This is a genomic window from Bradyrhizobium barranii subsp. apii, from assembly GCF_011516635.5.
Lineage (GTDB): Bacteria > Pseudomonadota > Alphaproteobacteria > Rhizobiales > Xanthobacteraceae > Bradyrhizobium > Bradyrhizobium barranii.
Map to the genome: position 1 here is coordinate 8,974,958 of NZ_CP096255.1, position 57,671 is coordinate 9,032,628.

The window sequence follows — 57,671 nt, forward strand, 5'->3', positions numbered from 1 at the left end:
CGCCCTGATGCGCACGGTCGGAGAGGTCTCGGGCGCTGTCGGCGGCATCAGCCTCGTCATGATCGTCTTCGGTCTGATCGGCAGGAAAGCGCCGGCCTGACAAACGTCGTTCCGGAAGGCCGGACCACGGCGGTATCACGCCTCCGCGATGACAGGGAATAGCGGGTCTTCGATGCAAATCTGAATGTCTGAACCGCACATGCAGGGCGGGATGCATTTGGAGACACCTATGATTACCTCAAAGATGCTGATTGTGGTCACGATCGTATCGACGATGGGCGCAGCTTCGGCGAAACCTTTCCACCCGTCGCTGCCCGGAAAGGAAACGACCACCAGGCCGTGGACGGCCCCGGTCGGTCACCGCCAGCCCCACGCCTCCGACGTGCCCTCGGCAAGTTCGGGATCGCTGGATTTCCTCGACCAAGAGGATGCCGACGTCGATCGCAAGATCTCCGGCGTCTGCCGGGGCTGCTGATCGATCCTGCGCCAAGGCCTGATGGAATGAGACTCGACTGCCGCCCCAACGGACGGCAGTCAGTGTCCGACCTTTCGGAATTCGACCAGGCTGAACGAGCCGACACCGCTGGTGCCGACGAAGGCGAAGCCGGCCAGGACGCCGAGCCTGCGGTACTCGGCCTCCGTCCGCTCGCGGCCGCCAGGTCCCCTCAGCATATTGAGGTCGCTCATCGCGCAGGAGCGGTCCTGGATCTCGGTCGTCGCAGGCTCCGGCATGATCCGTTCGATCACGATCAACGTTCCGCTGGCCGGCAGCGCGTCCCGGCAGTTGCGCAGAATGACCTCGCAACGATCGTCTCTCCAATTGTGCAGGATGCTCTTCATCAGGATCGTGTCGGCGCCGCCCAGGACCTTCTCGAAGAAACTGCCGGCGACGAACCGGCAGCGATTGGCGATGCCAAGCCGGTCAAAATGCGCCCGCGCTCCCGCCTCGCAGCGCGCGAGATCGAAGGCGATGCCCTCAAGATGCGGGTTGTGCTGGAGCACGCCGCCGATCAATTCGCCGGTGCCGCCACCGAGATCCATGACAACGCGCGCGGTCGCGAAGTCGTGGGCCGCAACGATCCTTGGAACGATGCTCCGCGTCAGGCTGACCATCGCGGCGTTGAAGCGGCGGGTGAATTCCGGCGCATTGCTCGTCGCGGCATAGCGATCGTCGCCATCGCCGCGCAGCTCGCCCGCGCTCTTGCCCGAGCGAACCGACTCGACCAGTCCGATCCAGGATTGCGCGAGCATCTCGCCCTCGAAGAGAACCCAATCCTTGAAGGAGGGATCGGCGGTCTCGTCGAGCTGCCGGCCGAGCTCGGTCATGGCAAACCGGTCGCGGTCTGCCTGCCTGCACAGGCCAAGTGTCGTCAGGCCAACGAGCAATCGGCGCAGCGCACTTTCATCAGCGGACACCAGCCGGGCGAGCTCGGCCACCGATTTCGCCTCATCGCCGATGGCCTCGGCGAGATTGAGCTTCGCCGCCGCATAAATCACCGCGGTGATGCGATGCGACTGCACGAGATCATGCACGGATGCCGGCCCGCTCATGTGTTACCTCCTGTCAATGCAGGTTCAATCGGTCGGGACGAACCCCGTTGCCTGAACGATCGCCTTCCACCGGTCGGATTCGGATGCGATCAGCCGGGCGAAGTCTTCCATGGCGATCGCGTCGGGCTCGACGGCCAGCTTTGCCATGCCGGCCTTGACCTCGTCGGTGCGCAAGGCCGCCTGGATCGCGGTGTTGAGCTTATCGACGATCGGCGCCGGCGTCCTGGCCGGAACGAAGAACGCAAACCATGTGAGGTCCTCGAGCGACGGATATCCGGCCTCCCGCATCGTCGGTACCGCCGGAACAAACAGGCTGCGGCGCGGTCCGGTGGTCGCCAGCGCGCGAAGATCTCCGGATTGGACGAGTCCGAGCGAGCTGCCGATCGGCATGACGGTCGCGGCAATCACGCCCTTGACCAGATCCTGAATCGCACCACCGCCCTGATAGGGCACGTGAAGAAAATCGAAGCCAGCGGTGCGGCCCAGCGTCGTGCCAAGAAAATGCAGCGAGGTTCCGGCGCCCGGCGAACCAAAGGTGGCGTGCTTCGGATTGGCGCGGCACCAGGCCACGAAGTCCGCCAGCGTCTTGACGTCGGCCGGCACGCTGGGACCGACCGTCAGCAATGTCGGGGTCGAGGCGACGGTCGACACAGGTATGAAATCCCGCGGATGGTATCTCAGTGTCTTGTAGACGTGCGGAAAGAACATCATGAAGCCGAGCGGCGCGAACAGCATGACCGATCCGTCGGCGTCGGCGCTCTTCACCGCCTCCACCGCGATGCGACCGGCCGCGCCCGGCCGGGTCTCGACCACGATGGTTTCGGCATAGCCGCTCATCTGGCCGGCCACGAGCCGCGCCAACCCATCCTGCAGCCCGGGCGTGAAGCCCGTCAGGATATGCGCGGTTCTCGCGATCGGCTGTGCGAGCGCCCGCGGCGAAATATGCGCAGCGGCGAACGCGGCGGCGGCCGCCGACAACACATCACGACGCGTGATCATCACCCGTTTCCCTGATCGAGCCCAGACCAAATGAGATCGCAGCATGCTACCTGGCCATCGCTGCGGTCTCTGGAGCCATGGATGAGCCGGGTCGCACGAACACAAAACGGGATATCGCAGATATCTGCGCGTCCTCACGGCCATCCTGGCCGATCAGGATGAGGCCTGCTCCGCCATTCGCCACCGTCAGGACGACCGCTTCACCCGCCCACGTCCCGATAGGCTCCATCCCGATGGTGAGAAACTCACCGATCGGCTGGTCCAAATACTGGAGTCTCAGCTGCGGCGCGATTTCGGCGGGCGCCAGAGCAAGACCGAGCTGTTGTGCACGCGCATAGATTTCCCGCAGCGAAGCCTCGCCTTGAAGGCCGAGCTCGGCAACCGACACGGCAACAAGCTCAACCTCCGCCTTCTTGCGACTTAGGGTAAAGGCCGGTCGAGCGAGTATCTCATCAGCCGCGTTTCCGACGCCGCAGCCCATTGCGCTCATCGCGCTGCGAAGAGCGAACGTCTCCGTGAATGTTCCTATCCGGATCGTCTTCCACGCCAGGACATCTGCAGCCGAGCTGATCGGAATCTCCGATCTGCGAGCCGGCGGGTCGACCTTGACCGCCAGCTGCCTCCGCAAACCATCCTGCGCAGTGCATTGAGCCTCGGCGCGATCTACGGAAATCAAGCTGAACAGGTTGACGACCATCAGGATCGCAAGCGCACTGCCAATGCGCCAGGGTGCCGGACGATCGGGCCTTGCGCGGCCTTGCTGCAAGGCAATGTAGTCAATCTCGGCGCGCGTCGCGCCGAGATCAATCAGCTCCCGATCGCTGAGGGCACAGAGAGCGGTTTGTACCTTCAGTCGTCTTCGGCGCTTCTGCCATGCGCTCCAGACCCGCAGGAAAAGGCTGGTCACTTGCTGCACGGGTGTGGCAGTCCGTCGCACCTGTGCAACGCCGTTGATGGTACTCATCGGCGATATCCCTTGGCGATACCTTTACCGAGGGCAGGATGTCAAGACTTCGCCGGGCACGCTTGACGTGCAGCTTACATTTTCCTGACCGGCGCCTTACTTTACGCCCCAGCAGGTGCAGAGGCGGCTTCATCCAACGACGGGAGTGGCAACTTGCGCTATCTCTTCGATGAATACGTGCTCGACACGGATCGGCGCGAGCTGCATCGCGGGGCCGATGCTGTTTCCGTTGCGCCGCAGGTCTTCGACATTCTCGACTATCTGATCGGCAACAGGGAGCGTGTCGTCAGCAAAGACGACCTCATGAACGCGATCTGGAAGGGGCGCATCGTATCGGAGGCCGCGCTTGCGACCCGCATCAATGGCGTCCGCACGGCAGTCGGCGATTGCGGGGAAGCGCAGCGCCTGATCAAGACGATCCCGCGCAAGGGCTTCCGTTTCGTCGGAGCCGTTCGGGAAGTACGGGAGCCGGATCCTTCAACCGTCCCTCACCGGTCAGAAGCGAGAGGAGCGGCCCTCCCGCTACCGGATAAGCCCTCGATTGCCGTACTCCCTTTCGTCAGCCTCAGCTCCGATCCCGAACAGGAGTATTTCGCAGATGGCATCGTGGAGGAAATCACGATGGCTCTGGCTCATTTTCGCTGGCTGTTCGTGATCGCACGCAATTCGAGCTTTGCGTATAAGGGCCGGGTCGTTGACGTAAAGCAGGTCGGCCGCGAGCTTGGTGTCCGCTATGTCCTCGAAGGTAGCGTGCGCAAAGCCGGAAATCGCATTCGAATCGCGGGGCAGCTGATCGATGCCGAAACTGGAACGCATCTCTGGGCAGACCGCTTTGAGGGCCCGATCGAGGACATGTTCGATCTGCAGGACAATCTGACGTCCAGTGTCATAGGCGCAATCGCCCCGAGGCTGCAGCGTGAGGAAATCAAGCGGGCAAGGCGGAAGCCACCCGAAAATCTGGATGCGTATGATTATTATCTGCGCGGGCTGGCGAAATCCCGTTGGTCCAACAACGCAAACACCGAGGCGTTGCAGCTCTTTTGCAAGGCGACCGAACTCGACCCTCGACTGGCTTGTGGCTATGCCATGGCCGCCTGGTGCTATACCCGGCGCAAGGCGAACGGCTGGATCAGCGATCCCGCGAACGAAATTGCGGAAGCCACCCGGCTGGCCCGGAAGGCCGTAGAACTGGGGGCAAATGATCCGGTTGCACTGTCCGTGGGTGGATATGCGCTCGCCTTCATAGCCCACGAGTTCGACGACGCGGCTGCTTTCGTGGATCGAGCTTTGGCTGACAACCCTAACTTCGCGCAAGCCTGGGCCACCAGTGCCTGGCTGAGAGTTTGGAGGGGAGAGCCGGATCTCGCCCTCGAGCACTCCGCACATGCCGTGAGACTTAGTCCGCTCGATCCGCCCATGTACTACGACGCGCAGGGAGCCATGGCGTATGCGCATTTTCTGGCGGGCCGCTATGACGCGGCAGTATCATGCGCCGAGACCGCATTGCGTGGTCAGACGAGTTTCCTGCTCGTGACCTGCATTGCCGCAGCCAGCAACGCATTCGCCGGGCGGCGTGAACGAGCGCAACGATCCCTCCTGCAAGCCCTTGAATGCAATCCAGATCTTCGTGCCAATCTCGAGAATCTGGCACCGTTTCGCCGGGCAGATGACTTCGCGATCTTCGAGAAGGGTCTCTGCGAAGCGGGCCTTCCGGAAAAGCACGACGTTGGCCCCCCCTGACGGGGTGGACCAATGTTCGCGGCTTACATTTTCGGGAGCGAAGGCCTATTCTCCACGGATTATTGCTCCCGCGCCCTCGGAGAATAGAGGGCAGGCTTGGAGAATGGTGCCATGCGCTATTTCTTCGAGGACTGTGCGTTGGACACCGAGCGGCGCGAATTGCGGCGCGGGCTCGATGTGGTGCCCACGACACCCCAGGTTCTCGATCTGCTCGAACATCTGATCCGCAGCAGGGATCGCGTCGTCAGCAAGGACGATCTCGTCAACGCGATTTGGAATGGCCGGATCGTATCCGATGCGGCGCTCACGACCCGGCTGAACGCCGTCCGGCGCGCGATCGGTGACTCCGGTCAGCAACAACGTCTTATCAAGACATTTCCACGCAAGGGCTTTCGTTTCGTGGGCGCCGTGCACGATGAGGATCGGCAACCAGGAAGCACGGCAGCAGTTGCGATCCCGGTGGCCTCTGCAAACGCTGTTGGCGAACGGCGATCCGCAGGCTGGCTGGAGGACCTCAGGGGCCGTTTGAAGCTCGTCGGCAGCGTGCTGGCGTCGGTCGCCGCCATCGGCGCAATTGCCGGTGGCGTTGCCGGATACTGGAATGCCTGGAAGACAGTCCGTACCGACGCACAACGGGAAGCTCAAAATATCCCGGCACAACCGACAGTCAGGCCCGAGATCGCGCCTCGCCTCTCTCTCGTCGTGTTGCCCTTCGCCAGCCTCAACGACGGTCCGGCGCAGGACTCCTTTGCCGACTTGATCTCGACAGGCTTGACCACCGATCTCGCGCGAACGCCCGCCACTCTCGTTGTTGGACGCGACACCGCCTTGACCTACAAGAAGAATGTGGTCGATTTGCAGCAGCTCGGGACGGATCTCCGCGTCCGCTGGGCCGTGCGGGGCGCGGTGAGACGCAACGGAGACCAGGTGCGGGTCAACGTATCTCTGACCGACCTGCAGACCGCCCGTGACATCTGGTCGGATCGGTTCGACGGCGACCTCGCAAACCTGGCCGTCTTGCAGGATACCATCGCAGCGCGGCTTCTCTGCGTCGCACACTTGCACCTCCGTCAATATGAAGAAGCCCTCCAACAGTGCAGCCGCTCCCTCAATATGACCGGCACGGATTTTGAGGCCTACATGAGCCTGATCTCGGCGTACGGGTGGCCGGGGCAAATGCAACAGGCACGCGGGGGCAGCGAAACTGCTGCACAAAACACCTCCTAAATCGACGTTGCGGCGGCCCATGGCGCGTGCCGCTGCTCAAGGCAGCTGCAAGGTAACGAGCTCGATACCCGCGCATTGCGCGTAACCTTGCCCTCCGCCGACAGATGGGCCACCATCCCCGCGCGCGCCATCAACAAGAGCAAAAGCGCCGAGGAAACGCATGAGCAAGCCGTCAGGGTTCGGCTATGGCTGGGTCGTTGTCGCCGCGGGAGCGCTGATGACCTGTGTCGGCTTCGGCACGATGCTGTCGCTTGCGGTCTTCCTGCAGCCGATCTCCGAAGCGATGGGCTGGTCACGCGCGGGCGTGTCGGCGGCGGCGACGCTGGATTTCCTCTGCATGGGCGTTGCCGCGTTCTTCTGGGGCACGCTGTCGGACCGGTTTGGCACGCGCATCGTGGTGCTCGCCGGAAGCCTGCTGCTGGGTCTCGGTCTCGTGACTGCGAGCCAGGCAACCAGCCTGTGGCAATTCCAGCTGTTCTTCGGCGTGCTGATCGGCGTCGCTGCCGGCAGCTTCTACGCGCCGATGATGGCGCTCGCGAGCGCCTGGATCGAGAAGAACCGCAGCCTCGCGGTGGCGCTGGTCTCCGCCGGCATGGGCGTGTCGCCGGTGACGATTGCGCCGACCGCAAGCTGGCTGATCTCGGCCTATGACTGGCGCACCGCGATGCTGGTGATTGGCTGTGCGGCGTGGGCGCTGCTGATCCCGGCCTGCTTCCTGGTGCGACCGGCGCCGCAAACGACTGGCCCGGCAAGCACCGACGCGGCACCGGAGATCGAGCTGACTGCGGCGCAGGCGCTGCGCACGCCGCAATTCATCGCGCTCGCAGCCGCGCATTTCGCCTGCTGCGCGGCGCATTCCGGTCCGATCTTTCACATGGTGTCCTATGCGATGGTGTGCGGCATCGCCCCGCTCACGGCGGTGACGGTCTACGGCGTCGCCGGCGTCTCCGGGCTCGGCGGGCGCCTGCTGCTGGGTGCGGCTGCCGATCGCATCGGCGCAAAGCCTGTGCTGGTCGGCGGCCTGTTCGTGCAGGCGATGTGCATCGCGACCTATCTCGCGGTGGCGCAGCTCGGCGAATTCTACGCGCTCTCGGTCGTGTTCGGCCTCGCCTATGGCGGGGTGATGCCGCTCTATGCGGTGCTGGTCCGCGAGTACTTCGGCGCGCGCATCATGGGCACCGTGTTCGGCGCAGTGTCGGCCTTTGCCAGCCTCGGCATGGCGCTGGGTCCGTGGGCCGGTGGGCTCGTGTTCGACAATTTCCAGCGCTACACATGGCTGCACGCCGGCTCCTTCGCGATCGGGCTTGCCGCCGTAGCAGTGGCGCTGAGCTTCCCGACCAAGCGCAGGCAAGCGCTCGACCTTGGCCGCGCTGCGGCCTGACGAGGCAACGCCCGCAGCGCCGATTGCACGTGACACCGACACGATCGAGCAGCAGATTCTACCTTTACGGGTATTTGCAACCCCGCCTATAGTCGGCAGCGTTACGATGACCGGCGGGGAGGAACCTTAGATGGCCCGCATCGCCCATATTTCAGACATTCATTTCGGAAGCACCTTCGACGTCGATATCTGGAAGCGGATCCGCACCGAAATCATCGGGTTTGGTCCCAAGACCATCATTGCGTCGGGCGACTTTGTCGACCACCCCGCCCCCCTGCTGCTGCTCGCCGCCAAGAGCGAACTGGAGGATCTTTGCAAGGAGTGCGGTCCGGGCACCGAATTCTTCGTCGTGCCGGGAAATCACGACCTGCTCGACTTCGGCAACATCATTCACCCCTTCAGCCGGAAATGGTTCGACCGCGTGATGTTTCACGAGACAGCCAACCTTCGGAGCAAGCTCCAGTCGGGGCTCTCCTTCAGGTTGGGGCTCAACAACGAAACGCTGCGCTGGACGAAGCTTCCGCGCCTCAGACGAATGAGGCCACGGAACTGGCTCTGGGTTGAGACCTGGACCGACAAGTGCGACGGCCGCGTCCAGAGTTGCGACTATCGTCGCGCCCGCAGGCAATGGCCAACTCGCAGCATTCACGATCAGACATTGATCACATGCCTCGATTCCAACAACCCGCTGCTTCGCCAATTTACCTTCGCGACCGGAGCGATCGGTGGAGGTCAGATCGACAGGATCGACACATCCGACGTCCTCGATGCCTGCCCCTGCTGCGGAGCGCGCGAGAATGGCCCGGCAGCCAATGGCGGCAAGCTGCTGAAAATCGCCGTCCTGCATCATCACCCGATGCCGATCGCTCTTCGCGACAAGTCGGTGGTTCGCCGGGGAAAGGAAGCAAAGCTCGAACCTTTCCTGATCCTGAAGAACGGCGGCGACCTCATCCACGAGCTGCAACGTCAGAGATTCGACCTGATCCTGCACGGTCACAAGCATCTTCAGCAATTTGCCCGCGTCGAGCTGCGCGCCGACGATGCGAAAGGCCATCCCGTCCTCGTCCTAGCCGGCGGCAGCACCGCCAAGCAGGACGAGTCGCCGTCCGACAACACCCTTCGCAGCATCGAGACCGAGCCCAACGGCCGGTTGACGATACAGACGTTTCTGGAGGGCGTCAGGCACCCCGATCGGAAGTATCGCGAACCGATCGACATGCTCAAGCGCCGTGCCTTTGCACGCTCGGTCGAACGAACGATGATTGCCGCGGACGAGTGGATCTCGGAACTGGAGATCGACGAGGTGGGTCACCTGCGCAGTCTCGACAAGACCTCGCAATTGAGGGTGCTCGACAACGCCATGGTCCTGCCGGGCATCGTTTCGCACGTCACTCTTGCGCCTCACGATACGCGGCTGGACGTCCAGGTCGAGGAAGGCAGCGATGCCGTCAGCCTGTGCTGGCGCGACGACAACAAGACGAATTATGCCCTGGACGCGCCCGATCTTCCGGCAGACTGCTTCTATTGGGTGAACTTCCAGGAGCCGCTCCGCAACGGCTCACAGCCCCTTACTTTTGCCCTTCGCGAGGCCGCCGCTAACAGCATCGCAATGAGCCTGTGGGAGGTCGAGCAGCGGTCGCGCGGTCAGGGCTACAGTTTGAGCAATCCCGACTACGGCTTCGAAGAAGTTGGCTCTCACATCAGCTATCCCGTCGAGAAATTGACCATGCGGGTGACGTTTCCGCCGCAACTCGACGGCATCACGCCAAGGCCGCGCTGTCGCCGGCACCCTGCGATTCCGGATTTTCCACTCGAGTACCTGCCGGAACACCGAGCGAGGCGTAGACAGCCTCCAGTGCAGTATGTGCCCGACAACGATCTCGCGAAAGAAGAAGCCCGAGAGCTGACCTATAAAACGGAAAGCCGGACCTGGGTCCTGGAGATTGATCATCCGATCCCGGGATGCACTTACAGCCTGCAATGGAGTGTGCCCGATCCTCGCGCCCACAAGAGGATTTGCGCACGCACCGTCGCCTATCGAAAGATGCTCGCCCGCCTGCTCGACGGCTCTTGCGAACCAAACATCGTCACAAAGTGCCAGAGCCGCTTCGACCAGCTGGCGCGAATTCTCATGGCGCGCTTCAAGGTGGGTTTCGACCAGGGCGAGCGGCAGACCGCTTTCCTGATGCTGTACGATTCAGACCAGATCCGGCTGCGGCCCGCGCTCACGAACGGGCCCATACCGGCCGACAAAACGTACGACGTGCCGCTCGGAGGCGGGGTCGCCGGAGCCGCATTCCTGCAGCGTCAAATCATCGCCTGGAAGAACGACCCGAAGAGCAAATCCCTGATCAGGCCGGCATCGTCGGGCGCACTCAACTCGAAATGGGTGCTTGCGCTGCCGGTGTTTCACCAGGGGGGCCCCGATGCCACGGGCGGCGAGCTCGATACCGAGCCGGGGGCCGTACTCGGCGTCATCACGCTGGGCTCCGATAACGAGGCATCAAATATCAGCGATTGCGAACCCAATGAGAGCGACGAAAACGACACTAGTGGTGAGGAAATCGGGCAAGAGGCACAAAAGCTGGCCCAACAATGCGTTTTCGACATGCTTCAGATTATTGGACAGGCGGGCGGCCACGCCGATCCCGTAGTTCCCACGGTTCCCTGATGGACGGCCAGTCTTGAAGGTGAGCCGCAGTTGGACTAGGATATTTAACGATTTCGCTGCAAGAACAAACCTCTAGACGGAGATTGCCAGATGCGGATCGCAAACAATGTGGTCGTGCATAATCCCGAAACGAGCCTCGGGAAGATCGATGCCGATCGCTTGCGCTCGCATGGTTGGCCCGACGAGGTCGTTCAGCAGCAGCAGCAACGCGAGCAAATGTCTCACGACACCGCAGCGCCAGCGCCCGCCGCAGTAACGAGCAGCGACTAGGCGTCCTCCGGGCGAGGCGCTTCACAAGCTTGATCCTCATCATCGAATAGACCACCATGGCTTCCATACCGCTTGCGACAAAGCGGCGAGGAAGCGCATGAATGTGACTCCCTGCCTGGGTCTGATCGAACGGGCGCAAGCTATTGCACCCCTGATTGCGCGTGAGGCCGATGACATCGAACGGGGACGCAAGCTCACTGCACCCGTCGTCTCCGCGCTGATCGAGAACGGGTTCTATCGCGCGCTGCTACCACAAAGTCTCGGCGGTGCGGAAGCCCCCATCGAAACCTTCATGCAGATGCAGGCGGAGATCGCGAAGGCGGATGCCTCGACGGCCTGGTGCCTCGGCCAATGCAGCGTCTGCGCGATGATCGCAGCTTCGCTCGATCCCGGCACCGCGCACGAGATCTTCGACACACCGCCCGGCATCCTTGCCTGGGGCGCGATCGCGCATGAGGCGCGTGCGGTCGAGGGTGGCTATCGCGTCACGGCGCGCTGGGATTTTGCCTCGGGCTCGCGGCAGGCGAGCTGGCTGGGGGCGCATGTCCGCATCGTCGGAGCCGACGGGACGCCGCGCAAAAATTCCGACGGCTCGCCGGAGGTTCGCACCATCCTGTTTCCGGTTTCGAGCGCGGTGCTGCATGACGTCTGGCAGGCGATCGGGCTCGCCGGCACGGGCACGGATTCCTATGAGGTGAGCGACCTCTTCATCCCCGAGCGCTTCACCGCGTTCCGCGACGTGCCGTCCGCGCTGCGCGAGACGGGTCCGCTCTACAGGATCGGCACCGGATCGACCTTCAGCCTCGGGTTTGCCGCGGTCTCGCTGGGCGTCGCGCGCGCGACGCTGGATGCCGCCATCGCTTTGTCGCGGGCAAAGCACCAGTCGCTGGCAGCGAGCGCCATGCGCGACGACCAGGCGGTCCAGGGCCTGATCGGCCGCACCGAGGGCGACTTACGCGCTGCGCGCGCCTATCTCTATGCGACGGCGAATGCGATGTGGCGCGACCTCTGCGCGACCGGCCAATTCAGCCCGGCGCATCGCAGCGCCGTTCGCCTCGCCGCGACCTGGACCATCCATCAATCGGCCAAGGTGGTCGACGCCGCCTATCACATGGCCGGCGCGACTGCGGTGTTCCGCAGCAATCCGTTCGAACGGCGCTTTCGCGACATGCACGCGATCGCGCAGCAGATCCAGGCGCGGGATACGCATTATGAGGATGTGGGGAAGGCGATTTTGGCGGAGGGGTGATGGGCAGCAGCCGCGATGAGGCTGCACTCCCTCGCCCCGTTCTTACGGGGCCGCGACGAGCTTCGCTCGCGCTGAGAGGGTTGGGATGAGGGGCATCTCTCCACACGGGCGGTCGTTGAAGGACCTGTCCCCCCTCACCCGGAATCCGCGCTACGCGCGCATCCCGACCTCTCCCCGCAAGCGGGGCGAGGTAAGGGGCAGCCCGCCTTACGCCACCATCGCAGCCTTCTCGCCACCATCGATGCCGCGCTGGGCGGCGAGCAGGCTGATGATCTCGGCATTCGGCCGGGCCTTGCTGAACAGAAAGCCCTGGCCCTCGTCGCAGCCCTCAGCGCGGAGGCAGCTCAGCTCGGCTTCGGTCTCGACGCCCTCGGCGGTGATGGTGACACCAAGGCCTTTGCCGAGGCTTACGATGGAGCGGATGATCGCCTGGGCCTCGCGGTTGGCGCCGAGATCGCGCACGAAGGACTGGTCGATCTTGATCTTGTCGAAGGGAAAGCTGCGCAAATAGCTGAGGCTGGAATAGCCGGTACCGAAATCGTCCATCGAGATGCGGACGCCGAGCGCGCGCAGCGCATGCAGCGTCGCCAGCACCTGCGCGCTCTTTTCGAGCAGCAACGTCTCGGTGATCTCGAGCTCCAGCCGCCGCGCCGGCAGGCCGGAATGTTTCAGCGCGTCCGTGACAACCGAAAGCAGATTGCCGCTGCGGAACTGGAGCGGCGACAGGTTGACGGCGACGCGGACATCGTCCGGCCAGGTCGCGGCATCCAGGCACGCCCGGCGCAGCATCAGGCCGCCGAGCGGATTGATCAGCCCGGTTTCCTCGGCGACCGGAATGAACTCGGCCGGCGAGATCATGCCGCGCTCGGCATGCGGCCAGCGCACCAGCGCCTCGAAGCCGGTGATGCGGCCGCTCTGGAGGTCGATCAGCGGCTGGTAATAAGGGCGCAGCACGTCATTCTGGATCGCGTCGCGCAGCTCGACCTCGATCTTGCGGCGGCTCTGCGCCCTGGCATCGAGCGCGGCCTCGAAGAACGCAAAGGTGCCGCGGGCATCGGCCTTGGCGCGCGACAGTGCCATGTCGGCGCTCTTGAGCAGTTTTTCGGAATCATCGCCGTCGCCGGGCGCCATCGCGATGCCGATGGAGGCGCCGATCACCACGGAATGGCCGTCGAGCAGATAGGGATCGGCGATGGCTTCCAGCAAGCGCTTGGCCAGCATCACCGCGTCCTCGGGACGCGTCAGCCCGCTCTGCACGATCGCGAACTCGTCGGAATTGAGCCGCGCCAGCGCGTCCTCCTCGCGCAAGGTCGAGCGCAGCCGCTTGGCGACGCCGCGCAGCAGCTTGTCGCCGACCGCATGTCCCAGCGTGTCGTTGACCGCCTTGAAATTGTCCAGCCCCAGCATCAGCAGCGCGACCTTGTCGGAGCTGCGCCGCATATGCAGCAGCATCTCGTCCACCTGCTGGCGCAGCAGATTGCGGTTCGGCAGGCCGGTCAGCCCGTCATGCTGGGCCATGAAGGCGAGCCGCGCCTCGGCGCGCTTGCGTTCGGTGATGTCCATCAGCGCCAGCAGCACCGCGGGCCGATCGGCATAGGTCAATTCGCGGGAATAGATCGCAAGGTCGATCAGCGCGCCGTTGGCCTTGACGTGCTTCCAGGTGCGTGCGGCCTGCTCCTCGCTGGAGCGATCGGTGGTCCAGGGCGGCTCGCTGTCGAAAGCCTGCAACGAGCGGATCTTCAGCTTCTCGAACTCGGCGCGGCTATAGCCGTAATGGGAAATCGCGGCATCGTTGACGCCGAGAATGCGCTCGTCGTCGAGCGCACAGACGATCATGGGGACGGGATTGCCGTCGAACAGCAGGCGGAACGAGGCCTCGCGCTGCTTCAGCTCGGTGATGTCGACGCGCAGGCCGACCACGCCGCCGTCGTCGGTCAGCCGTTCGTCGATCAGGATGACGCGGCCGTCCGCGAGCATCTGCTCGTGGCGCGCGCCGGGCTGATAGAGCTTCTGCAGCCGCTCGGCGATCCACTCGTCCTCATGGCCGACGGCCTCGGGATAGTCGCCACGCGCGACGCCGATGCGCAGCGTGTCCTCGAGGCGCGCGCCTTCCTCGAACAGATCGGCGGTCTTGCTGTAGATCTCGGCGTATTTCCTATTCCAGAGCACGTAACGGCCTTCGGCATCGAGAAACACGATGCCTTGCGGCAGGAGGTCGATGGCCTGGCGCAGGCGCTCATGGGATTTGCGGGCCTCGGCAATCGCGGCTTCCGCCTCGGCGCGGCGGCGCAGGAGTTCGTCGCGTTCGGAAACGGGTTGAGGCGCGCGCGCAAAGCGCGGCTTGCGCGGCTGTCGGCGAGCCCGGGCGAGCACGCCTCCCTTTCGCTTTGCTGTTTTTCGAGACCCCAAACTCAACTCTATGCGTCCCAGTCGCGCCCAGTGGCCGCAAGTTTTGGGGCAAGTGTCTGAAAAAAAGTAATCTTGGGTGGCTTGTCGATCGATCGCACAGTCTGGTGGCCTCAGGAAAGCAGCCCTCATTGCCGCTTTGCGCGGCGCGACAGCGCCGCCGGGCGCGCCAAGCCCATCACATCGTCGTCATCGGAGAACGCGATGGCGCAAAATTGCGCGCTGCCTTGAATCATTTCCGAGATCGCGCGCGAATGCATACAGAGGGCTGGGAGCACGCCTCCCACGCACGAATTTTGGTCAATGCACGAGAGGGTTATCGCGTCGTTAAAAATCGGCCGGCCGCGCGTAGGGAACTGCGACTTTCGGACAATATTTCGGCCGAAGGACTGTTTCTTAACCCTGACGCAGCGTTGCGTTATAAGGATGACAGCATGAGTCCCCGCCGCCTCGCCCCTCTCCTGCTTGTCATGACGTTCCTGACCGCCGGCGCCGCGCTGGCCCAGGACAAGGGCAGCGTCAACCCAAAGCCGCTACCGCCGCTCGCCAACCCAAACGATCCCAGCATCGGCGCCAAGGAGCTGTTCGCGCGAAAGCTGCTGCCGTCGAAGGGAACGGCTCATGTCATCGGCTCCTACACCAAGGGCTGTATCGGCGGCGCCATGCAGATGCCGCTCAACGGCGACAATTGGCAGGTGATGCGGCTGTCGCGTAACCGCAATTACGGTCATCCCGACATGATCGCGCTGATCAAGCGGCTCGCGGCCAGGGCGCACAAGGACGCGGGATGGCCGGGCATTCTGGTCGGCGACATCGCCCAGCCGCGCGGCGGGCCGGCACTGTCAGGCCATGCCAGCCATCAAATTGGCCTGGATGCCGACATCTGGCTGACGCCGATGCCGGACCGTCGTTTGTCACGCGAGGAGCGCGAGGACATGTCGGCGGTGATGATGGTGCGCCAGGACCGGCTCGACATCGACCCCAAGGTGTTCACGCCTGCTCATGTGCTGGTGCTGCGCGACGCAGCGCAGGAGCCGGCAGTGCAGCGCATCTTCGTCAATCCCGCGATCAAGAAGGCGCTGTGCCGCGAGGCCAAGGGCGACCGCTCGTGGCTGTCGAAGATCCGGCCGTGGTGGGGCCACGACTACCACTTCCACATCCGCATGCGCTGCCAGGCGGGCTCGAGCGAATGCGAAGGCCAGTCGTCGCAATCCGAGGACGAAGGCTGCAAGCCGTCCGACCTCGCCTACTGGTTCAGCGACGCCGTGCTGCATCCGAAGCCTCCGCCGGAGCCGCCGAAGCCAAAGCCGCCGATGACGCTGGCGCAGATGCCGGCGGCCTGCAAGGCGGTGCTGCACGCGGTGGATGCGAAGCAATAGGCGGCTGGCTGGGCAAGCTGCCGCCTCACCCACCGCTGTCGTCCCGGGGCGCGCGAAGCGCGAGCCCGGGATCCATAACCACAGGGAGCGGTGGTTGAGCGAAGCGGTAACTCCGAGTCTTCGTCAAATTCCTCCCTGGGGCTATGGATCCCGGATCTGCGCTCCGCTTCGCTGCGCTTGTCCGGGATGACAGAGTCATTACTGGCTCCCATCCTCTGAAATGCGCTAGGATCGCCTTGCCGCTCTGCCGTAAGCCGAGCGGCCCTGTCGGGACGCGCATCCCGCCTTTCAGCAATGACCGCAAGCCCCGCATCTTCGCGTGGCCAACGATGAGATTTGACATGCGCGTCCTCACCTTCCTCGCTGCGCTTTCGCTCGGTGCGACCACCGCTCTGGCTGCCGAAGAGCCCAGCGGCTGCGACAAGTTCAAATGGCCGATCGAGCGCGAGCGCGCCGCGCTCACCGCGCCGGACCGCGCGAAGCTCGCCTCGGGGAGCGAGCAGGCGGCCTTGCCGTCGTCGGCCATCACGCTGGGGCTGGTGGCCCCCGCGGACGCGAAGCTGCCGACGCCGCCCGAAAGGGCGCCGAAGGACGGCACCTTCGCGGGCTTCACCAGCATCAAGGCGCCGAAGGCCGGGCTCTACACCGTCAGCCTGTCCTCCGGGGCCTGGGTGGACGTGGTCCAGGACGGGCACTTCCTCAAGCCCGTGGCCTTCAGCGGCGCGACCGATTGCGACGGCATCCGCAAGACCATGAAATACGAGCTGTCGGCGCAGCCTTTCGTGCTCCAGGTCAGCGGCGCCAAGGACAATTCGCTGTCGATCGCGATCCTGCCGGCACAATAAGTCGCTTGGTTGGACAAACGGCCGCCTTTGACCTGAAGGCTTAGCCTGCTATCTTCGCACCTGCGATATCCCCGCCGGCCGTAAGCCGTTGCGGGGACACGTGGAACAGCGCTTCCGCCCGTCGCACGCCAACCCACCCAACGCCAGATTTGCGCGTGCATTCGCGCGCGCGAACTCGCACGGAGCGCACTCCATGATTCGTATTGCCGGACTTTTCACCGCTTTCGTCCTCCTCGCGAGCGCGAGCCTTTCGCCTGCCGCCGCCGAGGACAAGACCATCACCGTGTTCGCCGCCGCCTCGATGAAGAACGCGCTCGACGAGATCGACGCCGCCTACACCGCCAAGACCGGCGTCAAGTTCAGCGTCAGCTATGCCGCAAGCTCGGTGCTTGCCAAGCAGATCGAGCAGGGCGCGCCGGCCGACGTGTTCGTCTCCGCCGACACCGACTGGATGGACTACGCCATCTCCAAGAAGACCATCAACGAGCCGACCCGCGTCAATTTGCTCGGCAACAGCATCGTGCTGATCGCGCCGAAGGACTCCAAGATCGACAACGTCACGATCGCGCAAGGCTTTGACCTCGCCAAGCTCGCCGGTGACGGCAAGATCGCGACCGGCGACGTCAAGTCCGTGCCGGTCGGCAAATATGCCAAGGCGGCGCTGGAGAAGCTCGGCGCCTGGCAGGCCGCCGAGCCCAAATTCGCCATGGCCGAGAGCGTGCGCGCTGCACTGACACTGGTCGCCCGCGGCGAGGCCAATCTCGGCATCGTCTATTCGACCGACGCCAAGGTCGAGCCCGGCGTGAAGGTCGTCGGCACCTTCCCGGCGGATTCGCATCCCGCGATCATCTATCCGGTTGCAGCAACGACCACCGCAAAGGCCGAGACCAACGACTACCTCGCCTTCCTGCGCTCGACCGCGGCCAAGACCATTTTGGAAAAATACGGCTTCAAGTTCCTGATCAGCCCGACGACTTGATATCTACGACTTGATGCTCGAGATCTCTCCCGCCGAATGGACGGCGATCCTGCTCTCGCTCAGGGTCGCCGTCATCGCCACGCTGGTCGCAACGCCGTTCGGCATTGCGCTGGCATGGCTGCTTGCCCGCCATGACTTCTGGGGCAAATCGGTGCTCGATGCGCTCGTGCATCTGCCGCTGGTGCTGCCGCCTGTCGTTACGGGCTATCTCCTGCTCCTCACCTTCGGTCGCAAGGGACTCGTCGGCGGATTTCTGGCCGACTATCTCGGTATCGTCTTCGCGTTTCGCTGGACCGGGGCGGCGCTCGCCTGCGGCCTGATGTCGTTTCCGCTGCTGGTGCGCCCGATGCGGCTGTCGATCGAGGCGATCGATCGCCGGCTCGAGCAGGCGGCTGAGACGCTGGGAGCGGCGCCCTGGAAAGTGTTCTTCACGGTGACGCTACCCCTGGCGCTGCCCGGCGTGCTCGCCGGCATGGTGCTGGGCTTTGCCAAGGCGATCGGCGAGTTCGGCGCGACCATCACCTTCGTCTCCAACATTCCCGGCGAAACCCAGACGATTTCCTCGGCGATCTACTCGCTGATCCAGACGCCCGATGGCGATGCGGCCGCGGGACGACTCGTGATCATCTCGATCGTGCTCGCGCTCGGCGCGCTGATCGCCGCCGAATGGTTCGCCCGCCGCGCCACAAAACGCCTGCACGGGAACTGACCATGCTGCGCGTCGACATCGAAAAACAGCTCGGCGAATTCTCGCTCTCCGCAACCTTCACCAGCGAAGGCCGTGTCATCGGCCTGTTCGGCGCGTCGGGCGCCGGCAAGAGCTCGCTGGTCAACATGATCGCAGGCTTGCTGCGGCCCGACCGCGGCACCATCGTGATCGACGGCGAGACCGTCGACGATACCGCCGCCGGCATCCATGTCCCGACCTGGCGCCGCCGCATCGGCTACGTATTCCAGGACGCGCGGCTGTTTCCGCATCTCAACGTCGCGCAAAATCTCGACTACGGCCGGCGGATGAACGGCCTCACGCCCGATCCGGCCCAGCACAAGCGCATCATCGAGCTGCTCGACATCGGCGCGCTCCTTGATCGCCGTCCAGGAAAGCTCTCCGGCGGCGAACGCCAGCGCGTCGCGCTCGGGCGCGCACTGCTGTCGAGGCCGCGCCTGCTGCTGCTCGACGAACCGCTCGGCGCGCTCGACGAGGGCCGCAAGCTGGAGATCCTGCCCTATCTGGTGCGGCTGCGCGACGAGGCCAATGTCCCCATGGTCTATGTCAGCCACGACGCCGCCGAATTGCGCCAGCTCGCGACGCAGATCGTGATGCTGAAGCAGGGGCGGGTGACGTCGTTCGGCGGGGTGAAGGTGTTGACGTGAGGGGCGCTGACGGCTTGCCGAGACACCTCGCCCCACCATCGCTGTCATGCCCCGCCTAGTGCGCAATTGCGCACGGGGGCGGGGCATCCAGTACGCCGCGGCTTCTCGGTTCAATCACAATCGTCTCGGATTACTGGATCGCCCGGTCAAGCCGGGCGATGACAGCGAGGTTGTGGCGGCGGCGCGCAAGCAATGGTGAGCGCTAACCCGTCTTATTCGTCAGAGGGCGCCTGAGAGGCTGGCGAGCGTGGTGTAAAGCGCTGATGCGGCGTAGGATTCGGTTGCAAAGCCAACCCCATCACCTTCAGCCGCGAACACCACGCCCGCCATGACCGACGATACGATTCTGCCCTTCTCGTTTCCAGCCGTTCACGCCAAGAAAGTCACAGCTGCCTTCGATGGCGGTCGGCTGACCTCGAACGGGGGCGTGATGCTTCTGGCGATGGCCGAGCGGCGTCTCGGCTTGGCCGACAATTTGGCCCGGGTGTTCCCGGATCGGCGCGATCCGACGCGGGTCGTGCACAGCCTGGTCGATATGTTCCGCGCGCGCATGTTCGCGATCTGCTGCGGCTACGAGGACGCCGACGACCTCGATCATCTGCGGTCCGATCCCGCATTCAAGCTGGCCTGCGGACGGCTGCCGGACACGGGTCGCGATCTGTGTTCCCAACCGACGCTGTCGCGCCTGGAGAATGCTCCGCGCCTGCGCGACGTGATCCGACTGACCTACACTTTGGTCGACGCATGGATGGATAGCTACCCGCGCGAGCCGGCATCCGTCACGCTCGACATCGATGATACCTGCGATGTCGTCCACGGCCATCAGCAGCTCTCGCTGTTCAACGCTCATTATGACGAACGCTGCTTCCTGCCGATCCACGTCTACGACACGGAGAAGAGCCGGCCCGTGGCGGTCGTGCTGCGGCCCGGCAAGACGCCGGGCGGCGTCGAGGTGCGTGCCCATCTGCGCCGCCTGGTACGGCATATCCGGACGCGGTGGCACAACACGCGAATTACGTTCCGTGGCGACGGGCACTATGCCCGGCCGGAGGCAATGGCGTGGTGCGAGACCAACGGCATCGACTACATCTTCGGTCTGTCCGGCACCAAGCCGCTCGCCAGAAAAGTCGACGCGGTCGCCGACGACATCCGCACGCGACGCGCCATCGAGAACCTGCCGGTTCTGCGCGGCTATACCGAGACGCGCCACAAGGCAAAGTCCTGGGATCGCGAACGACGCACCGTCGCCCGTATTGAGGCGACGATGCTCGGCCTCGACATCCGCTTCGTCGTCACCAGCCTCGATGTCGGCTCGGCCGAGTGGATCTACGACAGCCTGTATTGCGCGCGCGGCCAAGCCGAGAATCTGATCAAGCTGCATAAGACGCAGCTCGCCTCCGATCGCACCAGTTGCCGTTCGGCGCTCGCCAATCAAGTCCGCCTCGTTCTCCATACCGCCGCTTATTGGCTGATGCTGACCGTGCGCGACGCCATTCCCAAAGTCCGGGAATTGGCCACTGCCGAGTTCGCGACGCTGCGTCTTCGGCTCTTGAAAATCGCCGCCCGGGTTGTCGAGACCAAGAGCCGCATTCGCCTTGCGTTCGCCGCGGCATGTCCCGAAGCCGACCTGATCCGCAGCTTGCCCGGCGCGCTGCTGCCGCTCGGTCCTTGACCGGTGGGGCGTCCGCCCGCGTTCACCCAACCCATCCCTCAAGCGCGTTGCAAAGTACCGGTCGTCAGGCGGTGAAAAGCCGAAGGCAATCCTGTGCGCCTCGTCAGCGGAGGTGTGCGGATGCACCAGTCGGACCAAAATACCGCGCTCTCACGAATAGGGCGGGCTAAACCCCCGCCACCGACGTCCACAAATCCGCGAGCTTGCGCCGCAGCGCCTGCCGGCGCGTCAGCGGCGCGGGCGTTTCCTCGTCCTCCGGCAGACGCAGGCCGACGACGTTGACGCGGCCGCCGGAGATGCTGCGCGCGACCAGCACGATCTCGTCCAGCGGCAGCTCGGCGCCCTCCTTCGGCGCGCGGTCGAGATGGACGTCGAAATAGTCGGCGAGGGTCAGCTTGCCGTCATCCTCGCCGACCTTCACGCCGTAGATCTCGGCAAGCTCGGCCAGCGTGTGCTCGCCGGAGACCATGAAGTCGCCGAGCAGATGCGGATCCGGCGCCGAGCTCGGCTGCATGTCGACGAAGAAGCGGTCGAGCGACTCGGCCTTTTCCGGCGGGGCCAGCAGATAGATGTAGTCGCCGGGCGCGATCGGCTCGGCTTCCGTCGGGGTCAAGATGTTCTCATTGCGGATGACCAGCGTCGGCTTGGACCAGGACGGGATCAGACCGCGGCGGAAATACAGGCTCTTGGGCCGCACCGGATAGCCGACAAGTTGCTGCTCGAGCTGGCCGGGCAGATCCAGCTCGACGCGGCGTGGACCACGCTCGGCGCGCGGCAGCGCCACGTGCAGCTTGCGCGCGGCGGGCGCAAGCGTCCAGCCTTGCAGCAGCAGTGAGATGATGACGACGACGAAGGCGACGTCGAAATAAAGATAGGCCTTCGACAGGCCGACCAGCATCGGGATCGACGCCAGGAAGATCGCGACGGCACCGCGCAGGCCGGTCCAGGCGATGAAGATCTTTTCGCGCCAGTTGAAGCGGAACGGCGCCAGGCACACGAACACCGCGATCGGCCGCGCGACCAGCATCAGGACGAACGCAACCCCGACCGCCGGCAGCACGCTCGTGCCGAGCCGGCTCGGCGAAACCAGCAGGCCCAGCAGCACGAACATCACGATCTGCGCCAGCCACGTCGCGGCATCCAGGAATGCCACCACGGAATTATGCGCGCGGGTCGGGCGGTTGCCGATGATGATGCCGGCGAGATAGACCGCGAGGAATCCGGAGGCGTGCATGATCTGCGAGCCGCCGAAGATCACGAGCGCCGCGGTCGTGACAAACGGCGCATGCAGGCCCTGCGGCAGCGCAACCCGGTTGAGCGCGACGACGACGAGACGTCCCCCGAGGAAGCCGACGACGGCGCCCAGCACCGCCTCCTGGATGAACTCCATCGCCACATGGCCCGCCGAGCTCGATCCCAGCGAGATGTATTCGACCAGCATCAGGGTGAGGAAGATCGCGAAGGGATCGTTGGTGCCGGATTCGGCCTCCAGCGTCGCACCGACGCGCGGGCGCAGGCGCAGGCCCTGGGTGTGCACCAGCAGGAACACCGCGGCCGCGTCGGTCGAGGCCACGACGGCACCGACCAGCAGCGATTCCGTCCAGTTGAGATCGAGCGCGTATTTGGCGAACGGCGCCGTGATCAGCGCGGTCAGAAGCACCCCGACGGTCGCGAGCACAACGGACGGCGCGAGCACGGTGCGGATGCTGGCAAAGCGCGTCTTCAGGCCGCCGTCGAACAGGATCAGGGCCAGCGCCACCGAGCCGACCAGATAGGTGGTGCGGACGTCGTCGAACTGAAGCTGCCCGGGGCCAGAATCGCCCGCGAGCATGCCGATGGCAAGGAAGACGAGCAGCAGGGGCGCGCCGAAGCGCAGAGCAAGCAGGCTCGACAGGATACCGGCCATGACGAGGACGGCGCCGAGCAATATGGCGAGGCTGACAGAGTCGAGGGAAGCCATCCACCTTCCGGGTAAAAATCGCTGGAATTGCATCCTTATCGTCGGCAGACTCCCACGCCAACCCATTTTCTCCCACTCGCGGCAATCTGCCCGTATTTTGCGGCCTTAACGCGCTTCACTTAGCGGTGTATCGATGGCCCGGCGGCGCCCTTTGTGGAATTCTGCGCCGCCCTCGAATCAAATCCTCCCGCCTGCTTGCCGACGAGACCGATGGACATGGACCTCAAAGACTTCATGGAGTTCGTGCAGACCACCGCGCGCAGCGTCGGGGCGGAAATCTCCTCACCCTGGTTCTACCTGCAATTCGGCCTGATCCTGGCCGCGGCCGGCATCGCCTATGCCGCGGAAGCCGGGGTCCGCAACCGCGTCGACATGACGTCGCTGGCGATACACTGGCCGCTGCCGCTCCGGCACTTCGCCCGGGTGATGGTGTCGAGCGCCTCGACGGCGGTGTTCACCCTGATGGTGATCCTCTCCCGCGTGGTGATGTATCACGCGACCTGGCCGAGCCGCAGCTATCTCCTGATGGTCGCCGCCAAGCTGGGACTGGCCTGGCTTGCGATCCGGCTCGTGACCTCGGTGCTGCGCAACGCCTTCATCGTCAAGCTGGTGTCGATCTCGGCGTGGTTCGTCGCGGCGCTGTCCATCATCGGACAGCTCGACACGACGGTCGACCTGCTCGATTCCTTTGCGATCGTGCTCGGCGGCCTGCGGCTGACGCCGCTGCTGGTGATCAAGGCCGGCGCGCTCCTGCTCATCGCGCTCTGGGCAACCAACATCGCCAGCAATTTCGCCGAGAGCCGGATCAACTCGACCACCGATCTGACCCCGTCGGTGCAGGTGCTGCTGGTCAAGATCATCCGGATCGGGCTGCTGGCCATCGCAATCGTCATCGCGCTCGGCGCGGTCGGTATCGATCTCTCAGCGCTTGCGGTGTTCTCCGGCGCGGTCGGCGTCGGCATCGGTATCGGCCTACAGAAGATCGTCGCCAACTTCATCTCGGGCATCATCCTGCTCGCGGACAAGTCGGTGAAGCCGGGCGACCTCGTCACCATCGGCGACAATACCGGGCGCATCAGCGCGATGAAGACGCGCTATATTTCCGTCGCCGCCGGCGATGGCCGCGAATTCCTGGTGCCGAACGAGGACCTGGTGACGCAGAAGGTCGTCAACTGGACCTATACCGACAAGAACACGCTGGTGAAGATCGCCTTCGGCACCAATTACGACGCCGACCCGCGGCTGGTTTGCAAGCTCGCCGCGGAGACCGCGGCCGCCCATCCCCGCGCGCAGAAGGGCAAGCCGCCGAACAGCATCCTGACCGAGTTCGCGGAAGCCGGGATGAAGTTCTCGCTGACCTTCTGGATCGCGGACCCCGACGGCATGGATGGCGTCAAGAGTGACGTGATGCTGGCGCTATGGGAGGCCTTCAAGCGCGAGGGCACCCGGGTTCCCTATCCCGTCCGCGAGATTCGCGTCCGGGGCGGCGCCCTGCCGGTGGAAACCACCGTAGAAGTCCCGAATTAGGCCCTGTTTCGGGCGCAAGAGCCACGCCTGACTTGCATGAAGGCCCGTGATCATTAGATTATGGTCCTGAAATCAAGCCCTTCCGCCGACATCGAGACCAGCCCCGCATGAGCTACGTCGAAGCCTCCGATACCTCCCTGCGCAAGACCGGACAGATCAAGCTGCACGGGCCGAGCGCTTTTGCCGGCATGCACAAGGCGGGCGCGCTGGTGGCGAAGTGCCTCGACGAGCTCACCGACATCGTCGGGCCCGGCGTGCCGACCGAGCGCATCGACCAGTTCGTCCGCGACTTCGCGTTCAGCCACGGCGCCTATCCGGCGACGCTGATGTATCGCGGCTACCGCTACTCGACCTGCACCTCGCTCAACCACGTGGTCTGCCACGGCATGCCCGGTGACCGTCCGTTGAAGGAAGGCGACATCGTCAACATCGACGTCACCTTCATCGTCGACGGCTGGTACGGCGATTCCAGTCGGATGTATGCGGTCGGCCCGATCGCCCGCAAGGCCGAGCGGCTGATCGAGGTGACCTATGAGGCGATGATGCGCGGCATCGCCGCGGTCAAGCCGGGCGCCACCACCGGCGACATCGGCCACGCCATCCAGAGCTTCGTCGAGCCACAGGGCATGAGCGTGGTGCGCGATTTCTGCGGCCATGGCCTGGGGCGCATGTTCCACGACGAGCCGAACATCATCCATATCGGCCGGCCCGGGGAAGGCGTTCAGCTCAAGCCCGGCATGTTCTTCACCATCGAGCCGATGATCAATCTCGGCAAGCCGCACGTGAAGATTCTCTCCGACGGCTGGACCGCGGTGACCCGCGACCGCTCGCTGTCGGCGCAGTTCGAACACTCCGTCGGGGTGACCGCGACGGGCGTCGAGATCTTCACGCTGTCGAAACGGCACGGCGAGACGCAGATCGGGTGATGCCCGGCTGGACCGCGATGCGATCCTGCCATCCTGTTCGCCGGCGACGATCCGTCGTCAGAGGCGGACCTCTTACAGCACGTAGCCACCATCGATGGTGAGGCTGGCGCCGGTCATATAGCCGGATTCCGGGCCCGCCACATATGACACCAGCGCGGCGATCTCGCCGGGCTCACCGACGCGCTTCAACGGAACGATCTCTTTCAGCCGCGACACCATCGTGGCCGTCATGTCGGTCTCGGTCGGGCCCGGCTGGACGTTGTTGACCGTGATCCGGCGAGGCGCCAGGTCGAGCGCAACGCCGCGGACCAAGGAGGCAACGGCGGCCTTGGTCATGGCATAGACGCTGCCTCCCGGCGTCCCTGTCCGGATCGCCGTGTTGCTCCCGATCGTGATGATGCGGCCGCCGTCACGCATCTGCCCGGCTGCCGCCTGGATGGCCAGAAAGACGCCGCGGATATTCACATCGAGAATGAGGTCGAGGTCTTCCAGGCTGAACTGCTCGACGGGACCGAGACGGAGAATGCCCGCGTTGACGACGACCGCATCAAGCACCCCAAGCCGGCTCACGGTCTCGGCGACGGCCGCGCGGATCGCGGCGGGATCGGCGCTATCGGCCTTGATCGCGACGGCCTTGCGGCCAGCGTTCTCGATCGCGGCCACGATTTCGGCGGCACTGTCCGGTCGCGACACGTAGGTGAGCGCGATATCGAACCCGTCCTGTGCGAGACGGACCGCGATCGCGGCGCCAATGCCGCGCGCTCCACCAAACACCAATGCGATTTTACTGCTCACTTGCTCTCTCCTTATTTTGAACAATCGTTCCAGCTTCGATCAAAAAAATTACCCGAGGGCGCGCAGTGCGATGGCGCCGAGCGCCCGTAATTGGCGCGGCCTGGCGCCACCGCGCGCGGCGATTCGAATGCCGGCAACATTCGCCAGCAGAAACTCGGCTGCGTCGTCGGAGTCGAGATCCCGCGCCACGTCGCCGTCGGCCTGCGCTTCGCGTAAGCGTTTCGAAACGGCGGCCTGGAGCGCGCGGCCTGACGCCGCATGGATGCTGGTGAGGTCATCCCGCGAGCGGCCGAATTCGCTGATCGAGCCGATGCCCAGGCAAGCCTCGTTCGCGTCGCGAACGACGCGGTCGATCATCGCCCTGAGGCCGTCAATGGCGCGCGGCGGCGCCCGCAGCGCGGCAAGATGGGCTTCGACCTCGCTGGCCGCGTAGCGGCGCACCGCTGCGCAATAGAGTTGCCATTTGTCGCCAAACGTATCGTAGATGCTCTGGCGGCCGATCCCCATGGCGTCGACAAGCATCGGCGTCGAGGTTCCCTCGAAACCGTGCTCGCGAAACGCACCGATCGCGGCATCGAGCGCTTCGTCCTGATCGAATTCCTTGGTCCTGGCCATGACACGACAATAGTTATTCTGGAACGAATAGTCAATTATAAAATGCGGCGGCATTGCCCGCGACACTGCGGGAAGCAGATCGGGTGATGTCCGGCCCCGCGCCCTAGCGGTGGCGGCGGAATGACGACGGCGGCCGCTTGTAGGTCGCGACAAATGCATCGTTGAATCTGCGAACGCTGCCGAAGCCGGCGGCGAAGGCGATCTCCGCCAATGTCATACTGGTCTGGTCGATCAGACGCTTGGCTTCCTGCACGCGGCGGGTCGCGGCGATCTCGCTCGGGCTCGCACCGGCGTGGCGCATGAACAGGCGGAGCAGATGGCGCGGTCCGACTCCCAGGACTTCCGCAAGGTCCATCATCGGCGCGCGATCCAGGAATCCGTCATTGATCAGGCGCATCCCGCGCGCGACGGTGGTGGCCGTTCCCATCCAGGCCGGCGATCCCGGCGCGGTTTCCGGCCGGCAGCGCAGGCACGGGCGAAAGCCGGCGCGCTCGGCGGCAGCGGCGGTCGCATAAAAGGTGACGTTCTCGGAGCGAGCGGGGCGAACCGGTCAGACCGGCCGGCAATAGATGCGCGTCGAGCGAACGCCGGAGAAGAACAGCCCGTCGAACGCGCGTGCCCGCGCCAGCCGCGCCCGATCGCAGGTCTCCCAATCGAGATGCGGTGGCAGCGTCTGCCGATGCGCCAAGCCTGTCGCCATGACGAAATCATAGTTTCAACGCAGCCCGCCGAGTAGCTGGAATCGGACTCGGTCGGGCGATGAGGTCCGAATCCAGCCAGCCTGCGCCACCACGCCGGATCATGGTCCCGGTCCATCCCGGAGCAGATTCGCAATGCACGCGCAGGCGCAACAAACGACGTCAGGACAAACCACCCTCACATTCGAGATCGGGCTCCTGCTCCTCCTCTCACTGATCTGGGGCAGCTCGTTCACGCTGATCAAGGTCGCAATCCCGACAATCCCGCCATTCACGATGGTCGCCGCGCGCGTGACGATCGCGGCCATTCTCCTGATCGCGATCGCGCGCGCTCAAGGGCACGCTCTTCCGGCCCGGGGACCGGTGTGGGCGGCTTTCTTCGTGCAGGGGCTGCTGCAGAGCGCGCTGCCGTTTACCCTGATCAGCTGGGGCGAGATGCATATCGCAAGCGGTCTCGCCGGCGTGCTCAATGCGACCCCGCCGATGTTCGTGCTCGCGATCGCGATGATGACCGGACGCGGGCGACAGGCGATCAGCAGCCGGAAGATCATCGGCGTCGCGCTCGGTCTTGCGGGCGTCGCGGTGACGATCGGCATCGATGCGCTGTCCGCCTTGGGCACGACGGCCCCGCTGGCGCAGGCCGCCGTGCTCGGCGCAAGCCTCTGCTACGCGCTCGCACCGATATGGGGGCAGCGGTTCTCCGGCTTTCCCGCCACCGTCACGGCGGCCGGTGCCATGAGCTGTGCCGCGATCCTCATGGTCCCTGCCGCACTCGTCCTCGAGCGACCCTGGACGCTGGCACCGACTTCGCACGCGGTCGCGGCCGTCGTCAGCCTCGCGGTGATCTGCACGGCGCTCGCGATGGTGATCTATTTCCGCCTGATCCGCACGCTCGGCCCACTCGGCACGACCAGCGGCAGCTATCTGCGCGCCGGCTTCGCGGTGGCGCTCGGCACGGCATGGCTTGGCGAACGCTTCACCTGGTCGGCCCTTGCAGGCATGACGCTCATTCTCGCCGGGGTCATCGCCATCACGATGCCCCTGCCGGCGCGGCAGCGTGGTCTCGAACAGTGAGAGCGTCAGCGGGGCGGTCTCTTGGACCGCCCCGAACCGCCGTTACCGATCAGGCGTGATTGACCTCGACGACCTCGCACAGGATCGTCTCGGCCTTCGACAGCGCCGCAAGGCTCCGGATGTACGGCGCAAATCGCGGATCCCGGCGAAAATTCTCGATGTCCCCCGCGCTTGCCCATTGCGAGTAGTTGATCGCGCGCCGGCCCTCCTTGCTGGAGTGGACGCTGGACGAGATGAACCCGGGCTGCTTGCTGAAGAAGGCCTCGGTGCCCTCCTTCAGCAACTGAACCAGCTTTTGCTGGTTGTCCGGCTCGACCGTGAAAACGTTGACGAGGGTCGTGACGTCGCTACCGGTGCGAATGGTCGCTTCCATTTTCGAACTCCTGTTCTGGCTGTGGGACGGCGCCGCTTGCGCGACGAGCAAGACGCCCGCTCCGAGGCCGGTGGCAACGAAGGCACGACGCGACGGCTCAGGTCTGGTCCGGGACATTGATATTCTCCTGTTGCGGAAGATCGGCTGGCCACTCGACCGGCCAACAGCGCTGAGACGAACGAGGCAGCAGAACGAAGACAGCTGGTGTGAAATTTTTTCTCGACGGCTCAATCGCCCCGAGCGTAGGCGGCGCCGGGAATCCGGGCCGGCAACATCCTGACCGGCGCCCGGCGTTGCCGATGTGCGCGAACTCTGCTACCCGGAGCGCGCCGAAAAAGGCATGGCCGGATTGGTAAGCCCGGCCTGTTCCTGACTTGCCAGGAATTCTGCCACCGTCCCCACGGTAGGACCCACGGCCGGACAGAGTGACGCGATCGTCACGCTGCTCGGCGGGTCATGTCGTCGTATCAACTCGGCCGCCGCTCAGTGTGGAATCTCGTTCCGTCCGTTCCTTCACCTGAACGGAGAGCACCTATGCGACTGCAACATCTCAACCTCGTGACCTCGGACGTCATCGCGCTTGCCGCCTTCTTCGAGCGCTTCTTCGGCTTTGCACCCTATGCGGCCCGCGGCGAAGCCCTCGTCGTCCTGCGCAACAAGGAGGATTTCGTCCTGACCGTGATGCGCGGCAAGACGGGTGAGCCGGCCGACTACCCCGCCAATTTCCATATCGGCTTCTATTACGACGAGGCCGCCGAGGTGGAAGCCAAGCACGCCGAGCTAAAGGCCGCGGGCCTCAACCCGAGCAGGATCGCCTTCATGGACCGTGGCGGCGGCGTCCGCGTCCCGCACTTCTATGTCACCGCGCCGGGCCATGTCCTGGTCGAGGTCTGCACCCCGCCGGGAGGGCTTTCGTCGTAGGCAGACGACGAGGACCCCGGCGGCCGCGCCAATGGGCGAGCCGCCGGGGCCGGACACTTCCCGGTTGCAAAACGCGCGCCGTCCGGCATGGTTAGGCCTGATGCCCGCCAAGACCGACCACGACAAGAGCAAGCCCGAGGACACGCCGCACTATCACGGCCATCGCGAGCGGCTGCGCGAGCGCTTCTACGGCGCGGGCGCGGATGCGCTCAGCGACTACGAGCTGTTGGAGATGGCGCTGTTTCCGGCGCTGCCGCGGCGCGACACCAAGCCGCTGGCAAAGACGCTGATCAAGACCTTTGGCTCGTTCGCCGAGGTCGTGCACGCGCCGGTGGCGCGGCTGCGCGAGGTCGACGGCATCGGCGAAGCCGCGATCCACCAGCTCAAGCTGATCGCGGCCGCAACGCATCGCGTCGCCAAGGGCGAGGTCAACAGCCGCAACGCGCTGTCGTCCTGGAACGAAGTGATCGACTATTGCCGATCCAGCATGGCGTTTTCAGACAAGGAGCAATTCCGCCTGCTCTTCCTCGACAAGCGCAACCAGCTCATCGCCGACGAGGTGCAGCAGACCGGCACCGTCGACCACACCCCGGTCTATCCACGCGAGGTGATCAAGCGCGCGCTGGAGCTGTCGGCGACCGCGCTGATCCTGGTGCACAACCACCCCACTACCCCCTCGATGATCACGCTGGATCACGCTGAATACCGCTGAATCACCAATGGAATAGCGGCTTTTTGCCCGTTGAGTACAAGGGGCGGCTATGGCAAATTGGGAGCGGTTAGAGGGGTTGAAAGCGGCTTTCCGATCCCAGCAAACGATCCCCGTTTCTCCTCGACCGATCCCAGTTGCGGAACAGCAGGAAACGCTATGCCAAGCCTGACCGACACCGCGATCCGACATGCGTTGAAGCGGGTTGAGCTAAGTCAGAAACAGGAGAATCTTGCCGACGGCGAAGGGCGCGGCACCGGTCGCCTCGTGCTTGTCCTCAAGCCTATGCCGAAACGCGTCACCGCTGACTGGATGGCGCAGCAATGGCGCGACGGGAAGCGGACCAAGAAGAAGCTCGGCGCTTACCCCTCCATGTCGCTCGCCCAGGCGCGAGAAATCTTCAAGCGCGACTTTGCTGACGTGATCCAAAAGGGCCGAAGCATCAAGATCGCGACCGACACCCGTCCTGGCACAGTGGCCGATCTTTTCGAGGGTTATGTCGCGTCGCTCAAGGATGCGGGCAAGCCATCCTGGAAGGAAACGGAAAAAGGCCTCAACAAGATCGCCGATACGCTCGGGCGCAACCGCCTCGCCCGCGAAATCGAGGCCGAGGAAATCGTAGAGCTGATCCGTCCGATTTACGAGCGCGGTGCCAAATCAATGGCCGACCATGTGCGGTCCTATCTCCATGCCGCTTTTAGCTGGGGCATGAAGTCCGACAACGACTATCGGCAGCAGTCTTCTCGACGCTTCCGCCTCCCCTTCAATCCGGCAACCGGCATTCCTACCGAGCCGAAGGTCCAGGGCACGCGCTGGCTCGACGAAGACGAGTTTGTGCAACTCTATCGCTGGCTGAACCACCCCGACACGCCGGTTCACCCCTCCTATCCCCGCGCGGTGCAACTCATCATGCTGACCGGCCAGCGCGTCGAGGAGATAGCGCGGTTCCATGTAGATCAATGGGACGCCAAGGAGCGGATCATCGACTGGTCAAAGACCAAGAACCTCCAGCCGCACGCCGTCCCTGTGCCATTGCTCGCCGCCGAACTGATCGAATCGATCAAGCCGAACGAGTACGGCTGGTTCTTCCCCTCCGCCAAGGACCCATCCAAACCTGTCAGCCATGGCACTCTGTATAGCTTCGTCTGGCGGCAGCGAGATCGCGGCGTGATTCCATATGCGACAAACCGCGACCTCCGACGTACATTCAAGACGCTCGCCGGCAAGGCAGGCGTCCCGAAGGAAATCCGCGATCGCCTTCAGAACCACGCGCTACAAGATGTCAGCTCCAAGCACTACGACCGTTGGCACTATATGGTCGAGAAACGCGCTGGCATGGCGAAATGGGACAAGTTCGTCCGTGCCATGCTCGCCAAGAAGCGCCTGAAGCGGGCCGCATGACATCTCGTCCGCCCAAACGCACACCTGGCAGCGCCAAGCCCGCCGCAGGCATCGATCCACAGATCTACGCGACCTTCGTCAGCGATCTAAAACGGAAGATCGTTGAGGCGCGGCATCGCGCCAGCCTGTCCGTCAACCGCGAACTGATCCTGCTCTACTGGACGATCGGCCGCGACATTCTCGCCCGGCAGGAGCGTGAGGGCTGGGGAACGAAGGTCATCGACCGGCTCGCCGATGACCTTCGCCAGGCCTTTCCGGAAATGACCGGCCTTTCCGCCCGAAACCTGAAATATATGCGCTCCTTCGCCGAGGCCTGGCCCCACGGCGGTTTTGTGCAACAGGTTGTTGCACTATTGCCTTGGGGCCATAACGTGCGCCTTCTCGACGCTATCAAGGCGCCCGAGGAACGGGCCTGGTACGCCCGGCAGGCGATCGAGCACGGCTGGAGCCGGAACGTTCTCGCTCATCAAATCGACAGCAATCTGTTCGCTCGTCAAGGCAGCGCATTGACCAACTTCTCGCGCACCCTTCCGGCTGAACAATCCGAGCTCGCCCAACAGATTCTCAAGGACCCATATGCATTTGACTTCCTCGCGCTTGGTCCGGAAATGCTGGAGCGCGATCTCGAGCGTGGCCTGATCGAGCATCTGCGACTGCTGATCCTGGAGCTTGGCAAGGGTTTCGCCTTCGTCGGCAGCCAATATCACCTCGAGGTTGGTGGCCAGGATTATTACCTCGACCTCCTATTCTATCATCTCCGCTTGCGCTGCTACGTGGTGATCGAGCTGAAGATCGAGGATTTCAAACCCGAGTTTGCGGGCAAGATGAACTTTTATCTATCGGCCGTGGACGATCAATTGCGCCATCCCCATGACAAGCCCACCATCGGCATCATCCTATGTAAGGGGCGCAACGAGGTCATCGTGGAATATGCGCTCCGGGATTCCAGTAAGCCGATGGGCGTGGCTCAATATCAGCTGTCCCATGCTCTTCCGCCTCAGTTTGCAGGGGACCTTCCGACGGTCGAGGAGTTTGCACGCGAGTTCCCGCTGATGTCAGTGATGAAGCTTCGCATCGAGATCGAACGGGCGCTCCGCGACCTCGCCGTGGCAAAGGGTATCGCGGCGAACCGACCGGTCGGCATCATGAATATGCTACGAGACCTACAAAGGCACGGGATCGCGCCGTCCAGCACCCAGGAGATGCTCAGGGCTATTCGGGTCATGAACGAGGCCTCGCATGGGGTTGACGTCGACGCAGACGCTGCAAAGCAGGCCGTTGCTATCGGCACAATCTTCGTGGCCGAGCTCAGGGAGATAGGAACCGGTGACTGACATCTGAGCTACCAGGTTCCGAATACTAGGAGCAGCCCCCCCAAGCGGAGCACAACTCTTAGCGAATCTGTCGCACCGACCGCATGACGCTCTCTGCGATACTGAGGCTTAGGCCCATATCGAGGCATAGCTTGAAGAACTCCTCCGGCGCGTCGGAAACATCGAGGTGACGCTGCCTTGTCAGATCCCGAGCAAATTTCCCGATTGGCACGACATCGCTCGACGTCACCCATTTTGGATTACCGACCTTCGCCTCAAATTTGGCGATGACGTCATCGGGAAGTTCAGGACCGAACAAGAAGTATCTCAGGTACGGAATAAAATGAGGGTGCGTGTAAATCTCGGTTCCCGTGCACCCGTTGCGCTCGAATAGTCCTTTTCGAGAAGCTTTAATCCGGCCGAAATTGTACCGAGGATCATTCCAGTAGTTTAGCCTTTGTAGCGGCACCGCCTTGCGCTCGCTCAAAGAACCCAAGAGCGCCAGGATGGGCTCTTTGTTGGCGTTGTAGGACGCATGCCCCTCAGCATGATCGTGGTGCGAAACGCGAAGATTGATCCTTTGAAGAAACTCGGCTTCGCCCTCGCTGAGATCAATATGATATTTCTTCACTTTCCCTCTCTTTTCGATGCTTGGCCCATTCTGTGAGGCGTTCCTAGTCACGCTGGCTTCTCTGATAGAGTTCAAAGACCCATGGCGAATGGTGGTGCTCCTGATACACCAAGCTGAGATGCTTCTTCGGCCGCGTCACACCGACGTAGAATAATCTCCTGGCCTCGCGAAGCCCGGCCGGAGTGCGCCTATCGCGTTCGCTTGGAATGTCGCTGGCGTTGACGCCGTACATGACGACGGCGTCGAACTCTCTGCCCTTGGCGCTATGAAGCGTGCTGAGATTTACGCGCCCCGCTCCCTCGACGCGCCCTGCGAAGTGGGCCAGCGAAAGATCGAGGTCTCGTGCCGGATGAGTGTTAGTGATCATCTCGGCGCAGATATGCCATTCTTCTTCCGAGTTTCGGGCGACGGCGCGCCAAGGCGTTACGATTTCTCGCTGGAAGCGCTCCAGCCACAAATTCGTCGTCTCCTCGCTCCCGATCGAGGCATTGAGGAATGTCATGAGCTGCGCGGATAAGTCTCGACGCTCGCGTTCGCTGGGATGACGCCCGAATACGAGCGCAACAGCCTGCGACAGAAGCCGCGCATAAGGTGGATCAGCGTCTCTCCATCCCCCGGTCACCCAGCGGGCACAATCTTCAATGAACCGTGCGAGGCGCGAGTTTCGTCTAACGAGGGCGTTGGTGTCTGTTCGGACAAAGGGAATGCCGGCTTCCTTCAGCGCATTCGCGACCTTGTCGCCAAGCCACGCCGCTCGATAGAGGATCGCGATTTTCCCAAGCTCAAACCCTTGTTCGACGAGCTTTGGGATTATCGTGACGGCAATGGCTTCGGCCTGCGAGTCGTGACCATAGGGGACGTACCAAAAGCTCAGATCCCCCTCGGGGGCGCCATCGACACCGCGATAATCCCGCTCTTCGCCCAGCGCGCCCAGCGATGCGCGAATGATCTTGCCTCCCGAACGGTAATTGAAACGCAGCCTGATGGTCCGCACATCAGCGCGCCGGGTTAGGCTTTCGAGCAATTCAGGATTGGCACCGGTAAAGGCGTAGATTGATTGGTCGGCATCGCCGACGGCGAAGAGCCGGATTCCGCCCTCAAAACACAGGAGTAGGACGAGCTCATGCAGCGCGTGGCCGAGATCCTGGTACTCGTCCACAAAAAGCACCGGAAACCGTGCGCGCAGAGCGTCCCGAATCCAGAGATGTTCTTTGATCATGCGATAGGCGAGAAGCGGCATATCGTCGAAATCAAGCAATCCCTGTCGGCGCAGTTCTGCCTCATAGGCCTCGATGAAAGCCGCCAGTTCCGGATTTCGCCCCCGCCACTCGGACCGTGAGCGATCGACGTCGCGCTTGCGCTTCTCGGACGCGAACTCCCACCGTCGGTGCGGATCATCGCCGCCATTGATGACGTCCCGGTACGCCACTTCCACCGCAGCTCTCGCTTCCAATCGCGTCGCGACCCTGAAATTAGGTGGAAGGCCCGTCGGCACGCAGCGGACATAAGGACCAATCACTTGGCTGAGCGCGAAGCCGTGCACCGTACCGATGAAGGCGCGCTCGCCGGGAGTAACACCGAGACGGGCAAGACGTGTTTCGAGTTCGATCGCACACTCGTTGTTGTAGGTGATGCAGGCGACGCCTCGCGGTTCGACCACCTCCTGTGCCAAGACCCGCGCTATAGCCGTCGTCAGGGTTTTGGTCTTCCCGCTTCCAGGCCCCGCCAGCACGATACAATGCCCGGCTTCAGCGACCGCGGCCGACTGTTCCGGGTTCGCTTGGAGCTCAGCCAGGGCCTGACGAAGCGCCCGATCACTAGACATGAGCAATCAGTCCAATGACCGCGTTGATTGCGTTTTCGATATAAGTAGGCGGCTTGAGGCCAACGGCCTTCTTCGAAAGGCGTGCGCCGAGCCTGCCCTTGCCGATATCTGCGATCATTGCAAGCAATTGTGCGGCATCGACTGCCGTACCAGCTCGCCAAGCGGCGATGCGCCGACTGCGCGCGGAGCCGAAGTCCTGCTCACTCAGGATATCGAGCAGCGGGTTCAGCAATGTTGGCGTGTTCGCAATAGAGACCTCGAAGGTCTGTTCGTTGAGAAAAATGCTGGATTTTGCAGCGCCCGCGCTGAACGCCGCATGGTCCATTGCTTCCCACGGTGCTAGTTGCTCGGTCGTCAGGAGAGGCTGGCCGCGAACCGCAAGCATGTCCTGCCAGAGATCGAGTGTGCGCTTCTTTCCCAGAGGAGGCTTGGTTCCATCGAGAGGGTCCCAGTCGGTGATCACACTGTAAGGAAGCTTCAGTGCTTCAGCGAGCTTCACATAGGGGCGGAAGTTGGCCCCGCCGACGTTGCAGACCGAGATCCCAAGCTCGTCCAGGGAATGACCGAGTGACGAGGCGAAGATGGGCAAGAGCGCCTCCTCTGCGTCGCCCTCGATGAAAATGGCACCTCGGGCGAACAGCAGTTCGGCGCGCGTCGCATTGAGGTAGGTTTCAAGATCGTCGATTTCGTCCGAAGTTACCGGCAAGTTCGCGAGGGAGAACGCCTGGGTCGCCCCACCTTGCTTCTTCAACTGGACGATTGAGCGCAACGGAGTGACTGCTGCCAAAGTCGGCGAGTGGCTGGTGACGATCATCGCCTGGGACGGGTCGACGTTGCCCAACAGTTTCTTGAAAACGGATCGCTGCAGCTGCGGGTGAAGATGGGCCTCGGGCTCCTCGATACACAGGAGCGAGAAATTTCGTTCGTTTTTCTTGCGGCGCCATGAAAACTCCGCGAGCTTCAGAGCCAGCAGCGCCACGTTGGCCGATCCAAGGCTGGCATCCCCAATGCCACGCTTCCCGTTGTCGATGAACATCGCAATCGCCCTAAACAGGCGCAGCGGGTCAGTTGGTGCGAATCTCAAGCGAGCGTCGATGTCATGCGCTTTTCCGGAGAGATGGAGGATGCCCGACCGCAACTCATCTTCCAGCGTCTTGATCGTCGGAAACGTTTCGAGCGTCTTGGTCGCCTTGTCGAGCTCGGTAGCTACAGCGTCGATATCCGTGCGGCTGATTCCGGAAACGGCATCCTCGAGGAGAGGGCGCAATGGCGAACTACGCCAGTTCCCCAACTGCCCTTCAGCATCTCGCAAAGCGTCGAGCAATTCGATCGCGATGCGGCGCCGGACCCTGCTGGGAAGCGAACGGGTTTCATCGCCACCTCCGAAAACGATAAACTCACAATCGGCGCTGGATTGTGGAGCGCCGGTAACCTCAGGCTTTTTGCGGAAGACGTAGCTGAGTTGCGCGATCGTTGGATCATGTGACGCGCGGAAATCGGTCAGAATCGCGGTCAGGGCCATATCCGTCGCGAAATCTGAAAGCTCCAGATGTACCTCGATCGGCGCGCTGAAATCGGCCGGCCCTCCATCCCAAAAGTCGGTCAGCTTCAGCTGCCTGGCCGAGTCAGGCAGGGTGGGATCGAGTATGAGCTGGATTGCAAACAGAAGATTGCTTTTTCCGACTCTATTCTGGCCAAGCAACACGACATTGCCAGACAGAGGAATATCGATAGATTGGAAGTTTCTGAAGTTTCTTATGCTCAACTTGCTTAGACGCATTACGCCCCCCAGACCCTGTGTCTCTTTATTAGCCTAACATTTCGGTAGATCGAGAGCCTGAGCAATCATCGAGACTCGATCGAATATAGCGTAACGTAAGCAAATGATCACGCGCACCACTCATATCGTCGACGGTTTGCTCGCTTTACGCAGTGCGCGCGCGGCAGCCGCCATCAATCGTGCCATCGGCTGTGAAATCCTGACGCTTCCCCTTCTCGCCGGTCGCCTTGCCGGCGGGTTTACGACGCCCGCGGGGACTGATGTGCTTTACCCGGCGGTTCAGGCAGCCCTTGCTGCAGGAGGCTTTCAGGATATTGCCGGTATTGCAGGTTTGCCCGGCATGCCACGGGCGGTCCTTCAATCGCTCGATTCGGTCTGGCGGACGGACTTGGATTTAGCCTCACTCGCCCATGAAGCGGTGCGATTCCACGACCTTGCTCTGATTGAGGCGCGAATCCGCGAGAGTCTACCAGCCACCCATCTGCTGCCCCGCGACCTTCGCGATGCCGCCGTCAAACGCGCTGACTACAGCCGCACTCTTTTCGGCACTGTCACACTTGCCGGCATCATCGAGGTTGATCCGGTTTGGCGTCCCCTTCTCGATGCAATCACGCGCGTGACCGACCTGTCCTGGGATGTGCCGGACGGTGTTGAGCAGGCTTGGTTCGGCGGCGCCATCCGCAAGAGCGCAGCCCCTGGACCGACACATATCTCCGCCGAAGCGAGCGCAGATCCGAAATCAGAGGTCGTGGAGGCGCTGAGATGGGCTAGGCGACTGCTATCGACGGGCCAGGTCAAGGCACAGGACATCGCAATCGCCGCGACCTCGACGCAAGACTGGGACGATCACTTTCTTGCCTACGCGAGAAGTGCGGCACTCCGGGTCCATTTTTCTCATGGCGTGCCGGCGTTGAGCACGGCGGACGGTCAGACCTGCGCTGCCCTCGCGGATATCCTAGGCAATGGTCTCAGCCAGGAACGCGTCTGGCGGCTACTCCGACGCCTTCCGTCGCGGCCGTTCGCCAGCTCACTTCCCAAAGAATGGTTCGCCGGCATTGCGAGAGGGGCAGCGCTACGGACACTTGATCAATGGCGCGAAGCGTTCACCGCGGCCAAGCCACAGCGCGCCACGGCCGAGCTTGCCGAGCAAACTCTTCTGCCGATCCTCGATCTCCTCGCCCGCGGACCAGAGGCTGGAGGCGAAGTCGGCACGCGGCTGTTGAGCGGCGCCAGCCTGACGATGTGGGAAGAGGCACTGCGAAGCGCCCCGCCGCATGCAATTGCGTTGTCACTCCAATCATTGCGGGTCGCAGATCAACGCGAACCTGCCAATAGCATTGTCTGGTGTCCGGCATCGCAGTTAGTGTCGTGTCCGCGACCGTTCACACGTCTGCTTGGCTTCACCAGCCGATCCTGGCCACGATCGGACCAGGACGATCCCCTCATCCCGAATCATCTGCTCGAGCGCCGCAAGCTGCATCCCGTCAGCACCGCCGAGCGAGACCGCCTTCATTTCGAGATCATAAGGGCACAAACACGCGAGCAGCTGGTCTTGTCTCGCGCTCAGCGAAACGCCAGAGGCAGCCAGCTATCGCCAAGCACCTTATGGCCCGGAGACACGGTCGTTCACAAACGCGACCGCGTGCCAGAACACGCCTTCAGCGAAGCCGACCGGTTGTTGGCGCGCGCCCGCGACGCCGGGCAGCTCGCCCATGTGCGGCAGGCTCAGCTCTGTTGGCGAAACTGGCAGTGGAGCGCGGATCTCACCGCACATGACGGATTGTCGGGCGCCAATCACCCAGCGATCGAGGCCGCCCTTGTGCGGGTCCAGTCGACGACCTCATTGCAGCGCTTGCTGCGTGACCCGCTCGGATTCGTTTGGCGATATGCATTGGGCTGGCGCTCGGCTCGCCAAGAGCCCGAACCGTTGGAGCTCGATCCGACGTCGTTTGGCGAACTGGTACACGAGTTGATCAGCGGTGCGATCTCAGCGCTTGAGCCCGCGCCGGGATTTACGCGCGCAAGCGCCAACGAAATCGAGGCAGCAATCGAAGGCGCTTCAGCGGCCGTCCTTACCTCATGGCCATTGCAACGATCCGTTCCGCCGCCGATCCTTTGGCGTCACACGGTGAAGGAAGCGGCGCGCAGGACGGCCAAAGGCCTTGCCTCCGACGACGTGGTACGATCCGACACGCGGAGCTGGACCGAGGTGCCATTCGGTCAGATTGATCTGGTACCGGAACAGGTTCCGTGGGACGCAACGTCGGCCGTTCCGATCAAGCCGATCGGGTTGGTCTTCGGTGGCCGGATTGACCGATTAGATATTCGGGCGACTGGCGACGCCGCGAGGATCACAGATTACAAGAGCATAAAGCCGCCTCCGAAAGCTCAACGCATCACCCTTGGACAAGGGCGCGAGCTGCAACGGGTGCTTTACGCGATTGCCGTGCGGGCCCTACTGCCTGAGGTGAGAACAGTGGTCGCACGTCTGGTCTATCTGGCGGATGACCCGGCAACGTTCGAGCTCAAGGGAGACGAACTCGACGACGCAATCATGCACGCAACCGGCTACCTGTCGGCGGCAACGACAATCTTGCGCAGCGGGCGGCTTGCGCCTCGCTGGGAGAAAGACGCCTTCTATGACGACATGCGTCTTGCGCTCCCGGCGGATCGCGAAAGCTATCTACGTCGCAAGGCCTCGGAATTCCGCGCAGCCAACCAACAACTCAACAAGCTCTGGAGCGCCGCGACATGACGCTCGTCGATCAGGACAACCGTTGTCGGGCAATGACTGACTTCTCGTCGATCCTGCTGGTGGAAGCGGCTGCGGGAACCGGGAAGACGTCGCTCATGGCCGGGCGCGTGGCGATGATGCTCGCCGCAGGGCACCACCCCGAAGAGATCGCCGCAATCACCTTTACCGAGTTAGCGGCAAGCCAACTTGCTGCCCGAATTAGAGAGACCGTCGACCTCCTGCTGATGGGCGTGGTTCCGGCCTTCCTAAAGGCGGTCATTCCGCAGGGGCTGTCCGACCAGCAGCGAAACGCGCTCATTGCCGCATCCACGCAACTCGACGAGTTGACTGCCACAACCATCCACGGGTTTTGTCAGGCGATCATTCGCAGCCATGGCGTCCAGGCAGGCCTTGATCCTGGCGCTCGGGTCGCCGACGCGATCGTCGCCGACAATTTGTTCATGGCAGAATTATCAGCTTGGTTCTCACGCCGGCTCGCAACTGACGCCTCAGAGGACGATCCGATCGTTGTCTTGGCGGAGCAAATTCCGCTGCAGGTGGTCGACCTCATCCGTGAACTTGCATTCCTGAGGCGCAAGCACCCCGATGCTGAGCCGATCGCTCCGCCCCGAGATCGGCGACCTGACATCGACTTCGTCCAGGCTGTCGACGACTTCGAGCGATGGAGAACAAGCGTCGGGGACGAGGCATGGGCGCGAGAAATCGCACAGGAGCTCGGGAGACTGGCGACACGCTACCAAGGCTGCTTCGCCGGCGATCCGGATTTTCGCTCGTTGTGGCAACTATGCGACCCGGGATCGGGCCGGTTGTTTGGACGGAAGGGATTGCAGCTCAAGACGTACGACGAGGCCGCCCGCAGTTTTGGCGCTCACAAGAATGATGTTGGCGACGATGCAGGACGAGCGCTGTTCGAAGCGATCAACGACACGTGGAACCAGCTCATTGGGCACATCGCGAGCACTCTCGTCTCTTCGCTATCAAGCTCGCTCGACCAACTTCTGGAGAGCTATCGCGCTCGCAAACGCGCGGCGGCGATTTTGGATTTCGACGATCTCATTGTTCACGTTCAGTCGCTTGTGCGCTTACACGAAGACGTTCGACAGGCAGTTGGCCGGCGCTATCGGTATATTCTGGTCGACGAGTTCCAGGACACAGACCGCATTCAAAGTGAGATTCTGTTCTCGATTGCGGCAGTCGCCGAACGCCCAACGCATTGGGAGACCGCGCGGCTGCGCGCTGGAGCGCTTTTCCTCGTCGGCGATCCGAAGCAGGCGATCTATCGCTTTCGCGGTGCCGATATCGAAGCTTACGAACTTTGCAGCAGGCTGATCCAGGGCCAGGATGGCGGAGCAGTTATCGAGGTCACGGCGAATTTCAGATCGCTTAGCCCGATTATCCATCACGTAAATGCATGCTTCGAGCCGGTTTTTGCGAAGCCCTCTCAGCCTCGATATGTCGCTCTTGCCGCAACACTGTCCGACGTGGCGCAGTCCCTGCCGAGCGTGGCACGTTCCACGATCGAAATCCCTACCGCCGAGCGCATTTACGCGGAGATGTTTCGGGAGGCCGAAGCGGAAAGGGTCGCTGATATCTGCGCAGCATTGGTCGGAAACCTGCCGATTCTGCGGGCCGACAACACCCACACGCCCCTGAAGGCCGGCGACATCGCGCTTCTATCACCCGGCCATACGGAACTCTGGCGTTATGAACGAGCCCTCGAACAGCGAGGCCTCGCGGTTTCATCGCAAGCGGGCCAGACTTTGATGCGACGGCAGGAAACGCAGGATGTGCTGGCACTCGTAAGGGTGCTGGCAGATTCCTCGGACACGCTCGCCTTCGGGGCCTTCATGCGTGGTCCACTGGTTGGGCTCAGCGAACAGGAGCTGCTCGACATTACCGCCGCCCTCTCCGCGGATGGGACGGGTCAAACCTTCTTCACGGTGCGCACAGACCCCGGCTTGGTGCAGCATCCCTTGGCAAAGGACGTTCTCATGCTGCTGCAGAGCCTGCGGCGCAAAGCGGCCGTTGTCGCCCCGAGCCTGCTCCTCGCGGAGGCCATCGAGCGCCTAAACGCCCGTGTCATTATAGCAGCGCGCCACGGCAACCGGAACGCGCGAGCCCTCGCCAACCTGGATGCGCTGATCGAAAAAGCTCGCAGCTACGGAGTTGCCGGCCTACGCGCTTTCGTTCGCGATCTTCAATCTGACTGGGAGCGCAAAGCCAGAGCACCGGAGGGTCGCATCGACGCCGCGGAGCATGCGGTCGAGATTGTCACGATCCACAGTGCAAAAGGGTTGGAATGGCCGGTGGTCATCCCGATCAATTCGACGACCGAACTCTATCGGCCGGACCAGTTCGTTCACAGGCAATCCGACAACAGCCTGCATTGGATGATCGGTGGCATCGCGCCCCCGGAGCTGGCAGCCGCACGCGCGGCGGAAAGCCTCGAAGACGCCAATCAGCGCGAGCGAATTTGGTATGTAGCGAGCACCAGGGCGCGAAACCTCCTAATACTTCCCCATATCCCTCAAGCGTCAAAGGATTCGTGGTTCAGCTCCGTCGATCTTCGTCAACTTGAAGTGCCAGAACTAGATCTTTCCTCCTTCACGCCGGTAGCGGGCCGTTCTGGCTCCTCGCAGTCGAATGAGCAATCCGCTGAAATTTTTGCGACGGAACAGCGTTTCGTCGAGGACAGCTCGCCGCCTCTTGCATGGCGCAGACCGAGCGAACATGACGGGGATCGTCTTGGCGATTCTCTTGATGGCGTGATCACCTTGGAGAGCCAAGCGGAGCGTTTCGAAATTGCTGGCGCTGGCGCTCGGCGTGGGGTCATCCTGCATAAGCTCATGGAGGAACTCCTGACCGGCGAGCTCGCAGATGAACTGTCGGCGAGCGTCGCACGCGCCGACTACCTGCTCGATCAGCTAACGCCTGGCACAGAAGATGATCGAACGCGGCCCGATCCCAACGAAATGGGGGCGGCTGCAATTCGGACGCTTGCTTTGCCCGAAATTGCGGAGCTGCGGCCTCATCTCAGACCAGAGATTCCGGTCTGGGCGACGGACGGGGACGTTCTTGTCGCCGGTCGCGCCGATGCTTTGGCCATCAGCGACCAAGGTGTAGACGCCGCGATCGATTGGAAATCGGATGTCAACCCGACACTCGCCGCTCGCAAGGCGCACGCGCAACAGCTACGCGACTATCTGTCTGCAACTCATGCCAATCGGGGGGCTGTTGTCTACCTCACCAGTGGAGAGATTGTCTGGGTCGGAAATGACGACGACGACTAATCCCTTCTACAACCCACGGTCGCCGAGCACGAACGCCTCGGACAGCGCGCGGCATGGAAACTCGGAGGTCGCATGACCGGTAAAGTATCTAAAGACCAGACAGAGTACGATCTAGAGACCGCGATCTCTGCCGCGATTGAAGCTGCGTTTCCGCGCCTTGGCGCCGCCGGGATCAAGCATCAGATCGAATTCAGCATCCGTCTTGGACATGCCACGATCACGGCCAAAGGGCGTGAAAGCTGGATCAGGCGTGGGCGTGCGGACATCTTGCTGACCATGGACAGCAAACCGCTCGCCATACTGGAACTAAAAAAACGCGGCGTAGCGTTGACCACGGACGACGGTGAACAGGGCATCTCCTACGCACGCCTGCTGCCAATCATGGCTCCCTTCGTCGTAATTACCAACGGCAATGAAACGCGGATCATAGAGACCTTCTCGGGTCAGCCCTACACGGGGGAAACGCCGGACGCGAAGTCCTTTGAGGCCCTGATGATCTCCGCGGCGAGAGTGGCCGCAGGCGACCGCGATGACGCAATCGCGACGCTGATGGGCTCAGACCCGCAAGTTTGGACGAGCGCGGTAGCCGCCGCTTCGGCAAGAGCCGTCAACGAGTTGACCGCCACGACAGACCATCCTCTGCGCCCGTTCGGTCCGCTGAAGATCCTTCGTCTTGCGACGCGCCAACTCGCCCACAAGCTTCGGACCTCCCGACTGGTGCTGATCTCGGGACCACCTCTCGCCGGAAAGACCAATATCCTCGAACAGCTCGTTCGCTTGATCGACCCGCAAGTGGCCGGCGGTCTGTTTCTCGAGTGCGGAGCAAGCGAAGTCTTTCGAAAGATTTCCGATCTGCTGGCCGACACGCTCGACTGGCCCGTCGATCCGGAAGCCGCACGCGCCTGGGTACGCCAGCTTTCGCGCGCCGGCGGACCAGCTCTCGTGCTTGCCATAGACCGTCTCGATCCCGAAGATCGCGATGACGTCCGGATGATCGAGGACCTTACGTCGAACACGTTCGGTCCCGCTTTGCGCGTCGTCGTTGGCCTGGACACGGACGCCACCCGGCGCGCGCTGACGAGCGCAGACGGTCGCCGAGAGTCACCCATCGGCCGTCGGGCTGCGATCGTCGAAGTCGAGGATCTTGCCGAGCCGGAGTATTTCGTTGCGCTCAAAGCTCTGGCTGAGCTGAACATGGGCATCATGGACGGTGGGCAGCACAGCCCCGATCTACGCCGTCCATGGCTCCTCCAGGCTATGGCGACACGCCTATCGGGGATCAAGCGCGAGGGCGTGGGCGTATTCCCGGCAGTGCCCGGACTGGAAATCATCGCCCAGGCCCGCGCCAACTTCAGCGACCCCGAACTGCGCCGCCGATACGGCGGGCTCGCTCAGGCCATCGCCGCGGACGCCCAGGATCAGAGCAAACCTTACGCCATGGCGCTCGAACTCATGGGGCGATACTTCGTCCGGCGCGCAACTCTGGACGGCATCCTGCCGGCGTCGGACATAGAATGGCTTCTCAGGCAGGGTTACCTCACCCCTTCGATTGCAGATGACAACGTACCAATATTGACCGTCGGATTCCCCGAGCTTCTGGCGAGCGAACTCGCGCGCCATCTTTCCATCGAACTGCGAGAATTGGTAGAAACCGATCCCGTCGAGGCCGCTGAATGGCTCGCCGGCGCGGCAAGCAATTTCCTCTTCGGTGACATCGTCGCTGCCCAAGCGTTTCTCGACCTCAGCTCAGGCAACGGCCGCGTTCCGCTGGCTCTTTACGATGCTCTGGCCAACACGATGCCCGACCGGGAAGCCACTCATGCCGGACAGCATCTCTCAACCTGGGTCGAGGGTGTCGGTTCGATCGACATCCGCCCGCAGGATGATGGTTCAACGATCCTGACGATCAACGGCGAAGACCATACCGTCGAGAGCGATGACGATCAGGGCGAATCTCTCGGGAATGTCCATGCGTGGCTGATCCTCTCGCAGTTGGCCTCCCGCCGGTTCGTCGCCGAGGGAAATGGCAGCCAGCGCCGCCTCGATCCTGAAACTCTTCTCCTCGTAGGAACCGCTGATTTCGTCCTACGGCAACCGCGCAATGACATCTTGATGGACTCAGTGCCGGTCCACGACTCCGACGAAGGGGGCCAGTTCGTCTGTCACAATGCCGGCGTCGTCGAGGCGGTAACGCAATCAATCCTGAGATATCTGTCGAACGAGCCTCGCGAGGATCGCGATACGTTCGTCGCGGCCGCGATGGACATCGATAGCATTTATCTGACGGCCCGCCTCGACATAGCTCTGCGAATGTTGACCCGGTCGACAGATGCCGACCTGGCCGCATGGGCGTCAGAGGTGCTGACCAACACCGTTCGCCCTGCTTTCCTGCGTCACGCGCAAGATCATTAGCCACCGGACCCTCGAACCACGTTGCTCAATGTCCCCGCAACCCGAATTCCGCGATAATTGCAGGTCGGGCAGCCAACAGACGTTCGAGATGGCTTTCGGGCCACATCTCGATGCGCGGCGACGCGCCCGTTGCATTGTGGTGTTCAATCCAGGTGACAGCGTCGGCAGTAAACCGGCCACTGGTCGCGATAGTCAGCACGTCGACGCGTGGATTGTTCCAAAGGGCCATCTGCTCCTTCGTAGATGAGACCTCCGCAAGGCTCACACTACGGCTCGTCCAGTGCTTGCACTGGATGACGACTCGAAGGCGCAGCGTGCCCGACAGCTCATCCTTGATAACTCGCGTCACCGAGAGATCGCGGCCTCTATCAGGCGCTCTCGTCTGCATGAGCCACTCTGGGTTTTCATAACCCGGAGTATCGCTAATCAGCGTGAAGATCAGACGCTCGAAAGCCTGATCGTCGATTTCGGTCCAGGCAAGCGCGGTCATGATCGGTCCTGCCGGCCGCGCAGCGACCAGCGCCGCCAGGTCGTCCACCTGCACCGACACCGCGTCGTTGACGCCGTACAAACCCTTGCGCAAGGTGCTCTTCACGTCCGGCCAATCCATCGCTTCAATGTCGTGGAGATCGCCAACGCAGCCAAAGTGCATGTGCCGCATCATATCGGACCAGCGCGCCGGCTTCTTCACAGTTGAGCCGAGCAGCACCTCAATCTGCTTCATATGCTCGCGCATATCGCTCCACATTTCCCGGTCGAGCTGCTCGCGGGGCTCGGTCTCCGGGGCGACCTTCGCTCGGACCGCGCGGATGTCCGCGTCAATCTGGTCGATCAAGCCAATGAGCGCATCACTTATCAGTGCCTTGCGCGTATTGTTGAACCGGAAGCGGTACTCCCGCAGCTCACGTCCCGGTTCCTCGACCCAGCGTTCGACGGATACGTGCGCACTCGGCTCGTCGATTTCCATCGCATCCAGCCTGCTCTGCGCAACGCCGTCGAGATCGGGTGGAGTCGCTGTAGGCTTCCAGCCATCAATTTTCGGAAGACTCGCGAGAAGAAGATCAAAGGAGCGTGAGCGGTCCTCGTATTCGACATTTTCACCGAACGCGACTCCCGTCGGAATCATATTGGCCATTTCTTCCCAAAGCCGCTCAAGCTTGATGAGATTGGCCTCCGCAGCCTCGAACTGTTCGAGAGCGGCCATTATAGAACTGCTTGTTTTATTGCGCGCAGACATGCGCTTTCCCCTCGCCGAAACTACAACTGAAAATACTACGAGATAGAGGACTAAGGCAGCACGAACCCAATCTTTTGACTACCCAAATAGATATCATCCACGGTATATCGCGAGCCTTGCTTATGTTAAATTGACACCATTACCTTTAGCTGAGCGCGAGAAGCACTCGCGCTTTTTATTTGAGCCATAGAAGACCGCTGCAGATGGAAACGTTCAACCTTGACCCCCGTCAGCTTATTCGGATCGAAGCCGTTCATCGCGGGTTCCTCTATCAGCACCTCTACGCCGCCGCGTGTCTGTTTAATGCTGCCCGGGCCGGCGTGACCCATGTCGTCGTTGAGAATGATGAAGACGTCGAGCTCGTGCAGCCCGATAGACGAATCTACTTACAGGTCAAAACTCGGGCATCTAACCTTATCCTAAGCGACATTGATGGCGCACTCTCAAGATTCGCGGCTATCAGGAAGGAGCACGAGGAGGGTCGACGGGGCGGTTCATGCCAATTCGCCGTAGTATCTAATAGTGCGCCTGGCCCGGAACTTGCCAAGCTCGTCGCAGCCAGAGAATGGCCGTCCGACACCACGCTCCATTGGCCGCAATCACCCGCCGTAGACCAGGCAATACCCTTGCCGTGGAGGACCATCGCGGACGGTTTCGAGGCGTGCCGAGCGGCTGCCGAAACGCTTCCTTTTTCAGTACTGGCTCCGGAAACCCTCGTCTGGAAAATCGCTGGCCGGATGATAGCAGCAGCGGGTGGGATTGAGCCAAGTGCCAATCACACGTTCACGGTTGAGGAATTACCGGCACTCTTCGAGCAGCTTATTGTCCAACTCCAAGATTTTCCCGCTCCGCCGCTTCGATATCGTCCGCAGGAACGTGAACCAAATCTGGCAAATGGCCAACGCGTGCGACTCGTCGTTGGCTTCTCCGGTGCAGGAAAGACTTCCTGGGTTTCTCAGACAGCTCTGCATACTTCTGACCGTCTGGCATATTACGATATTGCCGAGATTTCCGGTCCAGCTCTGGCCAGTGCCGTCGCACGCGAACTTGCAGCTCGCATCTTCGGATCGCGTGGCGGCAAGCTAGGCGAGATCTTGTTACCGGGCGCAAGCGGCACCGAAATCCTGTTTGCAATCGGTCGCCACCTTGCCGAGGACAAACTCGCGGCGACTGTGGTGTTGGATAACGCGCATCGCATTGCAGCCGCGGATTTGGTTTCGCTGGTCGGAGCCTCCGATCAGCTGCAGTTTGTGCTTCTCGCCCAGCCCAGCGCAACGATCGCCCGAATCGAGGCAACGCTTGGAGTGAAGGCGGAGTTGCTTCTCGGCTGGTCCAATGAGACGGCCGCGGCCGAGGGAGCGTCGCTCGGATGCCGTGGCGACTTCTCAGACTATGAGCGCTTGTTGAAACTCACTGGCGGACTGCCGCTCTACGTCCAGAATGCGCTGAAAATTGCGGCTGAAAGCTACGAGGGGGTGGTCGCCCGTGTCTGTGCGGCGCTTGAAGAGCGCACCCATATTGTCGAGACTGCGCAAGAACTTATTCTGGCAGATGTCTTCGACAGATTTAACGACCCTGAGCGCCGCGCTGTCGCGGCGCTCAGTCTCAGCGACGTCCCGCTGACTCAATCCGAAGCCAGTGTCGTATTGAAGCGCGCCTTCGACCTCGATCCGGAAATCGCGGCCACGGCATTCAGGCGATTGCGAACAAGCGGTACAATCCAGATTTTCGGCGTTGATCGTTTCAAGATTCACGATGCGATGAGACCGCTCGGCCGCACCTACCTGAGTGACGCCGGGGGTGAGCATCTGCAAAATGCACGCGAGGCCATTCGCGACCTCCTTATGAAGGCACTACCCAACGATCACGACCGTCAAAGAGTTTTTCTTCTCCTGAGGATGTTTGTCGCTCTTGGGAACGTGAAGCCTCTCGTTGAGATGGCGACCGACGAGATATTTCACGAACTAGGCTATATGGGCGAGATAACCGATTTTCTGGCTCAAGCCGCGGCATCGGAAGAAATTGCTGCAGAAGATCGGTTCTGGGCTTTGGATGGACTGGTTTTCGCCCATTTCAAAGGCGGCGACGACGTCAACATTCAGACAAAACTCGATCAGATGGACGAGCTGGTTCGCCAGCATTCCCTCGGCTTATCCGAACGCCTGGCGGTTGGCATGAAACGGATGGTATTCGCGGCCCGCGCCAAAGATGTTGCCACGGTCGAAAAGACCATGAAGGAACTAACCCGGGTTTTGCCGCAAACTCCACAGCACCTTCGCGTGGCAAAATATAATTACGCGCATGCATTGTACGAACTGGGGCTGATGAATGAATGTGTCATCTCAACGCTCGACCTTATATCGGAATATTATGATCTGCTTGGACTCACACTCGGTGACGTCATGGGCAAGAACCCTGACAAAATATTTCCACTGTTGAAAGGCGAGCAAAGCCACACCGACGATCTCAAGCACCTCGCGGACTCCCTTGACCTGCAATCGAAGGCAATCAAGGCCACAGGCCGTTTTCCAGGGCTTGGTCCAATCCACGCCATGAAATTCTATTCTATGGCGCACTCGCTGGACTCGTTTGTACGCGTCGGACAGGAACTGGTAGACGATTTTATCGAACGCAATGACTACGCCGGCGCGCGGGATGTCATTGAGCGAAACCTGATGCCGACGATCATGGACATGAAGCTTGCGGGTAGGATCATTCCCGTACGTAGCCAGTATGCAGTTGCTCTCGCATACTGCGGAGCCTTCGCCGAAGCAGAGGCCGAAATGTCGCGGCTGATGCCATACGAAAGCGGCCTAGACGAACGCGGTCAGCGCGAGCTCAGGGACCAACGCGAACTTATCGCATACCTCAAGGTCAATCCTCCACCGCCGCAGTGGCAGATGCCTCCGCGGCTCAGCGGACCGCTAGCGAAAAAGTAAACCCTTGGAAGCCGCTAAGACGCGATCCACCGTCGAAGATAGATGTCTGTCTCCTTCCGGCCTTTGCAATGATACGTCTTGCGTATCATCTTCCTCATAGTTTCACCCTGAGGCCCAACTCGCTGTTCTGCCTCCGATAGATCCACTGCAGCCAACTCTTCAGCGGTGAACCCGCCGATTGGCATCGGGTTCACGGTCCAAATCTCATCAAGACTTGCGACTGTACCGTTCGAAAACTCGATGCGCTTCAGCAGACGCGGAACATGGCTTTCGAGCCCATACAGGCGCGCCGCGCCAAGCTTTGTACTCACACGAACATCTAAAATTGGCTTCCTTCGATAGAACGTGACATCGGTCGGCTGTCCCGATGTTGACAGCATTGTAAGCGTATGGATCAGCATCCCTTCTCGACCGCCAAAGTGCTCGTCGAGACGTTTCATCGCTTCCTGCGGCGTGATGTCCTGTGTCATTCGCTATCTCAACTCCGAGCAACGTCAGGCAAAAGGGTAATTACGTTGCTATTCCATCTCGGCCACTTTCAGCGGCCCGTTTGCACTGCGTCACCGAATAGGGTCGCCTGCCGAGGATGCTGCGGAGTGAGGAATGCCTCGGCATCCAAGCCTTGAGTTTTAAGAAAAGGAACATCCTTAAGCTTGTCGCGAAGCCCGAGCATGCGCTTCTCGGCGCGCTTTACGAAAGTCGCGTAAGTTATCGGTATGATCGTGACACGCCCATCGTATTTCGTATCGATACCTGCTTCAGTGCTCTTGATTTGCGAGCCAAGCACAAAGCAAGTGACAGTTGCGGCATCGGTCAAAAGCCCTTTTTCGAGCAATTCTTCAACATAGCGCCATGGTTGATTCTTTTCTTTGCCTCCAATAACGACACCGGGCTTTTTGATCTCCGTGATGACAAGCCGAGCGACGCCATCAACTTCACCACCCAGGTCGTGAGAATCGCGGCTGTAAAAGCCAACACTGCCATCGGGCAACATCACGAAATCTGGCCGCTGCAACGATCCTTTTTGCTTCTTTCCGAAGACCTTGCTGATAACCGTGGTCATGCCCCGGTTGCTCGTGAATTCTAGGCTCTCAAACTCCGGACCAAAAACCCACAAGCTGCGTTCAAACAACGGCTGGAGGTCGGCAACCTCATCCATTGTTTCGTCCTGCAGTTTCGAATCCAGTTCTGCGATAAGCTTCAGCCGTGTCTGAATTTCATCAAGCGCGAGCTTCGCAGTGCGAACGGTCCAGTCAGCGAGGATCGCATAGAGTTCGTCAAGATCACCCGGCTTCATCGCGTGGAGCTTGGAAATCAGCGCATATTTTGAATTTGCCAGCTCAAGATTTGCTAGCACTCCGGCAACCTGCTCCACCGTCTCGAGATTCATACTCGGACAGGTATCCACGACCTGGTCAACGAAATCGTTCCAGCGATCACGGCTAACTGGCGGCAACTTCGAGACCGTAGGTGCTAGGTTCTCCCGAACGGCCTCCTTGGCGTCACGCCGGCGGTCTGCATTCACCTCATTCAAATACTCGCGTATTTTGGCGTGAACCGCCGCTTGGGTCGCTCGCCACCCCTCATTGTGTGGCCAAAAACCAGACCAGTCCGGCAAGACATCATCGCCCAGGAAGTCTGCTCGCACGATGAATATAAAGCGCTTCGCCTCGCTGCTACGGCCATCAAGTAACCGCTCTTGATCGAAGCCTACCCATCCAGGCGAGCGTACTAGACGGTTGTTAACCCGCCACGCGATGCCGTGCTGGCGCGTGGTCCGATCGGCCTTTTGCGTATCGATTACGACCAGATGCGCGACGCCAAAGCCAGGGACTGGGATGTCGATCGTACTGCGCTGGCTTTCCGGTACATCGTCGAAAGTGATGCGTGTACCGTTGAGCGTGACCGTGAAATTTGGATCGGCGAGGAAACGTGTGCCGATGACCTCGCGAGCAGCCTCGGCGTTCATCCCCATCGGGATAGGCTCTATCGACGAAATCACGGTTCCGTGCCCGCTCACATTCTCACGAATGTCGAGGCGCTCAACGAGAAACGGCTGAGTGGCGCTCCGTCGAACCTCAAATGTCACCTCCGTGCCTTCACGCCACGTTCGTACCTTGTAGGCTTCTCCGAACCGAAACGCGGCATGCCGACCTTTACCATTGCGCCCATATGGCTCTCGCGGCTGCAGACCCTTCAAATCAGGCGGAGGATTCGATAGCTTCCCCTGGGATCGGACGCGGTCGTAATCGAGCGTCCGCCAGCGCAAACGAAATTGCGCTTCCGACATCCCCTCGCCATTGTCCTCGATCTCGAAATATCTCTCTCCGCCTGACTCCGGCCACACGATGTCAACCCGCGTCGTCCAGGCGTCCCAAGCATTCGCCACGAGCTCAACTATGGCAACGGCAGGATCTTGGATGATCGAGCCCGCATGCCGTTCCAAAAATCGATTGTCGAAAAATAAATTTGCGTCGTCGGCCATGCGTTTCCCTCGGCGCACCTTAGCAAATGGCTCTGGTGTCGTCCACGAGACGGTGGAACTAACCAGCCTCATCAATGATCTATTTTTACAGATCGCTCGAATACAACGGATAGTACCGAGCACCGATTTTAACTGCCTCCGCCTCCGTCATAACGTCATGAATGAATTTCCGCTTCGCCACCAAGCGTACGCATTTCAACCCGGTCTCGTCATAAACTTCGAGCCGCACGAGCCAATCATCGCCGAAATCGATATAGACCGGGCACCGAGCATCCAGCCACGTCGCGCGAGGGCGTACCCAGTCATATTGATGATGTCCACGATAAGCCGCTTCAACCTCGGCCTTGATGCGGTGCATTCCCTCGATGAACCCGCCTCGCAACGTTGCCTTGGTCACGCCAGAGTAGTGTTTGCGGTTCTCCGAAACGCGAAAGAAGATCCCGCTGTTGGCGCCGTCCATATGTCGCTGGGCTTTCTCCCAGACGAGATCCTGCGCAAGCTCCGACGTCGGGTCCGGCAGCATGTGGTAGATATCGAAATTCTTTTGGAACGGCTTGCCGTCGATGACCCAAACAAGATTCTGATAGAAGGCCTCTCTCGACTGCCGTTCGGCATCCGTCATGCTTGAGTGCTGGATCTCAATGTAGATGCCGGTTAGCGTCTTGATGTCGGCGCGATGAATTTCGCCGTCAGGGGCGGTGTGTGAGACTTCGCGGCATTCCCCGGGAAAACTGTTCTTCCATTCCCGATGCCACTCCGTTTCATTCTCCCACCACGGATCGCAATCACGCCGGCCGCGATGTGCCCAGTGATGGATGATGCGCGGGCCACATTTGGCCACCATGGCGGCCCCGCATGTGGGACAGGTGCCCGTTGCCCCCGGAATAGCTTCCCGCCGTTCGCCTTCGATCAACGCATACTGCATGTCGCCCCAACCTTATTAACGAACGCCGCCTGGATACTATAAGCTGATATCTTGATACCAAACCACTTCTTGCGTGATCGAAGGAATTCTACTGAATGTCCGACGCCCCTTCCGACCGGACCATAGTTCTTAACTTGCTGCGCGGCGCCGTGCCCGAGCGTGCAGATGAGATATCAAAACTCTGGCTGGATCACGGGCACGCGGTCCAGGTCGCGCCCAGCGCTCAAGGCTCAACGATGAACGCCACCAGCAAGCGCATAAAATTCGACACCAAGACCATCGACTTCTTCTGGCTGATTGGTTTCAGCGCATGGCGCGCGATCGAAGTCTACGCTCCGGCCCTGACTCTCGCGATCATCAACGGCGCGACCGTCGAAGCCACCCTCAACGTCGACCAGGAACGCGGCCAGTTCGAGCAGGACTACAAGCAACGGATCGCGAGCGCCCAATCACTTCTCGATACCGCCGACACATCGGACATCGCATGGCCCGACGACGTGCCGATGCCGACTGACAGGCGGGAAAGCCTCACCAACGGGCAGGACATGGCGGTCTTCGATCTCGTCGCGCTCGGCTTGGCTTTCGCGCTCCTGCACGAATTCAAGCACGTCCAGGCTCGCGCGCTGGAAGCCACGGAGCAAATTCCAGAGAAGGAACGTCAAGATCGAGCCGAAGAGGAAATGGCCTGCGATACCTGGGCGCGCGAATTCTTGACGAGCGGGATCGCCCGCTACGCCTCGGCGAACGACCATAGCTATGCGCAGGTCGAGCAGAAGCGTGCAATGGGCATCGCGCTTGCCGCGGTGACGATACATGCGATGACTCCGCACCACGCCCATTGGGGCGGCGGGGACTATCCGCCGATCGGAGATCGGATCGAAGCAATGATCGGCGGGTACAACCTGCCGGACGCTTCCCCCTTCTGGGTCTTCACCGCCTGTTTGCTGGTCTCGCTCATGCGGCAGGACGGCCGTCGGCTCGACTATACCGGCGCATCTTTCCGGGAGTTCGTCCTGACGCTTCTTGCCGAGTTGCGTTGATAGCCGGAGGACGGGAGATGCCGGTCTATTTTCTGGGCGAGGACGAAAACGGATGCTCTCCGATCAAGATCGGGGTGGCCAAGAATATTGAGGCTCGCAAGCGCAACCTCCAGACCGGCAACCCGCTCGAATTGCGCCTTCTCGGGTGGATCGACACCGGCGATGTCTTCCAGGTAGAACGTCGGCTGCACCAGCGCTTCGCAACATCGCGCGTCCGCGGTGAATGGTTTGCGATCGAGCCGGCGGACATCCTGCCCGTGCTGATGCGCGAGGGCCGCTCGGGGTTCGTCGCGAAGAATGCCGATGCTTTCCAGATCGTCGGCTACGACCGCGATGCTGTGCCGGAATATCTGGGCGTCTGGGAATGGGGGGATCTGGAGCTAGAAGAATGCTGCCCTTTCTGCGGCTGCCTTTGCGGCATGCACTTTCAGGACGCATCGCAGATGTACCACTGCCTTAACTGCGACACGCTGACCGACTTCTCCGAGTTGGACATGCGCCGCCACGAACCGGATGAGTAGACCATGACAGAGGACAATCGAAGCCCCAGTGAAAAATGGCTGGAAGCGCGTGCGCCTGGCTTCCAGCATCTCCCAATGCCCGACCGACAGGCGATCTTCGACTTCGCCTTTCTGTGGAGCCTCTTTGAATCGCAGGTTATGGACAATTTCGCCCGCGCCGACAGGATCCGCGAACGGGTTGACACATGGTCGGCCGAGGGCACGCTCGCGGCAGAGCTATATGATGGAGAGCTGGCCTATTTCAGGGACCGGTACTTCACCGATTGGCGCGCTGACCCACCATTTCCCGTACCTGGACCTCCGAAAATCCGATCATCCGGAGCTCGTGCAAGCGGTCATCGAAGGCAAGACAAACGACCCGCGCGACCGGGTGCTGGCCCTGCTAATGTTCGGCTTGAGGCTGCGCAACAATCTCTTCCATGGCGCGAAATGGGCCTACGAGCTGCGTGACCAGCGATCGAACTTCACCCATGCAAACAGCGTATTGATGCGCCTGCTCGAACGGCATGGAGTTGCTGCCTAGCAGCCGTGAACGCGGCTCGACGATTTCGCCGAGAAATGGTTTTACGGCTTTACGGGGAACGCCTTCCCCCTGCGTCCGAGCCAGGGTCTCGGCTAACGGCACATGTTCCGGGTCGCCTGCGCCGATATCGCAGGAATCGGTGATTGCGCGGACATGCCACCACCGATACCGACATTCGCTGATGGTGGCCGTTTGACGGGGCGCCTGGCACGGCAGCGCTATCGCTCACGAAATGGCCGCCCTCTGCGCCGTCTCGGCGGCGATGTCTCTGCCGCCGCGCAGTGATGATGTAAACTGCGCGCGGTGTGGCGACCAGACGCGAGACGGGTCAGGTGGGTGGGTTGTGGCGCCAAACTCCCGACGCGAAGCGCTGCAAGCCGCCAACCATCTCGCGGCATTTGATAGTTGCCATCCCACGTTGAAATTCATTGAGCAACGCGTCACGGGCATCGAGCGGCCACTGTTCGTAGCACGACATTCTGTCGCTGCGCATGGCCGCTTGAGGCAGCGTCGAGAGTTTGCGCGCCATGGCCAACGCCTCGGCCAGCGCGTGGCCGGCCGGGACCAGACGATTGACCAAGCCCATGCGATGAGCTTCCTCGCCGGAAACGCCCCGACCCGTCAGGATCATATCCAGCGCGTGACTTTGTCCGATGAGCCTCGCGAGACGTATTGTTCCACCGTCCATCAGCGGGATGCCCCAGCGACGACAAAAAACCCCGAACACGGCGTCCTGCGCTGCGACCCGCAAGTCGCACCAGCAGGCGACTTCCAGCCCGCCGGCCACGGCGTGGCCCTCGATGGCGGCGATCACCGTCTTGCTCAGCAACATGCGCGTGACGCCACAGGGCGCGTCGCCCTCGGGCTCGACCCGAATCTTGCGGGCCGGATCGTCATGCATCATCGACTTGAGATCGTTGCCCGCGCAGAAACGGCCGTTCGCTCCGGTCAGCACCGCCACCGACAGCGAGTCGTCAGCATCGAAACGCCGGAACGCATCGGCGAGGGCTGTGGCCGTCGGGCCGTCGATAGCGTTGGACACTTCCGGCCGATCGATGGTGAGAATTGCGACGGCTCCATCCGTTTCGAAATGGACCGTCATGCTACGTCTCCGATCAAGCCTTGAAGGTTGCAGTGGAAATGGCGAATCGCACCTTCGAACAGGCCGAAAGTAAATGCGTCATTGGCGCGAGCGGCAAGACCGCGCTGCGCGGCGCAGGCCATGTCACGGTCCTCCGCCGCGCCCAGCGCGACAAAGTCCCGCCCCTGCGCGACCGCAGCCCGGCCTTCTTCGTGCCCGGCGAGATTGGACAGCGTGTAAGTGACGATCCGGGTGCGGTCGACAGCGAGCGGCTCTAGAACGGTCATGATCATGTTGGCGGGGAACGTCGCAACCATGACATTCGGAAACAGATGGTAGACATGGGTCAGCATTCCGGAGGTCTTGCGTTCGGCCGGCGGCACCTTCCGAAGCTTCTCGATCCGGCGATACGGAAAACTGATCCGGCTATTGCGCCCGAAGGCTTCGACGACGTTGATGTTGTCGTATTGCAGCGGAAAGAACGTATCGTGATGGGTCGAGCGGATATGGTATCCTTCGAGAAATCCCTCGGCGACGATCTTCCAGTTCGCCGCGAATTCCTGCTCGACGAGACGCATGACGCATTTGTGACGGTTCCGTCAAGCCGATATCGCCGCGCACGCGACCTACAAATAATTTATCCTGAAGATGTCGTTTGGAGGGCGCCCCGTTCGACTGGATGTCGGCGATCCAGCCGCGCAACAGGAGTTAAACGATGCAGTATTTGCTGATGATCTACCAGAAAGAAGCCGAGTACGCGAACATGCGTTCGGCGGCCGGCCAGCAGATGACGGCGGAATATCAGACCTTCACTCAGTCCATAATTCAGAGCGGCAATTTCAAAGCCGGCGACCGGCTCCAGCCGACCACGACCGCGACGACCGACGGTCCGTTTGCGGAAACGCTCGCCCACGATGAGATCGGCAGTCGAGGGAATCAGCTGTACAACGCCATCTGTTTGACAGATTGGAAATGAGGGAGACGCAACTATCGATACCGACATTCAGTTCGGCTTGCGATCAAAACGATGCCTTTTCCGCCTTTGAGTCCGACGTCGAGCGGCTCAAGATTTCTGCGCCATTTTCTTGAACACGAAATCCGTCCTCCGACTCCACGTTCCGAAGCAACGGTTTGCGCGGTGACTACGGGTGACATCGCGAAACTCGCCGCGACAACCGTCGTCGCGCTACGTTCATGTTTGCTGCCCT

At 62.0% G+C, this 57,671-nt stretch carries 47 protein-coding genes and 1 pseudogene (1 of these 48 cut by a window edge); 28 read left to right on the plus strand and 20 right to left on the minus strand.

What is annotated here, in order from left to right; translation table 11 throughout:
- Together HAP41_RS42945 and HAP41_RS42950 are read left to right on the plus strand one after the other, a co-directional pair.
- Positions 1-100, plus strand: the 3' end of a protein-coding gene (locus HAP41_RS42945; protein WP_014498566.1) for a hypothetical protein. It extends 110 nt beyond the left edge of the window; the window shows 100 of its 210 coding nt (coding positions 111-210); its start codon lies beyond the left edge, outside the window; it ends in the stop codon at positions 98-100.
- 84 nt (positions 101-184) lie between these two features.
- Positions 185-475, plus strand: a complete 291-nt coding sequence (locus HAP41_RS42950) for a hypothetical protein (protein ID WP_224580589.1) — start codon at positions 185-187, stop codon at positions 473-475.
- A gap of 59 nt (positions 476-534) precedes the next feature.
- On the opposite strand, the gene HAP41_RS42955 is transcribed toward HAP41_RS42950, so the two are convergent.
- From HAP41_RS42955 to HAP41_RS42965, 3 genes are read right to left on the minus strand one after another with little or no spacing between them, the layout of a single operon-like run.
- Positions 535-1,551, minus strand: a complete 1,017-nt coding sequence (locus tag HAP41_RS42955; RefSeq protein WP_166076025.1) for a methyltransferase — start codon at positions 1,549-1,551, stop codon at positions 535-537.
- A gap of 24 nt (positions 1,552-1,575) precedes the next feature.
- Positions 1,576-2,550 carry a Bug family tripartite tricarboxylate transporter substrate binding protein gene (locus HAP41_RS42960; RefSeq protein ID WP_166076004.1) on the minus strand — a complete coding sequence of 325 codons (975 nt, stop codon included), beginning with the start codon at positions 2,548-2,550 and terminating at the stop codon, positions 1,576-1,578.
- Between the two features lie 46 nt (positions 2,551-2,596).
- Positions 2,597-3,514, minus strand: coding sequence for a DUF1127 domain-containing protein (locus HAP41_RS42965; RefSeq protein ID WP_166075984.1), 918 nt, complete (start codon positions 3,512-3,514; stop codon positions 2,597-2,599).
- A 153-nt stretch (positions 3,515-3,667) separates the two neighbouring features.
- On the opposite strand from HAP41_RS42965, the gene HAP41_RS42970 reads away from it, so the two are divergent.
- The 4 genes from HAP41_RS42970 (at position 3,668) to HAP41_RS42985 (ending at position 10,533) form a co-directional block, all read left to right on the plus strand.
- Entirely contained in the window at positions 3,668-5,254 is a 1,587-nt protein-coding gene (locus HAP41_RS42970; RefSeq protein WP_176400477.1) for a winged helix-turn-helix domain-containing tetratricopeptide repeat protein, read from the plus strand.
- 111 nt (positions 5,255-5,365) lie between these two features.
- A complete protein-coding gene (locus tag HAP41_RS42975; RefSeq protein ID WP_166075958.1) occupies positions 5,366-6,481 on the plus strand; it encodes a winged helix-turn-helix domain-containing protein in 1,116 nt (371 codons plus the stop codon).
- 160 nt (positions 6,482-6,641) lie between these two features.
- On the plus strand, positions 6,642-7,862 hold the full coding sequence (locus tag HAP41_RS42980) for an MFS transporter (protein ID WP_166075927.1): 1,221 nt from the start codon (positions 6,642-6,644) through the stop codon (positions 7,860-7,862).
- 130 nt (positions 7,863-7,992) lie between these two features.
- Positions 7,993-10,533, plus strand: coding sequence for a metallophosphoesterase (locus HAP41_RS42985; RefSeq protein ID WP_166075908.1), 2,541 nt, complete (start codon positions 7,993-7,995; stop codon positions 10,531-10,533).
- Positions 10,534-10,605: 72 nt separating this feature from the next.
- Here the strand turns inward: HAP41_RS42985 and HAP41_RS50180 are convergent, their stop codons facing one another.
- On the minus strand, positions 10,606-10,740 hold the full coding sequence (locus tag HAP41_RS50180) for a hypothetical protein (protein ID WP_256461611.1): 135 nt from the start codon (positions 10,738-10,740) through the stop codon (positions 10,606-10,608).
- 160 nt (positions 10,741-10,900) lie between these two features.
- Between HAP41_RS50180 and HAP41_RS42990 the strand changes: the two genes are divergently transcribed.
- Positions 10,901-12,052 (plus strand): acyl-CoA dehydrogenase family protein, encoded by a 1,152-nt coding sequence (locus HAP41_RS42990; protein WP_166075885.1) that lies wholly within the window; start codon positions 10,901-10,903, stop codon positions 12,050-12,052.
- Between the two features lie 207 nt (positions 12,053-12,259).
- Here the strand turns inward: HAP41_RS42990 and HAP41_RS42995 are convergent, their stop codons facing one another.
- Complete coding sequence (locus tag HAP41_RS42995) at positions 12,260-14,425, minus strand: putative bifunctional diguanylate cyclase/phosphodiesterase (RefSeq protein ID WP_166075861.1); 2,166 nt, start codon at positions 14,423-14,425, stop codon at positions 12,260-12,262.
- 161 nt (positions 14,426-14,586) lie between these two features.
- Positions 14,587-14,718: a hypothetical protein gene (locus tag HAP41_RS50185; RefSeq protein ID WP_256478468.1), complete on the minus strand. Its 132-nt coding sequence runs from the start codon at positions 14,716-14,718 to the stop codon at positions 14,587-14,589.
- 174 nt (positions 14,719-14,892) lie between these two features.
- Here HAP41_RS50185 and mepA point away from each other — a divergent pair, with 174 nt between their 5' ends.
- The 6 genes from mepA (at position 14,893) to HAP41_RS43025 (ending at position 20,707) form a co-directional block, all read left to right on the plus strand.
- Positions 14,893-15,837 (plus strand): penicillin-insensitive murein endopeptidase, encoded by a 945-nt coding sequence (gene mepA, locus HAP41_RS43000; protein ID WP_166075809.1) that lies wholly within the window; start codon positions 14,893-14,895, stop codon positions 15,835-15,837.
- A 341-nt stretch (positions 15,838-16,178) separates the two neighbouring features.
- Entirely contained in the window at positions 16,179-16,682 is a 504-nt protein-coding gene (locus HAP41_RS43005) for a hypothetical protein (protein ID WP_166075785.1), read from the plus strand.
- 193 nt (positions 16,683-16,875) lie between these two features.
- Positions 16,876-17,661 carry a molybdate ABC transporter substrate-binding protein gene (gene modA / locus HAP41_RS43010; protein WP_071916937.1) on the plus strand — a complete coding sequence of 262 codons (786 nt, stop codon included), beginning with the start codon at positions 16,876-16,878 and terminating at the stop codon, positions 17,659-17,661.
- A 13-nt stretch (positions 17,662-17,674) separates the two neighbouring features.
- On the plus strand, positions 17,675-18,370 hold the full coding sequence (modB, locus tag HAP41_RS43015; RefSeq protein WP_166075717.1) for a molybdate ABC transporter permease subunit: 696 nt from the start codon (positions 17,675-17,677) through the stop codon (positions 18,368-18,370).
- Positions 18,371-18,372: 2 nt separating this feature from the next.
- The gene (gene modC / locus HAP41_RS43020) at positions 18,373-19,035 is read left to right on the plus strand and encodes a molybdenum ABC transporter ATP-binding protein (RefSeq protein ID WP_166075700.1); all 663 of its coding nucleotides are present in this window, start codon (positions 18,373-18,375) and stop codon (positions 19,033-19,035) included.
- Between the two features lie 328 nt (positions 19,036-19,363).
- Positions 19,364-20,707, plus strand: a complete 1,344-nt coding sequence (locus tag HAP41_RS43025; RefSeq protein WP_166053720.1) for an IS1380 family transposase — start codon at positions 19,364-19,366, stop codon at positions 20,705-20,707.
- Positions 20,708-20,873: 166 nt separating this feature from the next.
- On the opposite strand, the gene HAP41_RS43030 is transcribed toward HAP41_RS43025, so the two are convergent.
- Positions 20,874-22,667, minus strand: a complete 1,794-nt coding sequence (locus HAP41_RS43030) for a potassium/proton antiporter (protein ID WP_166075672.1) — start codon at positions 22,665-22,667, stop codon at positions 20,874-20,876.
- A 210-nt stretch (positions 22,668-22,877) separates the two neighbouring features.
- Between HAP41_RS43030 and HAP41_RS43035 the strand changes: the two genes are divergently transcribed.
- Positions 22,878-24,194 carry a mechanosensitive ion channel family protein gene (locus tag HAP41_RS43035; protein WP_166075637.1) on the plus strand — a complete coding sequence of 439 codons (1,317 nt, stop codon included), beginning with the start codon at positions 22,878-22,880 and terminating at the stop codon, positions 24,192-24,194.
- Positions 24,195-24,301: 107 nt separating this feature from the next.
- Positions 24,302-25,120, plus strand: a complete 819-nt coding sequence (map, locus tag HAP41_RS43040) for a type I methionyl aminopeptidase (protein ID WP_063980716.1) — start codon at positions 24,302-24,304, stop codon at positions 25,118-25,120.
- Between the two features lie 72 nt (positions 25,121-25,192).
- Here the strand turns inward: map and HAP41_RS43045 are convergent, their stop codons facing one another.
- From HAP41_RS43045 to HAP41_RS43055, 3 genes and pseudogenes are all read right to left on the minus strand, one after another.
- Positions 25,193-25,915, minus strand: a complete 723-nt coding sequence (locus tag HAP41_RS43045) for a 3-oxoacyl-ACP reductase family protein (protein WP_224580588.1) — start codon at positions 25,913-25,915, stop codon at positions 25,193-25,195.
- A 48-nt stretch (positions 25,916-25,963) separates the two neighbouring features.
- Complete coding sequence (locus HAP41_RS43050) at positions 25,964-26,530, minus strand: TetR/AcrR family transcriptional regulator (RefSeq protein ID WP_166075616.1); 567 nt, start codon at positions 26,528-26,530, stop codon at positions 25,964-25,966.
- Positions 26,531-26,633: 103 nt separating this feature from the next.
- A pseudogene (locus HAP41_RS43055) lies at positions 26,634-27,230 on the minus strand (bifunctional transcriptional activator/DNA repair enzyme AdaA).
- Positions 27,231-27,363: 133 nt separating this feature from the next.
- On the opposite strand from HAP41_RS43055, the gene HAP41_RS43060 reads away from it, so the two are divergent.
- Positions 27,364-28,302, plus strand: coding sequence for a DMT family transporter (locus tag HAP41_RS43060; RefSeq protein WP_166075613.1), 939 nt, complete (start codon positions 27,364-27,366; stop codon positions 28,300-28,302).
- 49 nt (positions 28,303-28,351) lie between these two features.
- On the opposite strand, the gene HAP41_RS43065 is transcribed toward HAP41_RS43060, so the two are convergent.
- Positions 28,352-28,792 carry an antibiotic biosynthesis monooxygenase family protein gene (locus tag HAP41_RS43065; RefSeq protein WP_224580587.1) on the minus strand — a complete coding sequence of 147 codons (441 nt, stop codon included), beginning with the start codon at positions 28,790-28,792 and terminating at the stop codon, positions 28,352-28,354.
- A 417-nt stretch (positions 28,793-29,209) separates the two neighbouring features.
- Here HAP41_RS43065 and HAP41_RS43070 point away from each other — a divergent pair, with 417 nt between their 5' ends.
- The 4 genes from HAP41_RS43070 to HAP41_RS43085 all read left to right on the plus strand — a co-directional run bounded on the left by HAP41_RS43070 (position 29,210) and on the right by HAP41_RS43085 (position 33,040).
- On the plus strand, positions 29,210-29,596 hold the full coding sequence (locus tag HAP41_RS43070) for a VOC family protein (RefSeq protein WP_166075606.1): 387 nt from the start codon (positions 29,210-29,212) through the stop codon (positions 29,594-29,596).
- A gap of 100 nt (positions 29,597-29,696) precedes the next feature.
- Positions 29,697-30,308, plus strand: a complete 612-nt coding sequence (locus tag HAP41_RS43075) for a JAB domain-containing protein (RefSeq protein ID WP_166075586.1) — start codon at positions 29,697-29,699, stop codon at positions 30,306-30,308.
- Between the two features lie 156 nt (positions 30,309-30,464).
- Positions 30,465-31,706 (plus strand): tyrosine-type recombinase/integrase, encoded by a 1,242-nt coding sequence (locus tag HAP41_RS43080; protein WP_166075555.1) that lies wholly within the window; start codon positions 30,465-30,467, stop codon positions 31,704-31,706.
- The gene (locus HAP41_RS43085; RefSeq protein ID WP_166075549.1) at positions 31,703-33,040 is read left to right on the plus strand and encodes a PDDEXK nuclease domain-containing protein; all 1,338 of its coding nucleotides are present in this window, start codon (positions 31,703-31,705) and stop codon (positions 33,038-33,040) included. Before HAP41_RS43080 ends, HAP41_RS43085 begins: the two co-directional genes overlap by 4 nt.
- 58 nt (positions 33,041-33,098) lie before the next feature.
- Here HAP41_RS43085 and HAP41_RS43090 read toward each other — a convergent pair whose 3' ends face one another.
- Genes HAP41_RS43090 through HAP41_RS43100 form a run of 3 tightly spaced genes read right to left on the minus strand, consistent with a single transcriptional unit; the run spans position 33,099 to position 37,255 of the window.
- Positions 33,099-33,650, minus strand: coding sequence for a hypothetical protein (locus HAP41_RS43090; protein WP_166075525.1), 552 nt, complete (start codon positions 33,648-33,650; stop codon positions 33,099-33,101).
- Positions 33,651-33,693: 43 nt separating this feature from the next.
- Positions 33,694-35,475 carry an ATP-dependent helicase gene (locus HAP41_RS43095; protein WP_166075520.1) on the minus strand — a complete coding sequence of 594 codons (1,782 nt, stop codon included), beginning with the start codon at positions 35,473-35,475 and terminating at the stop codon, positions 33,694-33,696.
- Positions 35,468-37,255, minus strand: a complete 1,788-nt coding sequence (locus tag HAP41_RS43100) for an ATP-dependent nuclease (RefSeq protein ID WP_166075519.1) — start codon at positions 37,253-37,255, stop codon at positions 35,468-35,470. The genes HAP41_RS43095 and HAP41_RS43100 overlap by 8 nt, the downstream gene beginning before the upstream one ends.
- Positions 37,256-37,358: 103 nt before the next feature.
- Here HAP41_RS43100 and HAP41_RS43105 point away from each other — a divergent pair, with 103 nt between their 5' ends.
- From HAP41_RS43105 to HAP41_RS43115, 3 genes are all read left to right on the plus strand, one after another.
- Positions 37,359-40,010 (plus strand): PD-(D/E)XK nuclease family protein, encoded by a 2,652-nt coding sequence (locus HAP41_RS43105; protein ID WP_166075518.1) that lies wholly within the window; start codon positions 37,359-37,361, stop codon positions 40,008-40,010.
- The gene (locus HAP41_RS43110; protein WP_166075517.1) at positions 40,007-43,300 is read left to right on the plus strand and encodes a UvrD-helicase domain-containing protein; all 3,294 of its coding nucleotides are present in this window, start codon (positions 40,007-40,009) and stop codon (positions 43,298-43,300) included. The genes HAP41_RS43105 and HAP41_RS43110 overlap by 4 nt, the downstream gene beginning before the upstream one ends.
- A 72-nt stretch (positions 43,301-43,372) precedes the next feature.
- A complete protein-coding gene (locus HAP41_RS43115; protein WP_166075516.1) occupies positions 43,373-45,712 on the plus strand; it encodes an ATP-binding protein in 2,340 nt (779 codons plus the stop codon).
- Positions 45,713-45,737: 25 nt separating this feature from the next.
- Here the strand turns inward: HAP41_RS43115 and HAP41_RS43120 are convergent, their stop codons facing one another.
- Complete coding sequence (locus HAP41_RS43120; protein WP_166075515.1) at positions 45,738-46,916, minus strand: restriction endonuclease; 1,179 nt, start codon at positions 46,914-46,916, stop codon at positions 45,738-45,740.
- Between the two features lie 236 nt (positions 46,917-47,152).
- Here HAP41_RS43120 and HAP41_RS43125 point away from each other — a divergent pair, with 236 nt between their 5' ends.
- Complete coding sequence (locus HAP41_RS43125; RefSeq protein ID WP_224580586.1) at positions 47,153-49,888, plus strand: ATP-binding protein; 2,736 nt, start codon at positions 47,153-47,155, stop codon at positions 49,886-49,888.
- Positions 49,889-49,902: 14 nt separating this feature from the next.
- On the opposite strand, the gene HAP41_RS43130 is transcribed toward HAP41_RS43125, so the two are convergent.
- The 3 genes from HAP41_RS43130 to HAP41_RS43140 all read right to left on the minus strand — a co-directional run bounded on the left by HAP41_RS43130 (position 49,903) and on the right by HAP41_RS43140 (position 53,298).
- Entirely contained in the window at positions 49,903-50,358 is a 456-nt protein-coding gene (locus HAP41_RS43130) for a hypothetical protein (protein WP_166075514.1), read from the minus strand.
- A 68-nt stretch (positions 50,359-50,426) separates the two neighbouring features.
- Positions 50,427-52,373: an ATP-binding protein gene (locus tag HAP41_RS43135; protein WP_166075513.1), complete on the minus strand. Its 1,947-nt coding sequence runs from the start codon at positions 52,371-52,373 to the stop codon at positions 50,427-50,429.
- Positions 52,374-52,458: 85 nt separating this feature from the next.
- The gene (locus HAP41_RS43140; protein ID WP_166075512.1) at positions 52,459-53,298 is read right to left on the minus strand and encodes a competence protein CoiA; all 840 of its coding nucleotides are present in this window, start codon (positions 53,296-53,298) and stop codon (positions 52,459-52,461) included.
- A 95-nt stretch (positions 53,299-53,393) separates the two neighbouring features.
- Between HAP41_RS43140 and HAP41_RS43145 the strand changes: the two genes are divergently transcribed.
- From HAP41_RS43145 to HAP41_RS43155, 3 genes are all read left to right on the plus strand, one after another.
- Positions 53,394-54,338, plus strand: a complete 945-nt coding sequence (locus tag HAP41_RS43145; RefSeq protein WP_166075511.1) for a phage exclusion protein Lit family protein — start codon at positions 53,394-53,396, stop codon at positions 54,336-54,338.
- A gap of 17 nt (positions 54,339-54,355) precedes the next feature.
- Entirely contained in the window at positions 54,356-54,859 is a 504-nt protein-coding gene (locus HAP41_RS43150; RefSeq protein WP_175617986.1) for a GIY-YIG nuclease family protein, read from the plus strand.
- 220 nt (positions 54,860-55,079) lie between these two features.
- Positions 55,080-55,382, plus strand: a complete 303-nt coding sequence (locus HAP41_RS43155) for a hypothetical protein (RefSeq protein WP_224580585.1) — start codon at positions 55,080-55,082, stop codon at positions 55,380-55,382.
- 328 nt (positions 55,383-55,710) lie between these two features.
- On the opposite strand, the gene HAP41_RS43160 is transcribed toward HAP41_RS43155, so the two are convergent.
- Both HAP41_RS43160 and HAP41_RS43165 read right to left on the minus strand, forming a co-directional pair.
- Entirely contained in the window at positions 55,711-56,484 is a 774-nt protein-coding gene (locus tag HAP41_RS43160) for a crotonase/enoyl-CoA hydratase family protein (protein ID WP_166075510.1), read from the minus strand.
- Positions 56,481-57,041 (minus strand): SRPBCC family protein, encoded by a 561-nt coding sequence (locus HAP41_RS43165; protein WP_224580584.1) that lies wholly within the window; start codon positions 57,039-57,041, stop codon positions 56,481-56,483. Before HAP41_RS43165 ends, HAP41_RS43160 begins: the two co-directional genes overlap by 4 nt.
- Positions 57,042-57,178: 137 nt before the next feature.
- Between HAP41_RS43165 and HAP41_RS50825 the strand changes: the two genes are divergently transcribed.
- The gene (locus HAP41_RS50825) at positions 57,179-57,439 is read left to right on the plus strand and encodes a YciI family protein (RefSeq protein WP_414643355.1); all 261 of its coding nucleotides are present in this window, start codon (positions 57,179-57,181) and stop codon (positions 57,437-57,439) included.
- The last annotated feature ends 232 nt before the right edge of the window (positions 57,440-57,671 follow it).

Coding starts and splice junctions, on each gene's coding strand:
- HAP41_RS42950 (WP_224580589.1), top strand. CDS start 185: ATGTCTGAACCGCACATGCAGGGCGGGATGCATTTGGAGACACCTATG.
- HAP41_RS42955 (WP_166076025.1), bottom strand. CDS start 1,551: ATGAGCGGGCCGGCATCCGTGCATGATCTCGTGCAGTCGCATCGCATC.
- HAP41_RS42960 (WP_166076004.1), bottom strand. CDS start 2,550: ATGATCACGCGTCGTGATGTGTTGTCGGCGGCCGCCGCCGCGTTCGCC.
- HAP41_RS42965 (WP_166075984.1), bottom strand. CDS start 3,514: ATGAGTACCATCAACGGCGTTGCACAGGTGCGACGGACTGCCACACCC.
- HAP41_RS42975 (WP_166075958.1), top strand. CDS start 5,366: ATGCGCTATTTCTTCGAGGACTGTGCGTTGGACACCGAGCGGCGCGAA.
- HAP41_RS42980 (WP_166075927.1), top strand. CDS start 6,642: ATGAGCAAGCCGTCAGGGTTCGGCTATGGCTGGGTCGTTGTCGCCGCG.
- HAP41_RS42985 (WP_166075908.1), top strand. CDS start 7,993: ATGGCCCGCATCGCCCATATTTCAGACATTCATTTCGGAAGCACCTTC.
- HAP41_RS42990 (WP_166075885.1), top strand. CDS start 10,901: ATGAATGTGACTCCCTGCCTGGGTCTGATCGAACGGGCGCAAGCTATT.
- HAP41_RS50185 (WP_256478468.1), bottom strand. CDS start 14,718: ATGCATTCGCGCGCGATCTCGGAAATGATTCAAGGCAGCGCGCAATTT.
- mepA (WP_166075809.1), top strand. CDS start 14,893: ATGAGTCCCCGCCGCCTCGCCCCTCTCCTGCTTGTCATGACGTTCCTG.
- HAP41_RS43005 (WP_166075785.1), top strand. CDS start 16,179: ATGCGCGTCCTCACCTTCCTCGCTGCGCTTTCGCTCGGTGCGACCACC.
- modA (WP_071916937.1), top strand. CDS start 16,876: ATGATTCGTATTGCCGGACTTTTCACCGCTTTCGTCCTCCTCGCGAGC.
- modB (WP_166075717.1), top strand. CDS start 17,675: ATGCTCGAGATCTCTCCCGCCGAATGGACGGCGATCCTGCTCTCGCTC.
- modC (WP_166075700.1), top strand. CDS start 18,373: ATGCTGCGCGTCGACATCGAAAAACAGCTCGGCGAATTCTCGCTCTCC.
- HAP41_RS43025 (WP_166053720.1), top strand. CDS start 19,364: ATGACCGACGATACGATTCTGCCCTTCTCGTTTCCAGCCGTTCACGCC.
- HAP41_RS43030 (WP_166075672.1), bottom strand. CDS start 22,667: ATGGCTTCCCTCGACTCTGTCAGCCTCGCCATATTGCTCGGCGCCGTC.
- HAP41_RS43035 (WP_166075637.1), top strand. CDS start 22,878: ATGGACATGGACCTCAAAGACTTCATGGAGTTCGTGCAGACCACCGCG.
- map (WP_063980716.1), top strand. CDS start 24,302: ATGAGCTACGTCGAAGCCTCCGATACCTCCCTGCGCAAGACCGGACAG.
- HAP41_RS43050 (WP_166075616.1), bottom strand. CDS start 26,530: ATGGCCAGGACCAAGGAATTCGATCAGGACGAAGCGCTCGATGCCGCG.
- HAP41_RS43060 (WP_166075613.1), top strand. CDS start 27,364: ATGCACGCGCAGGCGCAACAAACGACGTCAGGACAAACCACCCTCACA.
- HAP41_RS43065 (WP_224580587.1), bottom strand. CDS start 28,792: ATGTCCCGGACCAGACCTGAGCCGTCGCGTCGTGCCTTCGTTGCCACC.
- HAP41_RS43070 (WP_166075606.1), top strand. CDS start 29,210: ATGCGACTGCAACATCTCAACCTCGTGACCTCGGACGTCATCGCGCTT.
- HAP41_RS43075 (WP_166075586.1), top strand. CDS start 29,697: ATGCCCGCCAAGACCGACCACGACAAGAGCAAGCCCGAGGACACGCCG.
- HAP41_RS43080 (WP_166075555.1), top strand. CDS start 30,465: ATGCCAAGCCTGACCGACACCGCGATCCGACATGCGTTGAAGCGGGTT.
- HAP41_RS43085 (WP_166075549.1), top strand. CDS start 31,703: ATGACATCTCGTCCGCCCAAACGCACACCTGGCAGCGCCAAGCCCGCC.
- HAP41_RS43095 (WP_166075520.1), bottom strand. CDS start 35,475: ATGTCTAGTGATCGGGCGCTTCGTCAGGCCCTGGCTGAGCTCCAAGCG.
- HAP41_RS43100 (WP_166075519.1), bottom strand. CDS start 37,255: ATGCGTCTAAGCAAGTTGAGCATAAGAAACTTCAGAAACTTCCAATCT.
- HAP41_RS43105 (WP_166075518.1), top strand. CDS start 37,359: ATGATCACGCGCACCACTCATATCGTCGACGGTTTGCTCGCTTTACGC.
- HAP41_RS43110 (WP_166075517.1), top strand. CDS start 40,007: ATGACGCTCGTCGATCAGGACAACCGTTGTCGGGCAATGACTGACTTC.
- HAP41_RS43115 (WP_166075516.1), top strand. CDS start 43,373: ATGACCGGTAAAGTATCTAAAGACCAGACAGAGTACGATCTAGAGACC.
- HAP41_RS43120 (WP_166075515.1), bottom strand. CDS start 46,916: ATGGCCGCTCTCGAACAGTTCGAGGCTGCGGAGGCCAATCTCATCAAG.
- HAP41_RS43125 (WP_224580586.1), top strand. CDS start 47,153: ATGGAAACGTTCAACCTTGACCCCCGTCAGCTTATTCGGATCGAAGCC.
- HAP41_RS43130 (WP_166075514.1), bottom strand. CDS start 50,358: ATGACACAGGACATCACGCCGCAGGAAGCGATGAAACGTCTCGACGAG.
- HAP41_RS43135 (WP_166075513.1), bottom strand. CDS start 52,373: ATGGCCGACGACGCAAATTTATTTTTCGACAATCGATTTTTGGAACGG.
- HAP41_RS43140 (WP_166075512.1), bottom strand. CDS start 53,298: ATGCAGTATGCGTTGATCGAAGGCGAACGGCGGGAAGCTATTCCGGGG.
- HAP41_RS43145 (WP_166075511.1), top strand. CDS start 53,394: ATGTCCGACGCCCCTTCCGACCGGACCATAGTTCTTAACTTGCTGCGC.
- HAP41_RS43150 (WP_175617986.1), top strand. CDS start 54,356: ATGCCGGTCTATTTTCTGGGCGAGGACGAAAACGGATGCTCTCCGATC.
- HAP41_RS43155 (WP_224580585.1), top strand. CDS start 55,080: ATGATGGAGAGCTGGCCTATTTCAGGGACCGGTACTTCACCGATTGGC.
- HAP41_RS43160 (WP_166075510.1), bottom strand. CDS start 56,484: ATGACGGTCCATTTCGAAACGGATGGAGCCGTCGCAATTCTCACCATC.
- HAP41_RS43165 (WP_224580584.1), bottom strand. CDS start 57,041: ATGCGTCTCGTCGAGCAGGAATTCGCGGCGAACTGGAAGATCGTCGCC.
- HAP41_RS50825 (WP_414643355.1), top strand. CDS start 57,179: ATGCAGTATTTGCTGATGATCTACCAGAAAGAAGCCGAGTACGCGAAC.